General features: G+C 42.8%; 49 protein-coding genes (2 of these 49 cut by a window edge). 21 read left to right on the plus strand and 28 right to left on the minus strand.

The annotated features are described in order from the left end of the window. Positions 1 to 275 carry the end of a hypothetical protein gene (locus JMY06_RS03465; protein WP_201616233.1) on the plus strand. Its footprint begins 718 nt before the window's first position, so 275 of the gene's 993 nt are visible here — the last part of the coding sequence; its start codon lies off the left edge, out of view; the stop codon is at positions 273 to 275. A gap of 275 nt (positions 276 to 550) precedes the next feature. Here JMY06_RS03465 and JMY06_RS03470 read toward each other — a convergent pair whose 3' ends face one another. The 3 genes from JMY06_RS03470 to JMY06_RS03480 all read right to left on the minus strand — a co-directional run bounded on the left by JMY06_RS03470 (position 551) and on the right by JMY06_RS03480 (position 2,433). Beyond that, entirely contained in the window at positions 551 to 1,024 is a 474-nt protein-coding gene (locus tag JMY06_RS03470) for a PIN domain-containing protein (protein ID WP_201616235.1), read from the minus strand. Then, positions 1,021 to 1,782, minus strand: a complete 762-nt coding sequence (locus JMY06_RS03475; protein ID WP_201616237.1) for a hypothetical protein — start codon at positions 1,780 to 1,782, stop codon at positions 1,021 to 1,023. Before JMY06_RS03475 ends, JMY06_RS03470 begins: the two co-directional genes overlap by 4 nt. Before the next feature lie 420 nt (positions 1,783 to 2,202). Beyond that, complete coding sequence (locus JMY06_RS03480; protein ID WP_201527263.1) at positions 2,203 to 2,433, minus strand: hypothetical protein; 231 nt, start codon at positions 2,431 to 2,433, stop codon at positions 2,203 to 2,205. A 149-nt stretch (positions 2,434 to 2,582) separates the two neighbouring features. Here JMY06_RS03480 and JMY06_RS03485 point away from each other — a divergent pair, with 149 nt between their 5' ends. After that, the gene (locus tag JMY06_RS03485) at positions 2,583 to 3,005 is read left to right on the plus strand and encodes a YbaN family protein (protein WP_201527264.1); all 423 of its coding nucleotides are present in this window, start codon (positions 2,583 to 2,585) and stop codon (positions 3,003 to 3,005) included. A gap of 298 nt (positions 3,006 to 3,303) precedes the next feature. Further along, a complete protein-coding gene (locus JMY06_RS03490; protein WP_320157741.1) occupies positions 3,304 to 3,513 on the plus strand; it encodes a cold-shock protein in 210 nt (69 codons plus the stop codon). 246 nt (positions 3,514 to 3,759) lie between these two features. Here JMY06_RS03490 and JMY06_RS03495 read toward each other — a convergent pair whose 3' ends face one another. After that, on the minus strand, positions 3,760 to 4,845 hold the full coding sequence (locus JMY06_RS03495) for a YeiH family protein (RefSeq protein ID WP_201616239.1): 1,086 nt from the start codon (positions 4,843 to 4,845) through the stop codon (positions 3,760 to 3,762). A 254-nt stretch (positions 4,846 to 5,099) separates the two neighbouring features. On the opposite strand from JMY06_RS03495, the gene JMY06_RS03500 reads away from it, so the two are divergent. Further along, positions 5,100 to 6,047, plus strand: a complete 948-nt coding sequence (locus JMY06_RS03500; protein ID WP_201527266.1) for a LysR substrate-binding domain-containing protein — start codon at positions 5,100 to 5,102, stop codon at positions 6,045 to 6,047. Positions 6,048 to 6,209: 162 nt separating this feature from the next. Here JMY06_RS03500 and JMY06_RS03505 read toward each other — a convergent pair whose 3' ends face one another. Together JMY06_RS03505 and JMY06_RS03510 are read right to left on the minus strand one after the other, a co-directional pair. Next, positions 6,210 to 6,677 (minus strand): universal stress protein, encoded by a 468-nt coding sequence (locus JMY06_RS03505; protein ID WP_201527267.1) that lies wholly within the window; start codon positions 6,675 to 6,677, stop codon positions 6,210 to 6,212. 126 nt (positions 6,678 to 6,803) lie between these two features. Further along, positions 6,804 to 7,265 carry a universal stress protein gene (locus JMY06_RS03510; RefSeq protein WP_201616241.1) on the minus strand — a complete coding sequence of 154 codons (462 nt, stop codon included), beginning with the start codon at positions 7,263 to 7,265 and terminating at the stop codon, positions 6,804 to 6,806. A 374-nt stretch (positions 7,266 to 7,639) separates the two neighbouring features. Between JMY06_RS03510 and JMY06_RS03515 the strand changes: the two genes are divergently transcribed. Continuing rightward, positions 7,640 to 10,705: an insulinase family protein gene (locus tag JMY06_RS03515; RefSeq protein WP_201616243.1), complete on the plus strand. Its 3,066-nt coding sequence runs from the start codon at positions 7,640 to 7,642 to the stop codon at positions 10,703 to 10,705. A 164-nt stretch (positions 10,706 to 10,869) separates the two neighbouring features. Here the strand turns inward: JMY06_RS03515 and JMY06_RS03520 are convergent, their stop codons facing one another. The 3 genes from JMY06_RS03520 to JMY06_RS03530 all read right to left on the minus strand — a co-directional run bounded on the left by JMY06_RS03520 (position 10,870) and on the right by JMY06_RS03530 (position 13,959). Then, a complete protein-coding gene (locus JMY06_RS03520) occupies positions 10,870 to 12,192 on the minus strand; it encodes a serine hydrolase domain-containing protein (protein ID WP_201616246.1) in 1,323 nt (440 codons plus the stop codon). Between the two features lie 217 nt (positions 12,193 to 12,409). Further along, positions 12,410 to 12,973 carry an NUDIX hydrolase gene (locus JMY06_RS03525; protein ID WP_201616248.1) on the minus strand — a complete coding sequence of 188 codons (564 nt, stop codon included), beginning with the start codon at positions 12,971 to 12,973 and terminating at the stop codon, positions 12,410 to 12,412. 470 nt (positions 12,974 to 13,443) lie between these two features. Beyond that, positions 13,444 to 13,959, minus strand: coding sequence for an HPP family protein (locus tag JMY06_RS03530; protein ID WP_227672143.1), 516 nt, complete (start codon positions 13,957 to 13,959; stop codon positions 13,444 to 13,446). 235 nt (positions 13,960 to 14,194) lie between these two features. Between JMY06_RS03530 and JMY06_RS03535 the strand changes: the two genes are divergently transcribed. Beyond that, entirely contained in the window at positions 14,195 to 14,962 is a 768-nt protein-coding gene (locus JMY06_RS03535; RefSeq protein ID WP_201527274.1) for an NUDIX hydrolase, read from the plus strand. Positions 14,963 to 15,075: 113 nt separating this feature from the next. On the opposite strand, the gene JMY06_RS03540 is transcribed toward JMY06_RS03535, so the two are convergent. Both JMY06_RS03540 and nhaA read right to left on the minus strand, forming a co-directional pair. Continuing rightward, entirely contained in the window at positions 15,076 to 16,461 is a 1,386-nt protein-coding gene (locus tag JMY06_RS03540; protein WP_201616353.1) for an oxygenase MpaB family protein, read from the minus strand. A gap of 65 nt (positions 16,462 to 16,526) precedes the next feature. Beyond that, the gene (gene nhaA, locus JMY06_RS03545; protein ID WP_201616250.1) at positions 16,527 to 17,729 is read right to left on the minus strand and encodes a Na+/H+ antiporter NhaA; all 1,203 of its coding nucleotides are present in this window, start codon (positions 17,727 to 17,729) and stop codon (positions 16,527 to 16,529) included. Between the two features lie 418 nt (positions 17,730 to 18,147). On the opposite strand from nhaA, the gene JMY06_RS03550 reads away from it, so the two are divergent. Further along, positions 18,148 to 18,903: a TSUP family transporter gene (locus JMY06_RS03550; RefSeq protein WP_201616252.1), complete on the plus strand. Its 756-nt coding sequence runs from the start codon at positions 18,148 to 18,150 to the stop codon at positions 18,901 to 18,903. A 66-nt stretch (positions 18,904 to 18,969) separates the two neighbouring features. Here JMY06_RS03550 and JMY06_RS03555 read toward each other — a convergent pair whose 3' ends face one another. The 3 genes from JMY06_RS03555 to radC all read right to left on the minus strand — a co-directional run bounded on the left by JMY06_RS03555 (position 18,970) and on the right by radC (position 23,921). Further along, positions 18,970 to 19,770 (minus strand): dicarboxylate/amino acid:cation symporter, encoded by an 801-nt coding sequence (locus JMY06_RS03555; protein ID WP_265087864.1) that lies wholly within the window; start codon positions 19,768 to 19,770, stop codon positions 18,970 to 18,972. 177 nt (positions 19,771 to 19,947) lie between these two features. Continuing rightward, entirely contained in the window at positions 19,948 to 22,836 is a 2,889-nt protein-coding gene (locus JMY06_RS03560; protein ID WP_201616254.1) for an acyl-CoA dehydrogenase, read from the minus strand. Between the two features lie 401 nt (positions 22,837 to 23,237). Next, positions 23,238 to 23,921, minus strand: a complete 684-nt coding sequence (gene radC, locus JMY06_RS03565; RefSeq protein WP_201616256.1) for a RadC family protein — start codon at positions 23,919 to 23,921, stop codon at positions 23,238 to 23,240. A 140-nt stretch (positions 23,922 to 24,061) separates the two neighbouring features. Here radC and coaBC point away from each other — a divergent pair, with 140 nt between their 5' ends. Together coaBC and JMY06_RS03575 are read left to right on the plus strand one after the other, a co-directional pair. Further along, positions 24,062 to 25,426: a bifunctional phosphopantothenoylcysteine decarboxylase/phosphopantothenate--cysteine ligase CoaBC gene (gene coaBC, locus JMY06_RS03570; protein WP_201616258.1), complete on the plus strand. Its 1,365-nt coding sequence runs from the start codon at positions 24,062 to 24,064 to the stop codon at positions 25,424 to 25,426. 76 nt (positions 25,427 to 25,502) lie between these two features. After that, on the plus strand, positions 25,503 to 26,276 hold the full coding sequence (locus JMY06_RS03575; RefSeq protein WP_201616260.1) for a sulfite exporter TauE/SafE family protein: 774 nt from the start codon (positions 25,503 to 25,505) through the stop codon (positions 26,274 to 26,276). 70 nt (positions 26,277 to 26,346) lie between these two features. Here JMY06_RS03575 and JMY06_RS03580 read toward each other — a convergent pair whose 3' ends face one another. The 3 genes from JMY06_RS03580 to JMY06_RS03590 all read right to left on the minus strand — a co-directional run bounded on the left by JMY06_RS03580 (position 26,347) and on the right by JMY06_RS03590 (position 29,341). Next, positions 26,347 to 27,273, minus strand: a complete 927-nt coding sequence (locus tag JMY06_RS03580; protein ID WP_201616262.1) for a histone deacetylase — start codon at positions 27,271 to 27,273, stop codon at positions 26,347 to 26,349. Positions 27,274 to 27,390: 117 nt separating this feature from the next. After that, positions 27,391 to 28,212, minus strand: a complete 822-nt coding sequence (locus tag JMY06_RS03585; protein WP_201616264.1) for a YbjN domain-containing protein — start codon at positions 28,210 to 28,212, stop codon at positions 27,391 to 27,393. Positions 28,213 to 28,276: 64 nt separating this feature from the next. Further along, the gene (locus JMY06_RS03590) at positions 28,277 to 29,341 is read right to left on the minus strand and encodes a hypothetical protein (protein WP_201616266.1); all 1,065 of its coding nucleotides are present in this window, start codon (positions 29,339 to 29,341) and stop codon (positions 28,277 to 28,279) included. A gap of 222 nt (positions 29,342 to 29,563) precedes the next feature. On the opposite strand from JMY06_RS03590, the gene ccmA reads away from it, so the two are divergent. The 5 genes from ccmA to ccmE all read left to right on the plus strand — a co-directional run bounded on the left by ccmA (position 29,564) and on the right by ccmE (position 32,915). Beyond that, positions 29,564 to 30,193, plus strand: a complete 630-nt coding sequence (gene ccmA, locus JMY06_RS03595) for a heme ABC exporter ATP-binding protein CcmA (RefSeq protein ID WP_201616268.1) — start codon at positions 29,564 to 29,566, stop codon at positions 30,191 to 30,193. 16 nt (positions 30,194 to 30,209) lie between these two features. Next, the gene (locus JMY06_RS03600) at positions 30,210 to 30,914 is read left to right on the plus strand and encodes a heme exporter protein CcmB (protein ID WP_413786258.1); all 705 of its coding nucleotides are present in this window, start codon (positions 30,210 to 30,212) and stop codon (positions 30,912 to 30,914) included. A 211-nt stretch (positions 30,915 to 31,125) separates the two neighbouring features. Next, positions 31,126 to 31,914, plus strand: coding sequence for a heme ABC transporter permease (locus JMY06_RS03605; protein WP_201616270.1), 789 nt, complete (start codon positions 31,126 to 31,128; stop codon positions 31,912 to 31,914). Between the two features lie 51 nt (positions 31,915 to 31,965). Beyond that, positions 31,966 to 32,178 (plus strand): heme exporter protein CcmD, encoded by a 213-nt coding sequence (ccmD, locus tag JMY06_RS03610; RefSeq protein WP_201616272.1) that lies wholly within the window; start codon positions 31,966 to 31,968, stop codon positions 32,176 to 32,178. A 236-nt stretch (positions 32,179 to 32,414) separates the two neighbouring features. Next, positions 32,415 to 32,915, plus strand: a complete 501-nt coding sequence (gene ccmE / locus JMY06_RS03615; protein ID WP_201616273.1) for a cytochrome c maturation protein CcmE — start codon at positions 32,415 to 32,417, stop codon at positions 32,913 to 32,915. Positions 32,916 to 33,031: 116 nt separating this feature from the next. On the opposite strand, the gene JMY06_RS03620 is transcribed toward ccmE, so the two are convergent. The 7 genes from JMY06_RS03620 to JMY06_RS03650 all read right to left on the minus strand — a co-directional run bounded on the left by JMY06_RS03620 (position 33,032) and on the right by JMY06_RS03650 (position 41,666). Further along, complete coding sequence (locus JMY06_RS03620) at positions 33,032 to 33,880, minus strand: aldo/keto reductase (protein WP_201616274.1); 849 nt, start codon at positions 33,878 to 33,880, stop codon at positions 33,032 to 33,034. Positions 33,881 to 34,194: 314 nt separating this feature from the next. Then, positions 34,195 to 35,181 (minus strand): MetQ/NlpA family ABC transporter substrate-binding protein, encoded by a 987-nt coding sequence (locus JMY06_RS03625; protein ID WP_201616275.1) that lies wholly within the window; start codon positions 35,179 to 35,181, stop codon positions 34,195 to 34,197. Positions 35,182 to 35,396: 215 nt separating this feature from the next. Further along, a complete protein-coding gene (locus JMY06_RS03630; protein WP_201527298.1) occupies positions 35,397 to 36,083 on the minus strand; it encodes a methionine ABC transporter permease in 687 nt (228 codons plus the stop codon). Positions 36,084 to 36,102: 19 nt separating this feature from the next. Further along, a complete protein-coding gene (locus JMY06_RS03635) occupies positions 36,103 to 36,873 on the minus strand; it encodes a methionine ABC transporter ATP-binding protein (RefSeq protein ID WP_201527299.1) in 771 nt (256 codons plus the stop codon). A 376-nt stretch (positions 36,874 to 37,249) separates the two neighbouring features. Further along, positions 37,250 to 39,391: an ATP-binding protein gene (locus JMY06_RS03640; protein ID WP_201616276.1), complete on the minus strand. Its 2,142-nt coding sequence runs from the start codon at positions 39,389 to 39,391 to the stop codon at positions 37,250 to 37,252. 122 nt (positions 39,392 to 39,513) lie between these two features. Beyond that, the gene (locus JMY06_RS03645; RefSeq protein WP_201527301.1) at positions 39,514 to 40,236 is read right to left on the minus strand and encodes a response regulator transcription factor; all 723 of its coding nucleotides are present in this window, start codon (positions 40,234 to 40,236) and stop codon (positions 39,514 to 39,516) included. A 251-nt stretch (positions 40,237 to 40,487) separates the two neighbouring features. Continuing rightward, positions 40,488 to 41,666, minus strand: coding sequence for an efflux RND transporter periplasmic adaptor subunit (locus JMY06_RS03650; protein ID WP_201616278.1), 1,179 nt, complete (start codon positions 41,664 to 41,666; stop codon positions 40,488 to 40,490). An 877-nt stretch (positions 41,667 to 42,543) separates the two neighbouring features. Here JMY06_RS03650 and pilG point away from each other — a divergent pair. The 4 genes from pilG to JMY06_RS11755 all read left to right on the plus strand — a co-directional run bounded on the left by pilG (position 42,544) and on the right by JMY06_RS11755 (position 46,344). After that, entirely contained in the window at positions 42,544 to 42,921 is a 378-nt protein-coding gene (gene pilG, locus JMY06_RS03655) for a twitching motility response regulator PilG (RefSeq protein WP_201616285.1), read from the plus strand. A 179-nt stretch (positions 42,922 to 43,100) separates the two neighbouring features. Further along, a complete protein-coding gene (locus tag JMY06_RS03660; RefSeq protein ID WP_201616287.1) occupies positions 43,101 to 43,463 on the plus strand; it encodes a response regulator in 363 nt (120 codons plus the stop codon). A 3-nt stretch (positions 43,464 to 43,466) separates the two neighbouring features. Further along, positions 43,467 to 43,997 (plus strand): chemotaxis protein CheW, encoded by a 531-nt coding sequence (locus JMY06_RS03665; protein ID WP_201527303.1) that lies wholly within the window; start codon positions 43,467 to 43,469, stop codon positions 43,995 to 43,997. 253 nt (positions 43,998 to 44,250) lie between these two features. Further along, a complete protein-coding gene (locus JMY06_RS11755; RefSeq protein WP_227672144.1) occupies positions 44,251 to 46,344 on the plus strand; it encodes a methyl-accepting chemotaxis protein in 2,094 nt (697 codons plus the stop codon). Between the two features lie 102 nt (positions 46,345 to 46,446). Here JMY06_RS11755 and JMY06_RS03675 read toward each other — a convergent pair whose 3' ends face one another. Continuing rightward, positions 46,447 to 46,692 carry a hypothetical protein gene (locus JMY06_RS03675; RefSeq protein ID WP_201616289.1) on the minus strand — a complete coding sequence of 82 codons (246 nt, stop codon included), beginning with the start codon at positions 46,690 to 46,692 and terminating at the stop codon, positions 46,447 to 46,449. Positions 46,693 to 47,006: 314 nt separating this feature from the next. On the opposite strand from JMY06_RS03675, the gene JMY06_RS03680 reads away from it, so the two are divergent. The 3 genes from JMY06_RS03680 (at position 47,007) to JMY06_RS03690 (ending at position 55,825) form a co-directional block, all read left to right on the plus strand. Further along, a complete protein-coding gene (locus tag JMY06_RS03680) occupies positions 47,007 to 54,299 on the plus strand; it encodes an Hpt domain-containing protein (RefSeq protein WP_201616291.1) in 7,293 nt (2,430 codons plus the stop codon). A 280-nt stretch (positions 54,300 to 54,579) separates the two neighbouring features. After that, the gene (locus tag JMY06_RS03685; RefSeq protein WP_201616293.1) at positions 54,580 to 55,167 is read left to right on the plus strand and encodes a hypothetical protein; all 588 of its coding nucleotides are present in this window, start codon (positions 54,580 to 54,582) and stop codon (positions 55,165 to 55,167) included. A 133-nt stretch (positions 55,168 to 55,300) separates the two neighbouring features. Further along, the gene (locus tag JMY06_RS03690; RefSeq protein WP_201527311.1) at positions 55,301 to 55,825 is read left to right on the plus strand and encodes a cytochrome b; all 525 of its coding nucleotides are present in this window, start codon (positions 55,301 to 55,303) and stop codon (positions 55,823 to 55,825) included. A 162-nt stretch (positions 55,826 to 55,987) separates the two neighbouring features. Here JMY06_RS03690 and minE read toward each other — a convergent pair whose 3' ends face one another. The 3 genes from minE to minC form a co-directional block, all read right to left on the minus strand. Then, complete coding sequence (minE, locus tag JMY06_RS03695) at positions 55,988 to 56,278, minus strand: cell division topological specificity factor MinE (protein ID WP_201527313.1); 291 nt, start codon at positions 56,276 to 56,278, stop codon at positions 55,988 to 55,990. A 2-nt stretch (positions 56,279 to 56,280) separates the two neighbouring features. After that, complete coding sequence (gene minD / locus JMY06_RS03700) at positions 56,281 to 57,093, minus strand: septum site-determining protein MinD (RefSeq protein ID WP_201527315.1); 813 nt, start codon at positions 57,091 to 57,093, stop codon at positions 56,281 to 56,283. A 225-nt stretch (positions 57,094 to 57,318) separates the two neighbouring features. After that, on the minus strand, positions 57,319 to 57,671 hold the end of the coding sequence (minC, locus tag JMY06_RS03705) for a septum site-determining protein MinC (protein ID WP_201616295.1). The gene runs 475 nt beyond the window's last position; 353 of the gene's 828 nt are visible here — the last part of the coding sequence; its start codon lies beyond the right edge, outside the window; it ends in the stop codon at positions 57,319 to 57,321.

The following is a 57,671-nucleotide window of genomic DNA, read 5'->3' on the forward strand; positions in this document are numbered from 1 at the left end:
TTCTCGATAACTCACAAAAACTAGAAGATATAATCGTCTCTCTTACTGCTAGTAATCATAAATTAGATTCTTATCTAAGCGAGATAGCCACTATCAATACAGAGCTAACTGAGATTCTATACAAAAACAGTGCTTATATAAAGGCAGCTAGGAAGTCGAAGGCTTTGTTCAAAAAAGATACTTATACCGATAGTGAGCAGCAATTGGCAAATAGGGTAAATACGCTGGTATATAACTTAAGAAGAGAAATAGCGGTTAGTCCATTGTTGGGTTAGGACGGACATGAGCTATATATTAGAGAACGCTTAGCTTTGAGTTAGTTTTGTATTTAAGAGGCTGAATGCAAAGAGCAAACTGATTGAGCGTATAGAGATTTAGCAGAATGTACATGGCAATGAAGATTTTATCAGTAGAGCTTATACATAATAAAATTGTATTAAGAAATACTGAATGAAGTAGTAAAGCTTATGAAAATAATAGAGTTGATTTAATCATATTGCGAGGAGAGAACTATAAGGATTTATATTAGTTGTATTTTGATACTTACTCATTACTTATAATTATTAAACAAAGGTAAATCAAAAAATTCATTATTTTTCTTAATATCTATGGCTTCTATTGGTAAGTTTAGTAGTTTAATAATGTCCTCTATTTCTTTATCACCTGTAAATATTTTAGGTATTTGATTAGCCAAAGTCATCCCTATTATTTGTATATCCACTTTAACTTTCTGCTTGTCACCTTTTTTGTGCTTAAAATACCCTTTTTTCAACAAATCCCTAAATATATTAGCAGTCATTCGAGCAGATTTCATGTCAAGGTCAAATATTTGACAAAAGTTACTAGATATTGTTAGAAAGTCTGAGCGTTTGTAGTTTTCATCCATCACCAAAAACTCCGCTACAGCAGGAGTAGGCAGAGCTAAGATCGCTTCGTTTCTTTCAAAATATTGTGAGAATATTCTGTAATCACTTCTGTTGTCTACTAGACTAATTAGTAAATTAGCATCTGCCATAATGATCATGAATGACGTTCCTTAAGCCAGTTTTTAATAGGCTCTTCCTCTTTCTGCCATCCACTTTCGCCCATGTCTACAAACTCTTTCATCCATAGTTTTGCTGTCATAGTATTTGGGATTACTTTAAAAGATGACGCATTAAAACACTTTAGTTTTATTTTATAGTTGTCTTGATGTTCGTACTTAGCGAGACCCGAAAATTTTATTAAACTCTCGTGCCGCCATAATGCTTCTAAAAATGGAGCTATCTCAAAAGATAAGTTTTTATTCATCTCTACTGAAACTCTATTTTCATTTGCTAATAGTATTGTGAAATGGTCAGTCTCATCTTTACCATGTGCTGGCTTTAAAAGCTTTCCAACGAAAGTCTCATTTTGTTCAAAAACATGCGCCGCAGCTTTTCGATAATCAATATGATAAATTTGTTCGAGTTCATCATCATTGCTCGCTGTTCTACTAGCTAAAATATTAGCATCAATTCCAGAGAAGTTTTTTGCATAACGCCGTACAACAGACTGTATTTCATCTAATGCTAGATGATTAGCTGCAATACTCTGATTCAGCTTGTCGAGCTTTGGTATGTATAGTTCTCTATCTGTATATACTTTTGCTACAGCAGAGCCTGAATAGATACTATCCAAATATAACTCTTCACTACCTAATAGTTTACAGAAGTTAGCTAGCATACGTGCCATGTCACCTGCTGTGATATCGCTAAGGTCTATACCAGATAGTTTAAGGACGAACGTCGATTTATCGGTCATATCGCCCTCCTATGGTAAAGCGAAATAAGTTGTTATTAATATATATACTAATACATAAGTGAGCTTATTTTAGCAAAGTATCTTATCGCTTAGGTAAAATTATGCATATATATATTAAATTTGTTATGTGTGATAGTTTTTGCAAGGTTTATTTTACACATTTGAAATTTAGTTTCGATTCTATCTCACAAAATAAACTCCACCTTAACCATAAGGAACACCATGAACCACCTCACCATCGGACAGCACTTATCTTTAAGTCAAATCGAAATTGACGATACCGCTCTAACCTAAACTGTGAGCGATTTTTTATACACCTTAACTTATCAAACAACAGTTTTATTCTTATTCAACATATAAAGAATCAAGCACTTTTGGCAGGGTATAGCTATTATCAACAGGCATCTTAAAGACATTGCCTTACACGATACCTGTTTTGACCCATTCAATTTGATTGGTTTCTAAGTTCACTAGATAAATAGCATAGTGTTGTCTCTTTTGTAGCGTAGACACATAAGCACCACCAGTGGCGACTGCCGTAGCTGTCCCCATTACCCGTGACGCACCAAGGGAAGGTTTATTACCTGTGACCATCGATAAAAATACCTTGGCAACCTCTTTTATGTGACTACTTTTGTTTGTGATAACCATATACTAATAGCCGTTTAGCTTGTGTATAAATCCAGCAATAAAGACGCAAAACTCTTCTTGCACCTCTTTATTGATTATTGCATGCTTATCCTTCTATATAGGTAACGCTTGCTACCTGACCTTTATCTACAGGTAATCACATCACCATCATGACTGAAAAGAAAAACCCCTTTTATTATCGTCCAAAGACCAATCAGTCTGCTAGCCCTACCGTACGTTGGACGTTTTTGATTCTGGGCTGGTTGTTTTTTGTATTGGGGATTATTGGCGCAGTGCTACCTGTTATGCCGACTGCGCCCTTTATCTTGCTGGCAGCAGGGTGCTGGGCGCGTAGTTCGCGGCGTTTTCATTTTTGGCTTATCAACCACCGACTCTTTGGCAAATTCGTCCGCGATTGGGAAGATCGCCATGCAGTGCCGCGCTATGCTAAGTGGCTCGCGACCATTATGATGGGGCTATCGACCAGTATGTTGTTCTATCGTCTACCCCATGATTTAATATGGATAGCGTGGGTCGTAGCGTTAGTTTGTGGTGCGGTGGCGGTAGTGTTGTTCCGATTGCCTGATGCTTAGTATTTAATAGTGAATCTAATGGCATTTACGTGTTCTTAGATGAAAATAACCGTAAAACGCTTAAATATTATGCTATTAACACTATATTTGTAACCAGATAGCCGAAATATCAAATAAAGCTTGCGATAGTGTAATTAGCCCCCTATAATAGACCCAAGCTTAAGAGCAGTTCTGCACCAAATCATTACCTCGTAGCATTAATTATAATCCTTCGTTTTAATATTTATCGTTCAGTAGCTATTTGCAAGCGTTGCCGGTCATTAGACCATTAATAAATTAGAAAAGTAGGATTATAGATATGTCAGATACTATGAAAGGTACAGTTAAGTGGTTCAACGAAGCTAAAGGCTTTGGTTTTATCGCTCCAGAAAGCGGCGCTGATGTTTTCGCTCATTACAGCGAAATCACTGGTTCAGGCTTCAAAACTTTAGCTGAAGGCCAAGAAGTCGAGTTCACAGTAACTCAAGGCCAAAAAGGCCCACAAGCACATAACATCGTTGCTGTGTAATTAGCATATAATGGTCACTAGTTACTTTAATTAGTAAGTAATGATTATAATATGATAAAAAAAAGCGAACCTTCGGGTTCGTTTTTTTTCGTCTGCAATTTGGGCTTGGCATTTATTACTAAGATAGCGTTTAGATTGAACATTTATGACTGATTATTAGTCACAGTAAAATACCTACATCTATATGTAGGCATTTTTTAAACTCTATTATTACCAATGTAATGACAGTCGTGGAGTAGCGCTCTTTTATATAAAGCTAATACCGATATTAATTAGACCGCCGCCGATAATTAACCAGCCAAACATAATCGCTCCTAATATTAACGGCTTGACCCCAGCTTGTTTGATAGCACTCAGATGAGTGGTTAAGCCTAAAGCAAACATAGCCATGGTTAAGAGTACATCATCTAATACTACCATCGCCTGCTCAAAGCCCTCTGACAGATTTATCCAAGTATGTAGCAGAACGATAAGAATAAAGATAAAGGCAAACCAAGGTACCCTGACTTGTTTGGCACGAGAGATGAACGAGAGTTTCTCACTGTCGTTAGTTCCACCACTAGGGGTTAAGGCGAAGGATAAAACCAACAGGAACGGCGCGAGCATCATTACTCGAATCATTTTAGTCACGACTGCGGTATCACCAACTTCAGGACTAATGGCGTTACCGGCGACCACGACTTGGGCAACTTCATGAATGGTTGAACCGGTATATACCCCATAATCTTGTGCGCTTAGCCAAGGTTGCAGCCAGCCAAGATGATATAAAAAGGGATAGAGCAGCATAGAAATGGTACCAAAGACTACGACGGTTGCGACGGCAATAGTGACTTTGTGCGCCTCTGCTTTGACAATTGGATCAGCGGCTATAACTGCTGCCGCACCGCAAATACTCGCACCTGAACCAATTAATAAAGTGGTTTTTTTATCGACCTTTAGCCATTTAGTACCTAGCCAATAAGTTAATAAAAACGTTGAAGTTAATACCAAAGCATCACTCATAACCGCGGGTAGACCGACACTGGCAACTTGCGTCAAGGTCAATTTAAAGCCGTAGAACATAATGGCTAACCGTAAAATCTGACCCTTGGCAAAGCCGACCCCTGCCTCTAAACGCTCAGCGACACTCGGATAGATAGTATTGCCTAGTACTATGCCGATTAAAATGGCTAACGTTAATGAAGACAGGCCAACAATACGCCCATTGGTCCAAGTATTTAAACTGGTATTTAGCCATAAGCAAAATAAGCTGCCGATAAATACGACGATAAGCCCTGCAAGGTGGCGACCGCGTGGGATATAACTGGCGACTGACTGGGTAAAGGCATTCATGACTCACGATCCTATTAACGCATCTATTTATTATTGATTGCTTAAGTTTAATGTTTCAGCGCTAAACAAAGTAATTGCTGACAACGCTGAGAAGTTATGCTTTTTGGATAATCCAAATGAGCATAAGCTTATGAATGGACATTATAAAGTAGGCTGTTCTATAATAAAAACAGATTAATAAGATAGAAACTATCGGTTTTTTAGGTCAACTAGCTAAGGTAAATGCTCCAATATATAGGGTGTAATAAAAAATAATGAAAAAACCACTGCAGACCTTACCAAAAATTACTCTTAAGCAACTGGCAGTGTTCGTTAGTATTTATCAAACGGGCAGTACCAGTCGCGCCAGTGAAGAGCTGCATTTATCACAGTCAGCGGTCAGTAGTGCTTTGGCCGAATTGGAGGCACGGTTACAGATGCCCTTGTTTGAGCGAGTTGGGCGCAGGCTCAATCAACATGCCAATGCCCATCCCATTTATGTGCAAGCGCAAGCAATTCTAGGGCAAGCGTTAACTTTAGAACACTACCATAAGCACCAAGCTGGACAGATTCATATTGGTGCGAGTACTACTATTGGCAATTATGTCTTGCCCCCATTACTCGCTAAACTATACGGTGCACTTCCCGATGGTATTATCGGGGTTAATGTCGATATGTATATTGCCAATACCCAAGAGGTGGTGGCGGAGGTTGAGCAATTAAATATTGATATTGCGCTAGTGGAAGGCAAGCCGCGTCCGACGGATATGAAAGTTATTGAGCAACGTGCATGGCGCACGGATACTTTGATGGTATTTGCTAAGCGTGATAGTAAATGGCTGGCGGGTTTAGCAGATTATGATGAGGATGAGAACTGCTATCGGCTAACTACTGCGCAATTGGCAAAGTTGCCGTTGTTAGTACGTGAGGCCGGTTCGGGTACGCGGCAGATTATTGATGAACAACTATTGCAACATATGCCCGATTCCGAGATTATTATGGCGATTCAGCAGTCAGAGGCGATTAAGCATATGGTTAGTGCTGATATTGGCCTCGGCTGTTTGTCGCAGTATGTGATTAGCACAGAATTAGCAGCGGGTAATTTGGTGCAGGTAAAAGTAGCGGGGATTGATTTGTCTCGAACATGGTGGCTAGTCTGGCATAAAGCGCGGCATCAAAGCCCAATTTGGCAGACCTTTATTGATATTATTCAAGAGGGTTGAGTTTGAAAGTGGTTTTAAAAACAGCTTACGCTACCTGCGTTAAAAAAGCGCACCGTAAAGAAAACTCTACGCTGCGCTTTTTATTAGTCATTATTTTTTTTCGTTATCTTTACTAATTATTGTTACTAACTGTCTTTAAGCATTTTTAAATGAGCAAAGAGATTAACTGCGTTTTGAGACTGGTTTATCAAGTCTGACCACTAAGCTATCACAGGGTACGTTGGGTAAGATATTATCCGCAGTAGCTCCGCTCAGCCAGGCTGTAATGCCGTGGCGCTCATGACGTCCAATCACTAGCAAGTCGACATCATGCTTTTCACAATAATTGACGATACCTTCGCTGTTAGAGATAGCCGTAGTTACTTCAGAATTAACAGCATTTAATTCATTACGTTCAAGGAACTTAGCGAGCTTGACCCGCGCAACTTGGCAGCGTTCATCATCAATCTCGTCATATAGGCTGGAGGCTGGTACCAATTCATAGCCAAAGCCGACCATCGTGTCTTTAACGATATGCAATACCGATAATTTAGCTTCAGGGCGATTAGAGACGATATGTTTGGCACTTTGGGCGACTATATCGGCATCAGATAATAAATCCGTAACTAATAAAATATGTTGGTAAATCATGAGCGTAGTCCTCGTAGCAGATAGCTTTAACTATAGCACTACTAATGGCTGCTGTTAAGTAGTGGCACATTATCTTTGGTAGCTGCTATTAATGTCAGCTAGTGCTTCCGGTTCGTGACGACAGTCTTATTTTGTCATCGGCGTATCGAGCTTGACGACGAGGCTATCACAAGGCACATTAGGTAAGATATTGTCCGCTGTTGCACCGACCAACCAGGCTGCAATACCACGACGCTCATGGCGGCCAATGATGAGTAGATCAACCTCTTTTTCACGGCAATAATTGACGATGCCTTTATCGTTGGAGATGGCGGCCGTAACCGCTGAGTTGACAGCCTGTAGCTCATTACGCTCGATAAATTGTGCCAGCTTGGCTCGTGCATCTATCCAGTGCTCACCATCGGTCTCACCAGAAAGACTAGAGGCGGGTACCAGCTCATAGCCAAAGCGCACCATATCGTCTTCAACGATGTGCAATACTGATAGCTTGGATTCAGGACGATTGGCGACGATATATCGGGCTTTTTGCGCGACCACATCAGCATCGGGTAATAAGTCCGTGACTAATAAAACATGTTGGTAAGTCATGATAGTAATCCTTATAGCAGATAGCTTTAACTTAACTATAGCACTACTAACGGCCCCTGTTAAGTAACTGCCTGCTTATCCTTAGCGCTGGTTATCTTTAATCCGCTACCTTGACTTCTCAACATAAAACCCCCATCTATTCTCGTTAGGCAAATTCTTCTTAAGTGTTGTTTTTAATGAATCGAACCTGCCATTAAATATGAAGACTACCCATAAGTATAAAGATTAATCATAAGTACAAAAACTAGCCATAAACACTTTCATATAAAAGCTATTTATGTAAAAGCTATATAAAAACGATTTAATAGCCATTTTAATTTTCACTATTTAACTGTTGTTCACTCTGATATTAAGGGTGGATTATAAGGATAACTATGACTGACACCCCGTTTACCGCTGATTTAACCCTGCATCCAGCATTTGAGCTGCTTGAACATCGCTTTATTGAAGCGCTATCAATGGATGTGCTCATCAGTCAGCATGTCAAAACCGGTGCGATGCATTATCATTTGGCGCATCCTAGTGACGAAAATGCCTTTTTGGTGGGTTTTCGCACTCAGCCTATGGATTCAAAAGGAGAAGCGCATATTTTAGAGCACGTAGCATTATGCGGCTCTGAGAAGTTTCCTGTACGTGATCCGTTCTTTTCAATGATTAAGCGCTCACTGAATACCTTTATGAATGCGATGACCGCTGCTGATTGGACAGCGTTTCCGTATGCGACTCAAAATAAAAATGACTACTTTAACTTATTAGCGGTTTATCTCGACGCATCGTTCTTTCCTAATATTGATCCGCTTGATTTTGCTCAAGAAGGCATTCGAGTTGAATTGGACGCTGATGATAAGCCGCATTTTAAAGGTATCGTCTTTAATGAAATGAAAGGTGCGATGAGTGGTGAGATTGATCAGCTGTATCATGCGGTCGCCTATCATTTATTTCCGACCACGACTTATCATTACAATTCTGGCGGTGATCCCGCTGACATTCCAGATTTAACTCATACTGAGCTAGTCGCTTTTCATCAAAGTCATTATCATCCCTCAAACAGTGTGATTATGAGCTTTGGTAATATTCCGGTAGCTGAGACTCAAGCAAAAATTCATAATGATGCGCTCATACAGTTTGAGACTGGCAAAAAACACGTCTCACGCCCTGAGGTTCGCCTTGCCGCGCCAATTAGCGCCACCGATACATATACCGCTGATGAAGCCGGTCCAGACCAAACTCACCATGTGATTGCGTGGTTATTACCGACGATTACTGATCCGAAGCAGCGTTTGGCGCTGCGCCTGTTAGAGGGCGTATTGATTGAGCATGCGGGCTCGCCATTGCGTGCCTATCTCGATAGCCATCCACTGGGTAAAGCGCCAAGTCCATTATTAGGATTGGATGACAGTCATTATGAGATGGTGTTTTATACCGGTCTACGTGGCTCAGAGCCTGAGCATGCTGAAGCGGTAGAACAAGGCATTATGGATTTGCTCGCTAAAGTTGCCAGCCAACCAATTGCTGAAGAAACTATTGAGACAATTCTGCATCAAATTGAAATCGACCAACGCCATATCGGTGGCGATAGTATTCCTTACGGTCTCAATTTAATGTTAGAGGGCTTTAGCACTGCGATTCATGACGGCAACCCCATTGATATCTGGGAAGTTGATGAGCACTTAGCTTGGCTGCGCGAACAGGTGAAAGACGAGCAATGGTTGCCCAGTTTAATCAAACATCATCTGCTAGATAATAACCACCGTGTACGCGTGACCCTAACGCCTGATAGCGAAAAATCAGCGCGTATTGCAGCGGCTGAACAAGTACGTCTCGATACTATCGCGATGGATCTAACCGCTGATGATAAAGATATTTTGCATAAGCAAGCGCTAGATTTGGCAGCGCGCCAAGCCGCTCCTGATGACTTGAGTTTATTACCAAAAGTTGGCTTAGAAGATATCCCTACTGATATCAGCTTTAAACAAGGCACGCAAAAACAGGTTACATTAAGCGGCAAAGAAAGCACGCTATTTGAATATGAAACGGGCACCAACGGCTTATATTATTACCAAGTAATCGTGCCTTTGACGGATGCAATTGGTCAGGTAAACAGCGATCAGCTACCAGCGAATGAAGTGATTAATCATCCATTACTACCTATCTATTTAAGCTTATTGTCAGAACTAGGTACGGATACAGCAGATGCCTATGAGATGCAAGCCAAGCAAGCGGCGCATTCATCAGGGGTAACAGCCCGTATTAGTCAACGTACTAATATTGATAATAGCCAAGCGATTAGCAGCTACTTTGTAGTGGCAACGCGAGCGCTTAACCGTAAGGTAGAGGCCATTGACTTGGTCAAAGAAGTGATGGAGCATAGCGCCTTTACTGAGCATGCACGTATCAAAGAAATCTTGCAGCAGCGTCAGTCAGGATGGCAGTCGAATCTTGCGAGTGCAGGGCATGCTTATGCGATGCAAACCGCCAGTCGCGGTATGAGTCGCCAGTCGCAGTTAGAATATGTACGTAGTGGTCTGCCAGCTCTCAATGCGCTCAAAGACTTCTTAACGCATGCCAGCACCGATGATGCGCTTTGGGATCAATTGGCAACCAGTTTGATGGACTTACATCAACGCTTAATTAGCTTACCTAAGCACGCGGTCATTATCTGTGAAGCGGAACAAACCGAGCGCTTGAGTGATTTGATTGTTAATAGCTGGCAAGATAGCCGTGCGCCAGAATTGGCCGCCAAAAATATTGATATCGACGGCAGTATTCCTAATGAATTTGCAGATTTAACGTTAAACCCAGCATTAAATGGTGAAGAAAATACTGCTAAAGCCATAGAAAGTGGTGCGACGGTTGAGGTAGAAGACTTAGCATGGTTGGTTGCGACCAATGTTTATCATAATGCTAGTGCTTATACGGTGCCAGCAGCTGACCATCCTGACACTGCACCATTAATGGTATTAGCGCCTTATCTACGTAATGGCTATTTACATAGTGCGATTCGTGAGCGCGGTGGTGCATATGGCGGCGGTGCGGGCTATGATGCCAATGCTTGTGCCTTTAAGTTCTTTAGTTACCGTGATCCGTACTGCGCAGAGACGTTTGCACACTTTGATGCCAGTATTGAATGGCTATTAAATAAGCCGCAAACGGATGAGCAGTTAGAAGAAGCTATCTTAGGTATTATTTCAGGTATGGATAAACCTGGCTCTCCAGCTGGTGAGGCTATCAAGGCTTGCTTTGCTAACTTGCATCATCGCGGTGCAGCATGGCAACGTAAAATGCGCGCGGCAATCTTAGCGGTCACTATTGCGGACTTACAGCGAGTTGCTAAGCAGTACTTGCAAGGTCAGTCACATGTGCGCGCGGTACTGGCTCCTTATGACAAGGAAGATGCGGTTAAAAATCTAGGCTTTACGGTGTGTAAAGTGAAAAGTTAAGAGTTCAAGCACAATTGATAATTGATACTCATAAAAAAAGCCAAGCGTCATGCTTGGCTTTTTTATATCTAATGCTTAGTCATTGATGCTCTTAATTAACGGCTATTACTTTTAATTAAGAGTTGTTTCTGAATACTCACTTCTGAATATTAGCTGTTGAACCCTCACTTTCGAATTAAATAATTTGCCACTGCGCTATAGGCAGGAAGTGAGGTTGGGTCAATCTTAGGATTGGCGGATTCAGGATGCGAGGCAAAGCGGACAATGACCATATCGGCTACTGGATCAACATAGACAGTCTGACCATGGACGCCGCGCGCTGCATAGACCGGCGTTGGGTTATCAAACAACCACCAGAAGCTTTTGTAATCGCCATTTTTCAGCTCGTCATAACCTGATTTTGCAAATATATCTTTAATGTCGCCTGCTTGAATATGATCAACGACGGTGGCTGGGAATAAGCGCTTGCCATTAATCTCGCCCTTATTAAGCATCAAATCACCAATACGCGCCATATCGTGCAAACCAGCACTAACACCGCCACCAGCGAAAGGCGTACCCTTGCTATCGACCGTCATATACGCGCTTTGTTCTGCGCCCATTTTTTGCCAAATGCGCTCTGAGAGTAACTCATCAACCGATTTACCGGTGGTACGTGAGATAACCCAGCCGATGGCATCACTATTAATAGTGCGATAGTTAAATTCTGCACCGTGTGTACCTTTTTTCTTCACTGTTTGCAAATATTCAAAATAACCATCTGGCCCAGTATAATCATCCGCTTTTGGCAACGGATTAGAGGCTTTGGCATACTTCCAGATATCAGAATCTGGGTCGTCATACTCTTCGCTATAATCTAGCGCGGTAGTCATATCCATCACTTGGCGGACGGTTGCATCGCCAAAGCCGCTGTCTTTTAGCTCAGGAATAATTGTGCCAACCAGAGCACTATCGTCCAATTTGCCTTCAGTTACTAAAGTTTCAGCTAGCAGACCCGTTAATGATTTGGTCATAGACATCGCTGCGTGATTACCCAGCTCATTTAAACAACCGTTCTGGCGCTCATAGACAACTTTGCCATGATGCATGACCATAATACCGTCGGTATAATTGGCATCTAGCGATTGCCGCCAGGTCATTTTTTGCTTACTATTGGTCGGTGTAAAGGTAATAGCATCGATGTTTTTATCGAGATTATAATCGAGGCTTGATGGCGCACCGATACCACGACTGATCTCAGTGGTGGGCAGTAGCGCTCGCATATGGCATACCGACCAGCGCAGTTTTGGGAAGCTAAAAAAGTTAGATGACGGTTGAGATATCAGCTTATCATCGGGTGGCGGAAAGCCTTGCATCCAACCCATCACTTGTGGATCAGATTCTTTAACCGTTAAAGGGGCATTGTCAGCGTGAGCACTCATACCTGTCAGCCCAATAGCTAAGGTTAGCGGTAGTAAAATAAATGAGCGTTTGAGGGAATTAAGCATTGAAAGTCTCTTAAAGTTACAAATAGATAAAATATTATTGTGTTATTAGAAGTCTATCCAGCGCATCACATGCGTAATCAATTTACAGTAAAGCAAAAAGATATAGCCTATGTTAAAAAATTAACTGGATATCATTGAAAGCTAAAACTTTATCACAAGTACGATAATAAACCGCTTTAAGAGAATATAACTTCACTATTAATAACGTGGGATACCTTCAATAACGTTTAATACTCTGATCTTTACCGATATAGTCTTGATGGATTGGGAATTTATCATGACTATCAAACAGCTTGCGATCTGCAAAATAGCTTGTTAGTGTACGGCGTACTGCTTCAAAGGCAATATTATCCCAAGGAATATCTTCTTCAGCAAACAAGGCAGAATCTAAGCTCTCAGAGCCAATACCATAAGCACCGTCTTTGAGATCTGTCAGATAAATCACATAAATTTGGCTGATATCTGGGATGTCATAGATGCAATATAGATGCGGATTGGTAACGACAGCTTCTGCTTCTTCAAAGCTTTCGCGTGCCGCGCCTTCAGCAATAGTCTCACCATTTTCCATAAAGCCTGCGGGCACAGTCCATAAGCCATACTGCGGCTCAATCGCTCGGCGGCACAAGAGCACTCTGCCTTTATGCACTACTAAAGAGCCGCAGATTACTTTTGGGTTTTCGTAATGGATATAATTGCAATTTGGGCACACCAATCGTGGCATATTATCAGTGGCGGGGATTTTGCGTTCAGCTTCGTGACCGCATTGTAGACAATATTGCATATGAACTGCCTTATATTAATGAAAGGAAGGTATAAAGTAGTTATGAAGGTATTAGGGTGCTATTTATTGTTGTGTTATAACGATAAGCAAAATTTTATGACCATAAGCAAAAAAGCATTCTAATGGTTAGCCATTATCTTAAGATAGCACAAATTTACCGAGCGCTGAGTGGTGATAACAGGAACCCATCATTTGCAGGTAACAAACTATCCATTATCAGCATTGAAAAATGCTAGCCTGAGCGTCATTTCAATATAAAATCACTATGAAATAATAACCCTTAAGTAGTAATAATTGGTATTCAACAATAACCAGCAGTTACATAAAGAGCATACAGCTTAAAGCAGATTGCGCTAGGCTAAAGTGAAAGCTTGGTTTTTACTTAACTTTCAGTACCTATCTTTCTGTATTGAACCTTTAATATTTGATTATAAATGCCTAACTATAAGTACCTAATGATTACTATCTAATCACCAGTATCTAGGATAATGCCTACCTCTGCCGATGTTGTTGTAAATTAAGGCTACGACGACCAAGGCAACCGCACCTATTAGTGTCGGAGTGATTAAAAAACTCCATGGCACGCCGCCTAGCATAACGATTAATGGGTTAGAGCCTGCAGGCGGATGCGGTACCCGAAAAAGCAACATGAGCGCAATAGAGGTGCCGACGGCTAATGACATGCTCCACCATTCAATGCCGAATAGCGTCATGAATAATAAACCGATAAAAGTGGTAATGAGATGTCCGCCAACGATGTTTCTCGGTTGCGCAAACGGACTTTCTGGATAGGCAAAAATAAGCAGGCAACTAGCCCCAAACGAGCCTAAAATCATCGCAACATTTTGCCAATTACCGATTAGTGCTAGCCCAGCCGTGGCTAGCGTGCCGCCAACCCAAGCGATGGCAATAATTAATAGTGGGAGTCTTTCGGGGCAGACATCAATTTTGCCTTGCATTTTATTCAATGAAAAAATCTTATTCACTATTGATTCCTAAATATTGATTTTTAAATTATGGTTTTTTAAATAATATAATAATGACAGGACTGAATATTCGATTCACGATAACTGTTTTTTTGTGTTGATAGTTTTTTGTACTAATAGTTTTTGCTATTGCTAGCTTTCTCTACCGATAGCTGGTTGTAGTAATGTCGAGTGCTGATTAAAATATATAATTGATTAAACATAGATCTGACGAAAATATAGGACGGACATTATAATGGCAATACCGCAGCATTTTGCAGGTTTTGATGAATTGGCAGTCGCCTTGCCGGCTTATATTCGTCAGCCCGTTCTCAGGCAGCTGGCAGAACGGATGCAGGGTGAGCTACTGGGCAGCGTTGCACAATCTCTAACTCAGTTTGATGCTATCAATGCAGCCGATGTTATCGCCCAAAGTACGCGTATCTTAGATAAGCTCTATCAGACTCCGATTGCGGATGCTTCGGTATTGGTAGCGATTACTCATGAGCCGCGCCCTAAATTACTATTAACTCGCCGTTCCATACATTTAACCAGCCACGCGGGTGAAGTATCCTGTGCTGGCGGTAAATATGAAAATAGCGATGGTAATAATGTGGTCACCGCTTTACGTGAAGCCTATGAGGAGATTGCACTACCCCCAAACAAGGTGCAGCTACTCGGCCAGTTGCCCAGCCAGACCTCAAAAAGTGGCATGAGTGTGCGCCCAATTGTGGCTTTGATTGCGCCAGATTTGATATTAGTACCTGAGCTAGGAGAAATATCACGTATTTTTTGGGCGGACTTTGAGACCCTTATTACGCAACCGACGGTAGAATATAAGGTGAATTATAGTATGCAAGCACAGACTGCGACTTTATTAACGCCCAGCTGGCAAATTGACGGCGAAACGGTTTGGGGTCTAACGGGAAAAGTGATTGCCAGCTTACTTGAGACCGGCTTTGATCGGCAGCTTGATTGGTACTATCATATCCAAAACGCGCAGGTGCAAAACTTGGAGCGTTGATAATAAATATAACAAACCATTTTTATGACTTTTATTATAAGGATTTCTAACTTTTTTTCATCCTCTATAGTATTCCGTTTACTACTTATAATAGTCGCACATGTTAATAAGCACTATTTATAATAGTCATCGTTTTTCTTCAGCCACCAGTTCATATTATCTTGGCGTTTGGCTCGAAATTGCTCCAGCTTATCAGCAACGTTGCTATTATGCTGGCGTGCGGTATCGAGGGCAAATAGAATCGGAACAGAGGACAATACTCCAAAGCGGATTTTAGACTTGGGTAGCTCTAAACCATCACTGATATCATCACCGACTAAGGTGCGGGTGACGCTGGCGTTGACCATCTCAACGAAGCGCCCACGGCGATTGTCTTCACCCATAAGCTGACGTGGTAAATCATGTAAGGCTTTAGCCAGCGGTCGTCCCATCTTAAAATCAAGCTGCTGAATGGATAAATAAGTATAGAGCCACTCCCAGCAGGCAGTCTCATCTTTTGGCAAACGCTGTAAATCGACGCCCATCCAATAGCTGGCAAGATTCCATAAATGCAGGATACCTTCGGCTTCCTCGCTACTGATACGTGCGCCTAGCAGTCGCAGCCCGCGCATAATGAGTAATGAAAACTGCAAATGGGTGGCGACCATATCGGTCTGATTAATCGGCACGCCCCAATAGTCTGTATTCCAACTGCCATCGGCATGATGATGTTGCGCGCTATCTACTATCACCCCATCGGCTGCGGTCAACTTACCCTTAAGCAAGTTTTGGCGCACTAACGTATGGATTTGGCGTACCTTGATGGATTGCTTCCAACCCTCAGAGCCAATATCTAATACTTTGGAAATAGGAGTACGCTGATTGAGCGCGCTGGCCTCTAGTTGTGGATGCTCAGATACGGCTAAAATATAAGCATAAGTACGCATCAAGCGCGGTAGTGCATCGTGCATCAGCGCACCGGTTTGGATCAGAGGTAATGATAGCGCTGGAATACTATAGCCGGCCATTAGCGCGACATTACGCAGTAGCCAAATGAGCATTAAGGGATAACGGCGATAAGCAACCGCGCCAATTTGTGCAAGCTTAGGATCGAACCAATCCGGATGACTGCTAAACTGAGCCTGCATGGCAATGAATGCTGGGTGGTTACTGGCTTCAGCGCTTATGCCCGTACTGATATCTGTGCTGTCTGTACCCAGTAAGCCATTATTCATTATTGACTGCTGCAAAGGGCGGCCAAAGCGCACATCATCAGCCGCTAGCTGGTCGGCAAGCGGATCACTAACATCATAACCGTTGACCATTTCAGTTAACAAGTCTTGCGAGATGGCGAAGTCTTTCGGCAATAGGTAACGCTTAATGCGCCTTAAAACTTGCAAATCACTATGGTCACTGATGTCAGTAGTGCGCCCGTGACGCTGATAAGCTGGTACTTGCTGTTGTTGGGCATGGGCGCGATGCGCTGCAACATTAACATTAGCAGTATTGTTATTATCCATAGCCATCAAGCATCCTCATGGTTAGACATTATCATAGTGTTATTGTTCATCCGTTTGGCCAATTATTAAGGCGCACGAGTTAAGTCGACTGACGTTCTATTAACGCTGTCTTTTAACGTCACTTTAAGCATGATATAACCAGCAATACCAGAAACGATTGAACCCATAATGATACCTAAACGCTCATCAAACAGTGGAGTAGCGCCACCAAATGCGAGGCCGCCGATGAATAAGCTCATGGTAAAGCCCACACCGCATAACAAGGCAGCACCGTAGATTTGCTTAAAATTCATACCTTTGGGCATGGTTGAAATACCGAGTTTAAATATCAGCCAGCACATAAACATCACGCCTATTTGCTTACCAAGAAATAGACCCGCGGCAATGCCGAGTGGCACAGAATGGAACAGCTCAGCGACACCGGCACCTTTTAGTGAAATACCAGCGTTGGCAAAGGCAAACAGCGGTAAAATTCCATAGGAAACTGTATTTTGTAAGTCATGCTCAAGCTCTTCTAATGGCGAATGTTCTGGGTCTGTTTTGTCAAACAACGGGATAAATAAAGCCAATACGACGCCCGCTAAAGTGGCATGAATGCCGGACTTGAGCACCGCAATCCACATAATGATGCCGATAAGCAAATACGGCGTGATGCTAGTAACGTTACGGCGGTTGAGTATATATAGAAATGGCAGACATAAACCAGCAATGGCGAGCGAACCCAAAGATAAATCACTGGTATAAAATAAGGCAATAATTAAAATTGCGCCAATATCATCAAAGATAGCAATGGATACCAAAAACACTTTTAACGAGTTCGGTACGCGGTTACCCAGTAAGCTTAAAATGCCCAGTGCAAAGGCAATGTCGGTCGCTGTGGGAATCGCCCAGCCTTTCCAAAAGTCAGGCTCGTGATAGTTAAAAGCCATATAAACGATAGCGGGCATAATCATGCCGCCCAATGCTGCCCCAGCTGGTAAGATAATCTGCTTGAGGTTAGACAACTCACCGATGAGCACTTCACGCTTGAGCTCAAGTCCGACTAAGAAAAAGAAAATCGCCATCAAACCATCATTAATCCAATGATGGGCGTCTTTTGCAATCGCAAAACTACCCAACTGGATGGCGACTGGTGCATGGATAAACGATTCATACCAGGTGTTGAGGGGGGTATTAGCAATAATCATTGCCGCGATAGCTGCCATCGCTAGGACAATGCCGCCTGACGCCTCGAGGTCAAAAAATGCCTTTATTCTTCTTATTGCCATGTCATCCTCATTGGTTAAATATATCGTAAGCTCAAGTAAGTAACAGCTAGCGTTTGACCACGTTGCTGATAATTGGCCTCAGTCTCTCATGATTCCATCATCATAAACAATAAAATGCGTTAAACAAGCGTAGGGTCGTGTGCCATGTCGCTATTTACAGTCTTTCTTTTATAGCCACCTCATAAATCTAGCAGACTTTGTGACGTTTTTGGCTTTTATTATAATTTTAACTTTATAATATGTCGCTCTTAGCCTAATCCAATGACATTCCTAATAGGTCTTACTACCTATAACGCTATTATAACGGGGTAATCATATTACTAGCACGCCGTCATCCCTTTATCAAAAGCGCCATTCTTAGCTTTATTCTTTAAGGCTCGTGCCTTTTTTATCACAATTTTTTGACAAGGTCAGTTTCATGGACGTAACGCTCTCTTTAGAGATTATATTGATGCTCACTGCGGTGGCAGCGCTCGCCGGATTTATCGATGCTATTGCCGGTGGCGGTGGTTTATTGACCATTCCAGCGATGTTGCTGGCCAATATTCCACCGGTGTTGACTTTGGGTACTAATAAGCTACAGGCAGCATCAGGGGCGCTAGCCGCGTCTATTACGATGATCAGAAAGGGCGTTATCAAGCCTCAGCGAATTAAAGTGGCCATTATCGCTGCTTTTATCGGCTCAATTATCGGCTCGATCGCCGTGCAACTCTCGCCACCAGATATTTTAGAAAAACTGATTCCGTTTTTGATAGCCGCTATCGGTATTTATACTTTATTTGCGCCTAAACTTGGTGAAGTCGAAGCTGAGCCACGTATTAGTGAAGGCGTGTGGCAAAAGATTGCGGCGCCGTTAATTGGCTTTTACGATGGTTATATGGGTCCAGGAACAGGGATGTTTTTTGCGCTAGGTAATGTGGCGTTGCGCGGCCGACAAATCATTGAAGCGACTGGTGCAGCAAAGGTATTGAACTTGTCTACCAATATTGGCTCGCTAATATTCTTTATATTAGGCGGTAATGTCTTGTGGAAAGTAGGTTTGGCCATGATGGTCGGGCAGACCATAGGAGCCTATTTTGGCTCACACATGGTGGTCAGAGGCGGTAGCAAGCTGATTCGTCCGATGATTGTATTGGTATGCCTAGCGATGGTGACTAAATACGTTTTTGGTTAAAATACTAAAAATAATATTTGAGATAACTTTTTAATTGCTTAATAAGTACTCATTTAGCGTTAATGATTAATGACGTTTAATGTCATCGTATTCACTCCCCACAATACCGTCACTAAAGACTTCAGAGAAGTCACGTTCGCTATTTTCATCAATATGACCGTCGAGTATGTCTTTTGAGCCAGCATTAGGATCGTTATAGATAGCCAAATCCATTTTACCTTCAGATTTTGCCACAATAGCGGTAACCGCCACATCGACACTAACGTTCACTGCGGTACGCAACATATCTAAGATACGATCGACACCCAAGATAAGGCCAATACCTTCGATTGGTAAGCCTACTTGGGTAAACACCATCGCCAGCATAATCAAGCCGACACCTGGCACACCTGCCGTACCGATAGAGGCCAATACTGACATCAAAATAACCGTTAGATATTCGGTGATGCTTAAGTCTACCCCATAAATATTGGCAATAAAAATAGTCGCCGTCCCTTGCAAGATAGCGCCACCATCCATATTGATGGTAGCGCCAAAAGGAATGGTAAATGAGGCTACTGAGTTATCGACCCCCATGCGCTTGGTTACCGTACGTAAAGTAATGGGAATAGTAGCGTTCGAGCTTGCAGTACTAAAGGCAAAGATTTGTACTTCGCGAATTTTGACCAAAGAGGTCTTGATGGACAATCCTGAGAACAGCTTGAGGACAATCATCATAGTAACAAAAAAGTGGAATGCGAGCGCGCCGACCAACACCGTCATATAACCAAGCAGCGACCAAATCAAGTCTAATCCCAATTCAGCCATGGCGTTGGTTAATAGCGCAAATACGCCGTATGGTGCCAGGTTCATAATGATGGTCACCATTTTTAATATGAATTAAAAAAATAGGTGATAAATAAGACTAAATAAGCGCTAAAAATCAAGAAAAAATAGTCTACAAAAAAAGCAGGATTGCCCATATTGGACAATCCTGCTTTTTATTTTTAAGCTAGTTTACTGTTAGATAGTGATTTTAACTATTAATTCCTACATTATTAGTTTCTACACTTTATCATCTTCTTCGCGGCGTAGACCGTCTTGGAATTTGGCTTTATTGATAGCATTCTTTTTTATTCGATTAGTTTCAGCGCCTGCTTTTGCCGCTTGTGATTCGGCATCGGCCTTGTTTTGGCCATGATTGTAGCTCATACGATCACCTAGGGTAGTTTCAGCATCACGGCTGCGATGATTAATAGCCTCTGCTCTGGGATGCGCCTCATTAAACTTGGTTTGCGACTTAACTTCTTGAGCGGTGTTTTGCTCATTGACCATTTCGACATCGCCATCGGATTCGTAACCATGATCTGGATTGGCATCGCCACTAGCATCATCATTCGCCTGGTCATTAATCTGCGTACTATTTCTGACTTGGGCCTCGTTTTTTAGTTGCGCATAGTCAGTCAGTTTATGCACAGCGTTTTCTAAGCTATGAGGATTAAAACGCTCTTGCGCTTGCTGCAAGTGCTCATCGAACACATCCGTCAATAACGAATCAAAACGTAGCGCGTTATAGTTGATAAGTGCTTCTGCCTCTTCTTCAGTAACGTCACCATTTTGACTGGCATAGACCACATGATCTTCGAAGGTTAAGCCCTCAAAGCTGTCTTTATGCTCGGCCTTTTTGAACTTCTGCCACAGCGGCTCAATCTCAAGCAAGGATTGATAAGCGTGTTCCATGCGTCCGGTAACATCGTCCGCTTCCGTGTTGTAATACACCATGGTTTTAAGATAGTCGCGGAACGGGTTGGCTTCAAAGTCATCCATAAAGGTGTCACCCAATTTGCGTTTGAGCTCATCACTGGCAGGCGTAAAGATACGACCACTAGGGAAAGTCACAAAACTGACCACACTGGCGGCCATACGATTGGGGAAGTTGGCAAAGAAGGATACAAATGCTTCTTGAATCGTATATAGGCTGTGCTGTAGCGCGACTTCGGCATGCAGGCGCTCAGCTTTTGATTTACTACCATTCTGGTAAAACTGCAAAATGGCACTGGCAATAAATAAGTGGCTGTGAATATCCGCTAAGCGCCCAGAAAGCATCTCTTTTCGCTTCAAATCACCAGCAAGTAAGCCCAAAGCCATATCTGCTGTGAGCGCAAAGCTGGCACTTAAGCGGTTGATATGTTTGTAATAAGGTCGGGTAAAGCTATCGGCAAAGAGTGGCGCGTTGTTACTGCCGCCCATGTAACCGGCGACAAAAGCTTTGGCACCGCGATTAAAGGTATAACCTAGATGCTTGAAGAATAATTTATCAAACTGTTTAAGCGCGCCTTTTTTATCGTCACTTTGCAGGAGTTGTAGCTCATCGAAGAGATAAGGGTGACAGCGCATCGCACCTTGACCGAATATCATTAGTGAGCGCGTTAAAATGTTAGCGCCTTCAACTGTGATAGAGACTGGAATCGCTTGGTAAGGAATAGCTAAAAAGTTACGCGGGCCCGTTTGAATCGCTCGGCCGCCGACCACATCCATCCCGTCGTTGACGATTTCACGCATGGTTTCGGTGGCATAATATTTTGCCATGGCAGTCATGACCGAGGGTGTACCCCCTTCGTTAAGTCCGCAAGTGACTAGATGACGAAAGGCTTCTAACATATAAGTTTGGCTAGCAATACGGCTGGTAGCATCTTGTACGCCTTCGAACTTGCCAACTGAGATTTTAAATTGTTCACGTACCTTGGCAAATGCGCCAACTGATAAATAGCTCATACCACCGGCTGAGGTTGATAATGCGGGTAATGAGATACCGCGACCAACACCCAGACATTCCATCAGCATGCGCCAACCGCGTCCAGCGTTCTCAACGCCGCCGATAATATAATCTAACGGGATAAAGACATCGGTACCATCTACCGTGCCATTCATAAATGGCGAGCCGCTAGGGTAGTGGCGCGGGCCTATAATAACGCCTTCGTGACTAGCCGGTACTAAAGCACAAGTAATACCATAATCGGTTTTATTAACATCGCCCAATAGCGCTTCAGGGTCATGCATCTTAAAGGCTAGACCGACGACAGTAGCGATGGGCGCTAGCGTAATCCAGCGTTTAGAGAAATTCATACGCAGACCGAGCATCTCTTTACCGTCATGGATACCGTAACAAACCACGCCAGTATCAGGAATCGCGCCTGCATCAGAGCCAGCTTCAGGACCCGTTAGACCAAAGCAAGGAATCTCTTTACCAATGGCTAAACCTGGTAGCCAGCGCTTTTTTTGCGCCTCTGTACCGTAATGCATCAACAACTCACCAGGGCCTAGCGAGTTGGGAACCATACAGCTGACGGCTGCTGTAGGCGAGCGGGAAGCAATTTTACTCATCACACGGCTTTGGGCATAAGAGGTGAATGCCAGACCGCCATATTCTTTGGGGATAATCAGACCCAAAAAGCCATTGTCTTTAATAAACTGCCATGCTTTTGGTGACAATTCTTTATCTTCGTGTTGAATTTGCCATTCATCAAGCATCGTGCAAAGCTCTTCTACTTCATTATCAATAAAGCTTTGTTCCTCATCGGATAATTGCGGATAAGGGTAACTGGCAAACATTTTCCAGTCTGGATTTCCCATGAACAGCTCTTTTTCCCACCAGCTGGTACCGGCATCAAGCGCTTCACGTTCGGTGTCGCTCATACTTGGCATCGCACCGCCCAAAGCTTTATATACCGGCTTGGTAATGAGTACTTTGCGAATGGGAGCTATAAGTAGCACTAAACATAGCAGTGCTATCGGGGCGCCTAAAATCAACGACCATGGACTGATAAAAGCGGTCACTAACACTGTGATGATAGCAACAATACTGCCGGTGATACGCGAAAATGACTGTAAAAAGATGGCCAAAACGACGGCTAACTGAATGAGTACTGCCAAAATAAATAAGCCAATCGCCATGACTGTCTCCTTAACAAAGCATGAATGAGGAATATAAAATTATTCAAATAATACAGTTTGATTAATAAATCTTAACTAATAACAGGTTTTAAGTAGATATATAATGCAGTTAATAGTAAGAGTCTACTAACAATAAGAATCAACTAGTAATAAGTGCCAATGATAACGCTTAATAAAGCATAAAAAATACTATTCAATTAATAAACAGTAAGAAAAAGTAAATACAATTTAACTAAGGCTACAGATTACGGACGTAAATAGTACTACCAATATGAAATATCTATCGACAATTATCAATAACAAAAATGCTACGCTATGTCGATGATCTGTATCAGCCGTTCTGGCATACGTTCTGATTAAAATTAGCCCCTAATTAAGAGGATCATCTGGTTAAAATAAAACTAGCCAAAAGGTGCTAAGCAGTTTTCGGCGTAGGATAGGGTATCGTTACGTCCAACAATGATATGATCCACAAGAGATAAATCTAACAAGTCACAGGCTTTTTTGAGCTCATAAGTTAATATATTATCTGCCGTGGAAGGCTGAGCATTAGTATGGGGGTGGTTATGGGCGACGATTAGCTGGCTGGCCGCGTGATTGAGCGCATGCCGGAGCACGTGTTTGATACAGACCGAGCAAGAAGAAAGGCCGCCAGTAAATAGTATCTCAAAATTGAGTAGGTTCAGCGCATTATCCAAACACAGCACGGCAAAAACCTCACGGTGCTCCCCGCGCAATTGGGTGCTGATATAGTCTTTGACCACTTGTGAGCGTCCAAGAGCTTGACCGGTTTTAAGCTTGCTGTCTAGATAGCGCGTTCCCATCTCAAGGGAGGCGAGCATCTGCGCGTATTTAGCAGGACCAATACCATGGCAGGCGAGGACGCTCTCTTTGGGTGCGGCCAATAATTCAGCAAGACTACCAAATTGCTCAATCAAATGCCGTGCAAGCTCAATGGCTGACTGTGACTGGGAGCCCGTACGCAAAAATATGGCTAGGATTTCGGCATCATTAAGGTGTGCTGCGCCAAATTTTAGTAGTTTTTCGCGTGGTCTATCATCTTCGTGCCAGTCTTTAATGGCCATTATTATTCCTTGCAAGTGGATACGTTATGGGCCAATTATAGATAAGTTCGGAAAAGCTTACCCAACTTATCTCATAATTGTTACTATAAGTGCAATTTTTATCTATTAATTTTTTTATTACTAATATTAGTGCCCTGCTTATGACAAATATTCTGCTCGCTATTACTGGTGGTATTGCCGCCTATAAATCTGCTGTATTCGCTCGTTTATTGATCAAAGCGGGGTTTGATGTGCGCGTCATTATGACCTCAGGCGCGCAAGCCTTTATCACGCCGCTGACTTTGCAAGCCTTGACCGGTAATGAGGTTCATACCTCACTACTTGATGAGCATGCCGAGGCGGGGATGGGTCATATCGAGCTGGCCAAATGGGCAGACTTAGTCATCATTGCCCCAGCTTCAGCCAATACCTTGGCGCGGCTGGCGATGGGAATGGCCGATGACTTATTGACCACAGTATGTTTAGCAACCACGGCTCCGGTCATCGTGGCCCCTGCCATGAATCAGCAGATGTGGGCGCATCCGGCGGTCACGCTCAATGTTATGACCTTACGCGATATGAATTATCATATCATCATGCCGGCAAGTGGTGAGCAGGCGTGCGGTGATGTGGGGGCTGGGCGCTTACCTGAACCTGAGCAGCTGTTGGATGAAGTACGTTTATTCAGCGCCCAGCAAATTATTCCACAACATTTAATAGGTAGAACCGTTGTCATTACCGCAGGACCGACGGTTGAAGCGATTGATCCAGTACGTTATTTATCCAATCATTCTTCAGGAAAAATGGGCTTTGCATTGGCACGCGCTTGCGTTGAGGCTGGAGCAAAAGTTATCTTAATTGCTGGTGGTAAAGTCGCGCTGCCAACCCCGCTTGGGGTTACGCGTATTGATGTCTTATCTGCACAAGATATGCTGGTTGTCACCCAGCAATGTGTGGCCGGTACGCATATTATGCTGCAATCTACGGCCAATAATGAGACTAAGCATTCTCAAGAACAGCATCATGAACACGGCGACTGCGATTGTGGTTATGATAATGAGTCGCATACTCACGCTGAGCTACCTACTGAAAATCAAAGTTTAGCTGCGGATATTTTTATTGCTACCGCCGCTGTCGCCGATTATCGTACTGAAGAGGCCGCCCCGCAAAAAATAAAAAAGACCCAAGATGTAATGACTCTGAATTTGGTTAAAAACCCTGATATCTTGGCGACGATTTCTCTTGCGCATCCAGAACTGTTTGTTGTAGGCTTTGCCGCAGAAACCCAAGATGTCGAGCGTTATGCCCGTGGCAAATTAATGGCTAAAGACTTAGATTTGATTGCCTGCAATGATGTCTCACGCGTAGATATTGGTTTTGCTAGTGATGATAATGCCATGCAAGTATTCTTCGCTCAGCATTACGAGCAGGATGCGGTGACCTTAGATAAAGCCAGTAAAGATAAAATTGCAGCGCAATTAGCGACCATTATTGGTGAAACCTTATTGCAGCGTAAAAATGGTTAATGATAGCTGTCATTGTAACGGTAAAAAAACAGTCGAGTATATAATATGCAATATTCAGTATTAAGCTGCAGATATTATGACCGATAGCGACAGTACCCAAACGCTGTTGCTAATGGCAGTCTTCGCGGTCGCCTCCTTGCTCCATGGTATCAGCGGGCTGGGTGTCACACTAGTGACCACCACAGCCTTAGCGAGTATGTATCCATTACCGCACGCCATTGTGCTAGTCATTTTTCCATCATTATTATTAAATGCGATGACGTGGTTAAGTGGCGGCGGACGTAGTATTTGGCAAAACTTTACCTACTATGGTAGGCGCTATTGGTTGTTAGCATTAACCAGTTTGCTAGGCAGTATCCTAGGTGCAAAGTTATTACTATGGATAGATAGTACTTATATCTTACTGGTGCTCGCGACAGTGATTGGCTTTTATGTTATCAGCGCCTTACTTGGCAAACAAATTCGATTGCCAGACACTAAGCCTGTACTCATTATTGTTGGATTCAGTGCCGGTATAATTGGTGGGGCAACCAATGCCATGTCGACGATTTTGATGATGTATTTATTGTCTGCCAGTAGCGATAAAAACACTATCGCTAAAGTCGGTAATATGTGTTATTTTTTAGGAAAAGTGGCGCAAATTATCGTGCTGCGCGAACCGATTATGGCACTTAGTAATAACGAATGGCAGCTGATTGGATTACTTAGTATAATGTCTATCGTAGCACTATTAATAGGGATTCGCTTGCGTCGCTTCCTGCCGCAAGCGCGTTTTCGTCAGCTTATTTTATTAATTTTATCAGTGCTTGGAATACGTGTCGGTTGGCAGGGAATTACGGCATTGCTATAATTAGAAACTGCTATAAACGGTTATGAACCGCCATAAACTTCTATCAGAAAAATTCACATAGACTTAAAGTTTAAGAACTACTGGCATTCCTTTCTGCAAAAAATATCTGCTGAACAAGGCGAAAAGTATTACAGTGCGCCTCAACCACATCTTCAATATCTTCTGAATACCCGCCGCCCATTACGATAGCTACTGGAATATTAGCGGCTTTTGCTTGCCGTAATACGTATTCATCACGCGCTTTGCAACCTTCTTGTGACAAGGCCAACTTGCCCAGTTTATCCGTAGCCAGCACATCCACTGCCGACTGATAAAAAATCATATCGGGCCCAAATTCAGTAATTAAGCGCGGCAAGGTGTCTGCTAAAATCTGTAAATATTCGGCATCTCCGGTATCAGTCGCCAACTCGATATCGAGGTCGGAGACTTGCTTACGAAATGGATAATTCTTAGCGCCATGCATACTAAATATAAAGACGCGCGGCTCATCCGCCATAATACTGGCATTACCATTACCTTGATGTACATCCAGATCGACGACCAAAATCTTCTTCGCTTGTCCACGTGCCAACAGTAAGTTGCTGGCGATACAGACATCGTTAAACACACAAAATCCCTCGCCGTGATCGGCAAAAGCATGATGCGTGCCGCCAGCGATATTCATGGCAACCCCATATTGCTGCGCATATAACGCACACTCATAAGTCGCATGGGCAATATGCCGACCCCGATCTACCAAGGTTGGCGTCATCTCAAAACCGATCGGTCGCGCCTCTTTAGCCGTCAAGGTTTGGGTTTTGAGCTTATGCCAATACTCGCTGGTATGGGTGGTTAAAATTTCATCTTCCGTTAATTTTGATGGCGCAAAAAAGTTGGCGGCACTAATGGTTCCTTCAGCTAATAGCCGCTCAGGAATCATGGTATATTTTTGCATCGGAAAGCGATGCTTTTCAGGAACTGAGTAACGAAAGACTTCAGAATAGGCAATTTTTAGCATAGTTTTTAGTGGCCTTCAGAAGGTTGTTTATTGGGAAGTTAGTAGTTCTTGGACAATTGCTATTAGGTGACGGCTATTAATTTTTTAGTTCTAATTGTTTGTATTTCGATAGGATATTTACTGAACAAATTGCGTCGGTAAAAAGAATGTCCTTGCATCAGCCTGCTGACGTAATTCACCCAGCAAGGTTGGCATATCTTCGGTAGGGTCTTGGGTATTTATTAAATCGCTAAATACCTCATAGGCAACGGTAGTCATTGCAATCACACTTTGTAGTAAATGCTCGATAATATACTCATCAATACCAACTGCATCGACATCGATGGCGTTTTTATAGCGTATCTCACCGTCATTGACATCCATCTCTAGATTACCAATAAGCATGTCATAATTGACTTGGGTAATGAGTAGCATCGCCGCGCTCTGATGACTTTCCGGTATTAAAAATGGCAAAATACCGTAGACCGCGAGCAAGCTATTGCCTTCTTGAACTCGAAATAGATAACCACAATCTATTTGCTTATTTTTCATTCGTAAAGACAAGTGGTGCGATTGCTGACTGTCAGATGATTTTGGACGATAATAAGTATAGTGCCATTGTTTGTCCTGCAAATATTCTTTAAGGTAATTGACAATAGGCGTATCGTCATTGTTTTTAGAGGCATTGCTGTCAGCGGCAATGCTTTGAGCGTTCGTACTCTCCAAGTTATCGTCCTGAGTATCATTAGAATCCGCTAATTTAGCATCGTCAGCGCTAGCGCTATTAGCATGGTTTTTATTATCAGTATCAAGATGGCTATCTATATTATTTTCATCATAAATATTTACTTGCGGCGAACTTTTATACACATCTGTCCTATCAGCAACAGACTGCGGATCGGAAACAGACAATAGCCGTTTTATTTTTTGCCATAAGCTGCGTTTCTTGGTAAGACTCATAAATATTGCTTTTATTAATAAATGAATACGGTTGAATAGCTGTTAGCTAAATAGTAATTAACAGTTAAGTAATGCTGTTTGCTAAGCCTTTCTTAATCTCAGGCTGCGAATAAAATGCTTGTAGCATCTCGCGGATATGGGCGCTGAGCCATTCGCTATCGATGGCATCATGGGCAATCGGTAGTAAGGCTGTGCTCAAATTTGCCATAGCCTCACTATCAATATTTAGACCTAAGGCCATAGTAGCGATCGTATCGGTCTGATGATTGGCATACCAAGTTTCTACGGCGGCAGCAACTAAACTATGCAAATATGGTGACGTGCGCAACCGATTATAGCTTTGCTGTACGCTGGCCTCAATAAGGTCAATGCTGCTGTTATCAGGGTCATTGTTTAAATAGTTTTGTAGCTGACTGACCGGTTGATTTTTAATACGTGACCAACCAGTAATGAGCAGGCGTGTGACCTCCTCATTCGATAAGTGCTCTTGCGCATTGGCTTCGGCGCGGCGGGTCAAATCTTTAATATTACGATGTAGATAAGCTTGCAGTTTTTCATCAAGGTTGCGGTTGGTAGCTTTTTCAAATGAGCTACGTCCCATCTTCATCAATTTACCTACGCCGCCGGCTTTATCAAGGGTGGTTTCCATAAAGTCATTGATAGCGTGATAAAGGGTTTGAGTCAATAAATCCGCAAAGGTCTCATTACCCACTAAGGTATGAATCAGGATGTTACGCTGCTGCGTATGGCTGCCGATATAAGTGGCGAGAGTGTCGACTTGGGTATCATCAACCAGCTCAGATAAAGGTACGTTATCATTAACCGGATGATAAATTATGGTGTCTAAGATGTCGCGAATATCTTTACGCATAATGTCACTCATCGGCTGACTGAGTAACCAGTCGTTAAGAAGATGCTGCAAGTCCTCGCAGCTCACATAATTACCTATCGGCTGCTCGCCAAGCCATTGCCACGCGTCCATCGCTAATGGCTGCGCTTGCTGACGTAACCATTGCTGCATAAAGGCAACTTGCGCCTCAATTAAGCTGTCTACGGTTGAAGCTGGGGCTTTATTATCAACCGTATCTGACTGAGTATCTGGACTCTGGGTGTCTTTTGAAATCTGCATATGTTTTAAAGTCTACTTCTGTTTTAAGGTCTGTTTATATTTTGAGATCTACTTGAGTTTTGAAATAATAGTAATCGACAATTTGTTATACTGTAGCGTGGTAATGAGCATAGCGTATTATGCCATGAACGCAATAGTTATTTTTGGTGAATATTTGACGTTCACCTAGTAGATAACTCGCCTAAAATTAGACATATATTAGCCAAATAATAAGAGGTTTTGATGACCAATTTGCAGGTACCCCTTCTTGCCTTCGACGAGCTGACCGTTCAGCGCGGTGAAACTTCATTGTGTGAAGGGGTAATGCTTGATTTGACAGAGGGTAGTATTTGTCATTTGATTGGTGCTAACGGTACCGGCAAGACCACTTTACTAATGCAGCTGGCTGGTCTAATACCAGTGTTGACTGGCGATGTTTATTATAAAGGCTCAGCGGGCGTTCCGCTACAGCCGTTATATGTGTCGCATCAACTCGGTATTAATTCCAGTTTAACCGTAGCGCAAAACCTAACATTTTTGCTTAATTTATATGGTATTAAGCCAACTTCTGCTGATATTGATGAAGCGCTGGCTTGGGTAGGGCTGCAAGGTTTTGAGACGATTAGCTCAAGCCATCTATCTGCTGGGCAAACCCGCCGTATTACGCTTGCTCGGCTTTATCTATTGACCCCGCAAGTGACGCCACTATGGCTACTTGATGAGCCATTTACTGCGCTTGATGTGGATATGGTAGCGCGGATACAAGCTAGATTGCGCGAGTTTGCAGATATGGGCGGCGCAATAGTGATGACCAGTCATCAGCCGGTTGTTGTCGCCAATCAAGTGCTCGATTTGTCAGATTATATGGTATAAGTGGTATAGAGGACGAATGATGACAGAACATAGTGACAATATCGCTCCGCGTAGCATCAGCTTCATGCAATTGTGGCGGCGTGAATGGCAAGTCAAGCAGCAAGGTGCGGTGCAATGGCTGTATCCGCTGGTATTGTTCTTAGTTATTATCACCCTGTTTCCGCTAGCCGTTGGTAGTGAGCCGCAATTACTCCAACGTTTGGGGGTGTCAGCAGTATGGATTGCCGCTTTATTATCATTAGTAATGGGTGTCGATGGCTTGTTTAAGCCCGCGCTTGATAATGGAACTTTAGCGCAACTAGTCGTCGCAAAAGCCTCGCTACCGCTATGGGTGCTGATTCGTTTGGTCATTCACTGGATTTTTAGTAGCGGTATTGTTGCGCTGCTCAGTCTACTTGCTGTACCTTTATTCCAGCTCAGTTGGTTTGAAACCGGAATTTTGATGGCGTCTATTATCACCGGCAGTCCGATGCTATTAATGCTATCGGCCATCGCCAGTAGCTTGACGTTGTCACTTAAAAATGGTGCTGTATTAGTGCCGCTCATTGCGTTACCGATGCAGCTACCAGTATTGATTTTTGCGACGGGCGCGGTTGACTTATTTGCCAGTGGTCTTAATGGTCTACCTATTTTAGCGTTATTGTTAGCCGGCAGTATCGTTTCGGTATTGGTGATGCCGTGGGTGATTTCTGTGACCTTGAAAATGGCGTGGTTAAATTAAATTAAAATATAATTATCTATTAACTTTATCCACCAAGTTATTATGCTGTTTAAACTCTTCGTATTAACAGCGTGGTGAAAACTGGCAATTTTGCTATAATGATGACTTACAGATTCTGTCCAGTGTTTAACGCCGGCAGGTTCGCCGGTAGCAATGTCAATAACGCACACTATCAGCCACAACCGCAATGCTGTGCAATAGGTTTATTCCCATGTCCAACCTAAATAATATCCCAACTCCTAGCCTATGGCAGCGCATCTGGCAAGGCTTCTTGACCACTGTTGGTACCAAGCAGTTCTTTCGACTCTTTGCGCCATGGGTCAAGTGGCTTGCGGTTTTAGCTGGTATTTGCCTGCTGATCGGTAGTGTCTGGGGTCTTGCCTTTGCGCCGCCCGATTATCTTCAAGGTAATAGCTATCGCATCATATTTATTCATGTACCAGCGGCGAGCCTTGCCATCTCTATTTATTTTGCCCTTGCCGTACTGGGGGTGATTTATTTGGTATGGAAAATTAAGACTGCCAATCTGGTGGCGCAAGCGCTGGCCCCGTTGGGGTTTTTATTGTGCGTGATTAGTCTGTTAACCGGTTCCATTTGGGCAAAACCAACCTGGGGCACTTACTGGGTTTGGGATGCGCGTTTAACGTCGATGCTGATTTTAGCATTTTTATATGCGGGCGTTATGGCGCTATTTGTGGCCTTTGAACATACCGCCAATCGCGGAAAAGCAGCGGCTATTCTATGTATCGTTGGTGCAGTGAACTTGCCTATTATTAAGTATTCCGTCCAGTGGTGGAATACTTTACACCAAGGTTCGACCTTTACTTTGACCGAAGCGCCAAAAATGTCTGCCGATATGTGGATGCCGTTGCTACTTATGATTATTGGTGGCTATTTATTGGTGGCGACTTTAGCGATTTATCGTACTAATACGCTCATTTTGTATCGCGATCAAGGTAAAGCTTGGGTAAAAGAATATATCCGTGGTCAAAATAAATAACTTTTGTCGAACCTTGTAGTATTTGGTAGAACACCATCCTGGGAGCACACTATGCAGCCTTATTTTTATAGCCTATCTGAATTTATCGCCATGGGTGATCATGGCGTTTTTGTGTGGTCATGCTGGGCGATTACGGTAGGCATGATATTTATTTTTATCTGGTATAGCCGCTACCAAAGACAAGCTCTTATTAGGCAGCTGACCATCCAACAAGCGCGGCAAGCACAGCGCGGCTCCAACATTAAAAAACCATCCGCGTCATAAAACTATTATAAAATCATAACCTTAGCCATCAATACATTTTTTAGTCTCTATTCAAAATTTGTACTCATCAGTACGCTCAATGTGCAAAGAGCCTATTGAGGTGGATAAAAAATGCTACCATATAGCTATTAATAAGTAGTTATTAAAAGGACAACCTGTCTAATTTAGTATAAAAAGGCCATCCTTAGCCTTTTTCTCTATTTTGTATAGCAATCACTCATTAATGAGGTAGTGGTATGAACGCAGTTCGACGCAAAAAACTTATGTGGGTCTTTTTTACGCTTGCGGGGGCAGCGGTAGCGGTAGTGCTGGTTATTTATGCCATCGGGCAACAAACCGACTACTATTTTGATCCGACTGCTATTTCTCAGGGCGAAGCCCCACAAGATAAACGTATTCGTGCCGGTGGTATGGTCGTTGCAGGCAGTGTTCAGCGCGCACCCGACAATCCGTTAAATGTCGAGTTTGCCATCACTGATTTTAAATCGACAGTGCCGGTCACTTATCAGGGCATTCTGCCAGACTTATTTGCCGAAAACTCAGGCATTGTCGCTACTGGTAAAATGCAAGGCGAAACCTTTGTAGCCGGTGAAGTATTGGCCAAACATGATGAAAATTATATGCCACCGGAAGTTGCCAAATCATTAAAAGAAAACAACCGCCGCGGTTTAACCCCAGCATCTGAGCAATATAACCCTGCTGAACCGATTCAAGAAACTCAAACGCTACAGCAGTAATGCATTGATCATAAGATTTCAGTAATTAGCAGTTAACTGTAAACATAAAAAAGCCACCGATATGAATATCAGTGGCTTTTTTTATACTTAAAAATTGCTATCTGGCTTAAATAATATTAGTCATCCCATTCAGGTGAATAGTCTGGATGCTCAATTTTACGGCCATCACTGCGAGCGAGTTTGCCAATTTTTTGTAGCTCATCAGCCGTTAGCTTGACGTCAATAGCGTCTAAATTCCCTTGCAGATGCTTAGGATTAGAAGTTTTTGGGATAGCAACACGATTCTTATCCGACAAAATCCATGCGAGTGACACTTGTGCTGGGGTAATGCCATGCTTCTCAGCAATTTCCTTAATAAGCTCATTCTCAAACACATCACCACGCGCTAATGGCGAGTAGGCTTCCAATAAAATATGATGGTTGTTTAAAAAGGTCTGCAAAGTCTGTTGCTTAATAAACGGATGGAACTCAACTTGGTTGACCACAATTGGTACATCGGCATATTTTTCTGCTTCAACCAGGTGGGCGATATTAAAGTTAGACACCCCAATATGACGCGCCAGTCCTTGTTTTTGTAATTCACATAGCGCAGGAATAGTTTCAGATAATGGCACTTGATCGTCAGGCCAATGCAATAGCAGCAAGTCCACATAATCAGTATCAAGGTCTTTTAACGATTGCTTAGCAGCTTCATGCAGTTTTTCAGGCTGAAATTTTAAATCATCAGGAAAAATCTTAGTGGTCAAAAAGAATTTATCACGGGCGACACCAGATTGCTTAATACCTTCACCAACTTCTTTTTCATTACCATAGGCTTGAGCGGTGTCGATATGTTCATAGCCCATCTTTAAGCCTTGACTGACCACCTCAATACAATCTTGACCGGTTGATTGCCAAGTACCGAGGCCCAGCACAGGAATATTGGCTTGTCCGGCGGTACGAATATTATAAGTCTTGGTGCTCATATGATTGTCCTTATTATTGGTATTTTAATTTGAATAGTCTATTTATCGGTTAGCTTATAGATAAAACCGATGTCGCATATAATGCTAAGACTTGATTCGATCCATCCACTATAGAAAAAATTAGGACGAAGTGAAAGAGCAAGTGACGCTTTTCTACAAAGGGCACACAGGCTGTAACGTCATTTTCAGTAAGTGCGGGGTGTATTAATCGTTAAATCTAGCTCATAAAAAACGCCCATCACTCGTTGGCAATGGACGTTTTAATACTCATTCTATCTCGATATTGTGATAGTTATTTGAGCATCCTGATTTAGCTACTGAGCAGCAGCCTCTACAGCAGGTGTAGTACTCGCGTTAGCATCGGTATCAGCAACAACGGTATTAGAGTGAGCACCAAGCTCAGTATCAGCACTCCAGATTTTTGGAAATTTATAACCAGGGAAACTATCATGCGCATACTTTTTAAAGGCGTCTGAATTATAAGCTTCAGTCACGTCTTTCACCCATTTTTTGCCAGTATCAGCAGGTTTGACTGCTGACCAGTTCACATAAGCAAAGCTTGGTTCTTGGAACAGTGCTTCGGTGAGCTTAATGCCAGCATCAGTTGCATAGTTGCCATTAATAATAGCAAAGTCAACTTCATCACGAGCGCGTGGTAGCTGCGCCGCCTCTAACTCAACGATTTTGATATCGTATTTGCTGTTATCAGCAATGTCGGATTTTGAAGCGGTTAATGGGTCGATATTATCTTTGAGAGTAATCCAGCCAAGCTCATTCATCATTACTAAGGCACGCGCAAAGTTACTTGGATCATTAGGGGCAGAAACACTCATGCCTTTATACACTTCTGAAATCTTAGTCTTTTTGCCAGAATAGACGCCAAGAGGGGCAGTCGGCACTTGAAAAAGCTCTACCAAATCAAGATTATTTTCTTTTTTAAAGGTATCTAAATAAGGCTTATGCTGAAAGATATTAATGTCTAAATCGCCATCGGCCAATGCTAAGTTAGGGCGGACGTAGTCAGTAAAAGTCACCAGTTCAACCTCATAACCTTGGGCTTCGAGCGAGCTTTTGACTTGGTTACGTACCATATCAGCAAAATCACCTTCGGTAGTACCGATAACAATTTTGCTATGATCAGGATCGATATCATTAGTTGCTGTTGTTTCAGTCCCTTCAGTAACCGCCTCTTTGGTGGCTTCTGGCGCTGATGAGTTGCTACAGCCGACTAAGACTAAGCTTGATACGCCAACAGCGGCAAATGCGGTCGCCAACTGACGGCTGATATCTGTTAATTTCATGGAATGTCCTCAATAGTAAATAAGTTAGGTGCAAATAGGGTTAGCGTCGCCATTAAAAAAGCAACATGAGTCATGCTGCTATATAAATTAGTGCTAAGTTAGTATTAAAAATAAACGTAGTCAGTTACAAAGTCAAGTTTTATACTCAGGATTAATAGGTGCCAAATCCTGAGTTTGATTCATTAATAAAAATTAGCATTTAATTAAAAAGCCGTTTAGCGTTTATCTAAGCGCGTCGCTAATAAATTACCCCAGGCTTGAATAGCGATTACCATTATTGATAGCATAATAACGATGAAAACCATGACCTCAGTTTGATAACGATAATAGCCGTAACGTATGGCCAAATCACCAAGACCACCGCCACCAATCATGCCAGCGGCGGCTGAAAAAGACAGCAAACTGATACATAAAATGGTTACCGAGGCTACCAGCCCAGAGCGCGCCTCGTTAAGTAGCACCTTAATAATAGTAAATGGGCGTGCACCCATAGACTCGGTCGCCTCAATGATACCGCGTGGTACTTCACGTAGATTTTGTTCTACCAAGCGGGCAAAATAAAACGACCCCGCAATCGCTAGTACCAAGGAGGCCGCTATAGGGCCGATGCCAGTACCAACGATAGCTTTCGTAAAGGGGCTCATCGCAATCATCAGAATCACAAACGGGAAGGCGCGCATAAAGTTGGTAATACCACCAAGCACCCCGTAGAGGGTTTTATTTTGTAAAAACTGCCGATCACTGGATAAGAATAAGAATATCCCAAACATGCCACCGATGACAATGGCTACCGTGGTAGAAATACCTAACATCAAAAAAGTATCCACGAACGCTTGCCAAATCTCTTTGCGCAGCACCCACAACTTATCTATCGAGGCGGATAATTCAGCGCCAGTTAACATGTGTATTTCTCCTGGCTGATTAGTCTTCGTATACCAAACCTTGGCCGATAGGGGTGGTGGCTTGAATCAGACCATCGCGAATACCTGCGACCTCTAATAAATGCCCTTGGTGTAATAAGGCGGCGCGGTGACAGAGCCTGCGAATGACACTCATCTCATGGGTTACAATCACAATAGTAACGCCCAGCTGTTCGTTGATATCACGCAGACAAGTCAGTAAACTGCGGGTGGTTGCAGGGTCAAGCGCACTGGTTGGCTCATCAGCCAGTAATACTTTAGGACTGGGTGCAATGGCGCGAGCAATGCCGACACGCTGCTTTTGCCCGCCTGACAGCTGTGCAGGATAATGGCCGGCGCGATCGATTAAATCAACAATCTCAAGACAGGCCATCACGCGCTTATGAATATCGCGATTAGGGTGACCAGAAACGGTCAAATTAAAAGCCACATTATCGAATACTGTACGATTGGACATCAGATTAAATTGCTGAAAAATCATACCGATATTATGGCGGGCGATACGTAAGTCACGAGCAGAGAGTTTGGTTAAATCAACCCCATCAATGATGACCTGACCGCTATCAGGACGCTCAAGTAAATTAATCAGCCGGAGTAAGGTAGATTTTCCTGCGCCTGAATAGCCCATTAAGCCAAAAATTTCACCTTGCTGCACAGACAGCGACGTCGGCTCAACAGCAGTGAACCAATGCGGTTTGCCGTCTTTGCCTTTTATCGATCTATCGCTTAAAAAGCTTTTGGTCACATCATTTAGAACGATCATGTCACTCATGGAATGCTCAAAATTTAATAAATGTTTTAGCGGTTATAAAAGTGCCGTAAGGTCAGCGCTGTTATTCACAGCGATCGACCGATAACACTATAATAAGGGGCGGTAATATAGCATATTATGCAGCGTTTTGGATATGCGAATCCATGACTGGCTAATGCCGTTTAGTTGCATAAAAAGGGTGATTTTATTTGTGTGATGGCAAGTGAATTTTGTAAAAGTGCCAAAAAGGAGACCTTAAAAGAAGCCGCTAAAAGACATACTAAAAATAGGCTAAAAACAGTAGGCCATATAGGAAGAGTAAGATAGGAGCGTAAGCCGTAAGAAAAATAAATACCGTTAAAAATATCAGTGTCCGCTATATGCGTTCAGCAGCAGCTTAGCTGCGTCTGTTATGGTCACGATAATTATAATGAGGGTCGTGTTTTACAGGCAGCACGATTAAGAATCGGGTATGGCCGTTGATAGTGTCAGTAGTAATATGACCTTGGTGGGCGTTAACTATCTGTGTTACTAAAGATAAGCCCAGTCCCGAGCCTTTTTTCTTTTGTTGTAGACGCACAAACGGACTAAAAATCTCTTCACGTTTATCTTCTGGAATACCAGACCCTTCATCGATCACTGCTAAAACTGCATAGTTGGGTAGCAGACGCACAGGGTCGGGTTTAGATTTTTTTAAATGCTTTTTAAATAAGCTCTCTTTACGCTGGGTAGTCGGTGCGTCATTATTATCAACGTCACTGCTATTTTTATTATTGGTATTAGTTTTGGTGTCAGCAGTTTTGCTCTTATCTTCCGTATCTATCTCTTGTGTTTGTAATGTGACTTCAACTCGTTCCTGAGAATCAGGTACTGCTCGCCAGCTGACCTTTTTGATTTTGTCAGTTAAATCAGAGGTAAGTTTATTATAATTAGAAAATAGTGAATCAGCATTGAGAGCAGGAGTTCTAAATGAGAGTGACTCATCGTTCTCATTGTTTAATGGCGGGTGTTGGGCATTCAACAAATCTTTATCTTCAGCATCAGCAATTAAATCCATTGCTGATATATCAATAGTCATGCGACTATCAGCGTCACTGCTGTCATTAACCTCATCACTGTCATCAACAACAAGCGTCTCACCATTTCTATAAAGGGGCGGAGCCGGCAAGGTTATTGCCTGTTCTGTAGTGTTTGATTTGGGTTTACTGGTATTTTGAGCGTTATTGTTAGACGGTATAGTGATGCGCTGACCTTGTTCATCAACCTCATAATGCTCGCTATCAACAAGCGACTCATCATAATGGTTATAATCTGCACTATTATAATCCGCAAAACTGCGACAAACGACCGACTGTAATAGATAGTCCGGTACCGTATCGGCTTCCTCTTTAGTTTGCACGCCATAAAGTAGGACGGTAACCGGAGGCTCACCATGCAACATCGCATTATTCAGTAAATTGCGAATTAGATGGGTCAACATCAGCGGCTGACCTTCGATCGCGATATGCTCACCGATTAAGGTCACCTCGGAGTAATGTTGACGCTCTTGATTGACCAAGTCATATATATCCATACGCTCAATTTGCTGCAGCACATGGCCGGCATCCAAGCGGCTGACCAGCAAAATACTTTCAACCAAATCATTCAGACCGGATAAATCGCGATTGATGGCTTCAGCACGTTTGTCGAATTTAGCCTTGGTATTTGTTGGCATGCTACCTGCCAGCATGTCCATCATCTCAATCTGCAGGCGAATGCGAGTAATGGGGGTACGCAGCTCGTGTGAGGCATGGGCTAACAGTAAGTTATTGGCCTCAATAAGATGTTCGATTTTTTGGGCGGCTTGGTTAAATCCGCGCGCCAGTAATGCAATCTCGTCATTACCCTGTGCATTAACCCTTACTGTAAAGTCACCGTCACCGAGCTGAGTCATTTGGTGGCTCATCTGATTGATACGCCAAGTCATTGAGCGCGCAATCCACCACAGTACGCCCGCCATAATAAGGAGGAGGAGTAGCGTACCGGTAAATAAGTTTAGGGCCGCAGATAGTACAGGCTTTTTTGGGGGTAGGCGTGACTCATACAGTAGTGTGTAGCCAGTACTGCTATAGACCTGTGCTTGTTGGGTAGGAGGAGTATCAGAGAAAGAAGGAAAAACCCGTGTTAATAAAGACGGCACTGCGGGCAGCACAGGCGACAAATCACTATTGTCCGTCTGCATCAGCAGTTGACCCTTACTATCATACAGACCCATTTTTGCTTGCAGTGATTCATCAAAAATATCGAAGCTTTTTTTGACTACTGCCAGCATGAAGCGTGACTGTAGACGGTTACTCTTACTGACAGAAACATTTAGCTCATGTAAAAATGGATCGATTTGCCCCAAAATTTGGGTTGCAACCACCTCTGAGCGTATGCCGGCATCTTTATCATGGACAAGCTGAGTCAAGAGTACCATGGCTACCGCAAATAAGATAAGTGCCAGCATGACGCTGGCAAATAATCTAGCAAAGACGGAGTGAAAACCGAGCTGCTGCATTACATGGTCTCAGGTATTAGATAATCAGTTATCATATGCTCAGAATGGATGATTCATAACCATTGGTATGCTTGCTATAACGACAGTTGCGTATCAATTTTATAGTTGATAGAAGTAGACTGCTAAACTTGGTCGGTCGCAAATTGATAACCCACACCACGCACAGTAATAATACGTTTTGGCTGACGCGGATTGTCTTCGATCAACGCACGCAAACGTGAGATATGGACATCGATAGCGCGATCAATATTGTCCGAGCTGTCATCATTTGGCATCGCTTGCCATAACTGCTCACGATTGAGAACTTTGCCAGAATGAGTGGCAAAGTAATGCAGCAATTGGAACTGATGGGTGGTTAGGCGTACAGATTGTTCATCAATGGTTACTTCATGGCTGTCAGGGAACACGCTCAGACGACCAAAGGTCAAGCTGTCTGACTGACTGTCAGCTTGGTTAGGCTGCTCATGGCGACGGATTACTGAGCGAATACGCGCGAGTAACTCGCGCGGCTCAAAAGGCTTAGAGATATAATCATCAGCGCCCATCTCTAATCCTAAAACGCGGTCTGTGGTGTCGCCCTTAGCCGTCAACATGATAATGGGGACTTTATTAGTAATATGGTTTTTATTGCCGCGAATCTTTTGGCAAACTTGCATGCCATCCATATCTGGCAGCATTAAGTCAAGCACGACCAAATCGATATCGCGCTCTTTGGTGTCCAAAATGTCCAACCCTTCTTGACCAAGGCCAGCATGATGCACGTCATAATAGTTCATGGTCAGATAATCACTGATCAATTCAGCTAAATCTGGATCATCTTCAATCAATAGAATCTGCTTACTCATGGGGTGTCCTTTAGTTATCATTATTACTCATTTAAGATTTTAATTGGCATTATTGTTTAATTGAGCGTTATAAGCTATTTGAGCATTATAAAAACACTGCTAAAAGTACTATCAATTATAAGTCTTTTTAAGATATTTAATGCTTCAAGTTTTGATGGTTTAAGACAGTTCTTATTCTGCCTAACTATAGTAGTCGCAAACAAGACACCCTTTGTTAATATTTCTACACAATGTAACGCACGTCCTATAAATTATGAAACAATCACTTTTTTGCCAGCAGATTCAAGAGGCAAATCCGCCAAACAAATCAAGCTGTCATTAGTAATACCTGCAATTAGATATTGTTCAGTGCTAGGGTTATATTCAATAACTTCTACCGGCTGGCGGGTGAGGCGTTGGTTTTGTTTGATAATCCAAACGTTAGCCATAAGTTGCGATAAAGGCCGATATGGGGGTTTTTGCAGTTCAGTCAAGTCGACATCATGGATACTGCGTTTAGGTACGATGGTGCCCACTTTTATCTGTCCATAATTAACGCGGCCGATGACGGCCATTTTAGGTTGGAGGATGCCGCGACTGGCCTCGTTTTTGATAACGTGGACGTAGACTAATAATTGCGCAGATTGACTATCTGCTAGCAACTTGCTGACCTGTCCGGTGAATTTTTCGGTCAAGCCTTCTGTAGTAAAGTTGACCGTTTGCCCAACGGATAACTGTGGTTCAGCCTGAATAGGCAGCGTGGCAATAAAGCGTAAATCACTATCATCTTCTAAATGCAACAGTTTATCACCCGTATTTATCTGTTGCGCGGTCTCTATATAGAGGTCACTCACTTTTCCTGAAATGCTGGCGCGTATGGTTATCAATTGATCGGAATTTGCTGCTACAACAGCGCTATCGTCTGCCTGCACTTCTTCTGTTGTCGCTACTTCGCTAAGCTCTTTAGTTAGTTGGTCATTAGTACTTATAGTTGTATCTGCTTTATTACTCACTGGCGTGGCGACTGCTTGTTCGATAGGGACGCTATTTGTACTAATTTTTGATTGCTGATTGGTCGTATTTTTGGCTGCTTGATTGTTAATACCATTTTTTCGGGCCGTAGCCTCTTTTGTAGTAATGTCCGTAACAGCATTTTTAACTGTTTGGCGTTGAACAATGAGTAACGGTGAGCCTTTTTCTACCCACTGACCTTTAGTGACTAATATTTGTTTTATTTGCAAGTCCTGCGCGGCGGTTAGCCGAGCCTGCTTGATAGGTTCAATATCACCTTGTAGTCCAAGACTGGGCTGATAGCGTGACGGCTTGACGTCCAAAATATATTCTGGCGCCATGGTGACGCTGCCAGCACTGATGATAATGGGCGGGTCTTCAGCAGTGGTTGAGGTTGCAGTAGGCGCTGGCGGTTGACAGGCGGTCAGTAATCCTGTCATGGGTACAGTGGTTAGTAATAACGAACAGCGTAATAAAGTGCTTAATAAAACACATCGTGGAGCATAATTTTTATTGCACACCGAAAATATTAGAGCCATCATTATTAACCACCATTATAAACCTAGGTTTTATTATATAGGTAAAGCGCACATGGTGCGACAGTAATGCGTGCGCTGTTAGGCGGTTAGATAGACCAATATCTCTGGTAAATAGAAGGATAATATTTTCATCTATAATTCAGCGTTAGTTGTCCTATAATTCACCATATAAACCACAGTTTATATGGTGAATTATAGGACAACTAATAGTTAACTATTAAACGAGACACAATTAAATGACTGGATAACCGCCATAGATTATGTTAAAACAAGCACAGAAGTTATCATTGATACATAAGCGATACAAAAATATAACTAACTCTGTAGCGCTCTAAAAAGTTAAAGTTAGAACCCTTTAAGTTTTCAGTCATTGAATTATTAGTCATCCCAGCATAAGTTGATTAACCAGATTGATAAGAAACCCGTTAGTAGTAAGAAGTTTGGGGAATAAATAGCGCTCATTTGAAGTGTTTTTTGCTATGATTAGCGGCGGTAAAATTCGCTATAGCATTAAGGAGTTTTAAGTACGCACTAAGGAGTTTTAAGTACGCACTGATGATTCATCGGTAAGATGTAGATAGTTATTGAGCAATGCTCAAGTCCATAAATGGCGCTAACAATATTGGTATCTGTTAATTTTCACATGCAATATCTAAAAAAATGCCTACTATAAAGGTACGAGCCGTCAGAAAATTGCGTATAGCAGCTAGGAAGTAGTGACTAATATACTAAACATAAATCATATTAAAGACAAATATTTGTTCAAGGGATTATGATAATGAAAAATAATTTTGATGGGTTAAAGGTCATGGTCATTGATGATTCAAAGACCATTCGCCGTACTGCTGAGACCTTATTACAAAAAGCAGGCTGTGAAGTTGTGACTGCCATTGATGGCTTTGATGCGCTAGCAAAGATCGTTGATAACAATCCAGATATCATTTTTGTCGATATTATGATGCCGCGTTTAGACGGTTATCAGACCTGTGCTTTAATTAAAAATAACCCTGACTATGCCAATAAACCGGTAATTATGCTGTCCTCAAAAGATGGTTTGTTCGATAAAGCACGTGGACGCATTGTGGGCTCTGACGAGTACCTTACCAAGCCATTTAGTAAAGATGAGCTGTTCGATGCCATTAATCAATATCGCTAATAGCGGCAGAGGGTTGATTGGTGTTGTTAGTAACAGCTCGTTTCTCCTTAATAGTTCATTTAAAGCTTCATTTGTCATTGCTAAGTTATATAACTTGATGCGTTGTCTCAGGTTTTACTAAATTAGCTATTACTAATTTTATATCTTGATCGATATAATCAAAAACAAAGGATATATCCATGACAACTGTGTTAGTCATTGACGACTCGCCTTCTGAGATGGCAAAATTTCGTGACATGCTTGCGAAAAATAACTTTCGAGTATTAGAAGCGGCTAATGGTGAGGAAGGCTGCGCAATGGCAATTGAGCATCTGCCAGATGTGGTATTGATGGATGTAGTCATGCCTGAAATGAACGGTTTTCAAGCTACTCGAAAAATTACACGGGGCAAAACGACTTCTCATATTCCGGTGGTGATTATCAGCACTAAAAACCAAGAGACGGATCGGGTTTGGGGTAAGCGTCAAGGTGCGAAAGAATACTTAACTAAGCCGGTAGATGAAGCTGAATTGATTCGCATTATTCGTAACGTTACGGAGTAACTTGTGGCTTCAAGAGGCTTCATAGAACTGCTGCGCTTGGCTGATTTAGCTAAAGCTCGTAAAACCGGTCGGCAGAGTGGTAGAGAGGCGGACTGGCGCGGCGTAGTGTTCGAAATTGGTGGTCAGCGATTGGTGGCTCCGCTGGGTGAGGTATCTGAGGTGCTAACAATGCCTGAATACACCGGCATGCCATTAGTACAGCCCTGGTTGCTCGGTATTGCCAATGTCCGTGGCCGCCTGTTACCGCTGACTGATTTGGCGAAATTTTTGCATATTCCCAGCCGGTCGCGGCAGATGAGCCAGCGTAAAGTCATTGTGATTGACCATCAGTCTATATTCATAGGGCTGCTAGTCGATCAAGTGCTGGGTATCGAGCAATTTACGCGCAGCCAATACCGCGCTGAAGCCATCAATATTGATTCACCGTTTGCTCCTTATAATCATGGTAAGTTTTTGAAAAATGAGCAAGATTGGTTTATTTTTATGCCCAGCTTATTAGTACAAGACCCACGCTATATTGACGCTGCTATATAATGATTTGTGATTAAAAAATTGCCTTGCTCATTGAATGCAAAGTAGCTAGTTATGAAGCTATTTAGCAAAAAGTAACTATGAATGATAATGCATAAATAACAATACGTAATGAATAACGACTGGCATGCCATGATGATATGTCGGCAATCATACTGACTTTAACTCAAGCTATTTATCAATTATTGCTAAAAATAGCCCGAGTTAAAGTCAGTCACGATACGACTTAGAAGACTGTTTGGAAGGAATAAGTACGATGAGTGATGTTATAAAAAATCCTGTCACTGGCGCTCAAAGAAGAACCCCAACCATTAAGGACTCTAGTAATCAGAGTAAAATATTGTTAGGTTTTTTTGCCTTAATGAGTGTGATAAGTCTTATTTGGTTGATTAACTCGTTATCGACGATAAGTACCTATTTAAACAACATCAATCAGCTGGAAGTCAGCTCCGCTAATATTGTAAAAAATGTCAACGATGCGACATTCTCGCGTGATACAGCGCTAAATGTTAGCGCTTATGATGCATTACAAACAGACGTCCAGAATTATGAATCAGCGCTAGAATCAGCGCAGCAAAACGGCACCGACGATCAAGCTGTCTTTGCAACACTTGCAGAAAAATGGCAAGTCAACAAAGAAAGAATCGACTATGTTTTGAACCATCGTAGCGATGTCAATGCGCTACAAGAATTAAAAGACAATGTCGCGAATGCCACTAAGCAGCTGCAAACCGATTACGGTAGGGGAGTTGAGCAAGCTGTCAGGGCTAATTTGCCAACTGCTGCTATCAGTAATATGCAGACGCAAACCTTGCGTGCTGAGCGTCTGTCTACTGAAATGGATAATTTGACACGCAGTATTGATGGCACGCCTGCAGATTTTAAAGAACAAGCAGATGCCTTTGCCCAAACGCTAAGTACACAGCAGCAAAGTTATGGCACAGTCGTACCTGCCCTAAAAAATATCGCTGAAACTTATAATCAAGATATTGCACCGGTGGTAGAGCAGCTATTAACGTTGAATAATCCTGCCATCGAGTCGCGCGAAAATGCCCGCGCTTTAGGTAATCTGGCTACTGAGACTCAAGCCCAGTTAGTTGATGTCGATCGCAATATTTTAAAACGCGGAAGCGTAATTTGGCCGGCTTTGTTGTTCTTGTTAGGATTGTTGGGGCTGGTATATGCCTTATCACAGCTATTAGGGCAGCGCGGCAGCTCTGAGCGCTCAATGATTGAAAAAGAAACCCTACGTCGCCGTCAAGAGGCAGAAACGGAGTCAGAACGCGCGCGCCAAATTCAAGAGGAGAATGAGCGTAATCAGATGGCGATTTTGCGCCTACTTGATGAGCTTGGTGACTTAGCAGAAGGGGATCTGACAGTCAATGCGACCGTATCAGAAGATTTTACTGGGGCGATTGCTGACTCAGTGAACTTCGCTATTGACCAATTACGTCAGCTGGTATTGGTAATTAACAGTACGGCGGATCGTGTCTCGCAGTCCTCTGAACAAACACAGATGAATGCCGTTGAGCTTGCTGAAGCGTCCGAACACCAAGCGCAAGAAATCGCTGGAGTATCCGCAGCAATCAACGAGATGGCAGTGTCCATCGACCAAGTATCAACCAACGCTACTGAATCTGCGACGGTTGCTCAGCGTTCTGTTGCCATCGCTTATAACGGTGCCGATGTGGTACAGCGCTCCATTGAGGGTATGAACGTTATTCGTGACCAGATTCAAGACACCTCAAAACGTATCAAGCGTTTGGGTGAGTCGTCACAGGAGATTGGTGATATTGTTGGCTTGATTAATGACATTGCTGACCAAACCAACGTCTTGGCATTGAACGCCGCTATTCAGGCCTCAATGGCTGGGGAAGCGGGTCGCGGTTTTGCAGTCGTAGCCGACGAAGTTCAACGTTTGGCTGAGCGTTCAGCCAATGCGACCAAACAGATCGAAACCTTGGTAAAAACCATTCAGGCCGATACTAACGAAGCGGTTATGTCGATGGAATCAACCACTTCTGAAGTAGTACGCGGAGCGCGCTTAGCAAAAGATGCGGGTGAAGCATTGGAAGAAGTACAAAGTGTTTCTAATACACTGGCTGATTTGATTCAAAATATCTCTAACGCTGCCCAGCAACAGGCTGATTCTGCTGGTCACATCTCCAACACCATGAATGTTATTCAAGATATTACTTCGCAAACGTCGTCTGGTACGATGGCGACCGCGCGTTCGGTTGGTGAGCTGAGTGAGATGGCAGTTGCGTTACAAGAGTCGGTTACTGGTTTCAAATTGTCTGATAGTGACGAGCTCTTACATGACGAACATGACAATTTTCAAATCGTGTAATGAACGTCATAGCTGGCCTGGCTTAAGGTGTCATTGGAATGTTAGTACCCAAGTAAACTATGTGCAGCGCCGTAGAAGTGTATAGCCGATAAGGCCGATTAATTATTGAAGACGCTTAAACAATCGCCGCTGAAGTCCAGCAATTTTAATACGCGACAGGGGCGGCGTTATGTTGAAAAAGAGACTGGCTTTATATTGCCCGCTAAACAATGGCAATGGTTGGTTAATGCGGTTGACAATACTGCTAGCGCCAATGGGCTGCTCGTCGGAGCAGGAGGCGTGGTGATTGGTAATGAGCTTAGCACCAGGGGAGGGGCTAGGATAGCGTCCTGCCAATATGCGCCGCATTAGTCATCCCCAAGTTGACGCATGGCAAAAGATAAGTGGATGAACTCAGTTAATGAGTTTAAGAATAGTCAGACTTTTTTTGGAAAAATGAAATCTTATTAGGGAAGAGACATTGCTAATTAAATAGTGTTACTAGAGCAAAATTTACTAAATAAAGTGTGACTGTAACAACTAGTAGGACAAGCTGATAACAAACCAGCACGCTAGTATACTAAATACAGTAGCTTTCTAATTACTGACACTGACAACCACTAATCACGATAGCAAGTTGATATGGCCGCATGGATTAACGATAAACGAATTAGGATAATCCTATGAAGAACCAGCCTAATGAAATGGTGACGCTTGAGTGGCTGTTGCCACTATTCAATCAGCAATTATCGCAGTTGTCTGATGGCTGGCAAGTAGACGCTGATACTGTCGATCCAGAAGACGCTACTAATTTTAAAAATACTACTAATCTTAAAAACCCTATTAGTTTTGAAGTTATGGAGCACGATTACCATCAGCTTAGCGGCGCTTTGATCATGGCCAATCTGCCACGCTTAGCAGAGTTAGCAGCTAAATTGAGCTTGTTAGCAGAAATCGGTTATCAGGACGTTCTTAATGATGAACAGTATAAAAAAGCCCGATTTGCGCATCAATTATTGCAATATGAGCTGACTCAATATGTGCAAATAGGCAGCTATCGTGGTTCTTTAATCATCAAAACTATTGAGGTTCTCGCGCGGATAATAACCAAAACTACAACAACGTCTGAACAAATGGAGGATTTGCAAACTCAGGCTTTACTCTCTAATGACTCTCCCACTCATACTGTTACTCATTATCCTGCTATCCCCTACCAAGAAGTGACCGTAGCCACTCCTACAGTATTAACGGTCATCCCTCTACAAGCTCCGCAATACCAGCAACTACTAACCGTTTGGCGTCATCAAGCACAAAGGCTACTGGCTGAAAATAACAATCAGCCGTCAATATTAGTATTACTTGAAAAGGTCAGTCATTATTTATGGCAGAGTACCAAGAGTAGCCTGCAGCAGCGACTGTGGTGTATGACTGAACTGTGGTTAAATAATTTGGCGCAAAACAAGCGACCGTTACCTATACATTACACCGCGTTATTAGCAAGTTTAGAGCGAGTTATCGATGCCTATAGCTTACAAGCTGGGCAAGATATTAGCTCACTAACCGTCCAAGATACGGCTCAGTCGGATTCTAGCGCTGACTTACAAGACTCTAATTCTTTGTCTCACGATTTTTTAGCCCCGCATTTACTTGAAAGTCTGATCGCCGATATTTACATTCAGTTGAGCGGGTTGACGCACATCAGTGCTCACGCGCAGACCTTACTAAGCCACTTACCAGAATCTACTGATGCAAACTTACGTTTTTTGCCGCGTATTTTAAGTGAGATTGAGACGGTCATTTTTGCTTTAGATCAACCGCAAACATTGTTAGAGCCGCTACAAAAGATAAAAAAACAGCTAAGCATGCGTGGCTGGACATTCTACGAGTCACAAGTTAGTCGAATTATAGTTGATTTGATCGATAGTGCTGAATCGGAGTCTGTTTTTGCTCAAATGCAGTGGCAGATTGAGCATCAACTACAAGAGCTCTATAGCGCGATATATGATATCGAGCAATCTATACGTAACAAGATTGGTGATGGCATGTCTGTTGCATCCACCAACAGCGCGGCTGTTTCTGAACAAGAAATAACAACTCAGCAGTCTGGGCCCATAGCGCCAGATGATGGTGCGTTGCGCCAGTTGCGTATCGCCGTTGAAGATGTCAAACATCACTTTAATGATTATGTCCAGCGTCAACAGCCATATTTACTGCCTCGAGCTGAAACATTCGCTGAGATTGGTGATGCTTTTGATGATATGGGACTAACTGCTGCACGGGAAGTTACCAATAAGATCAGCTTGCTATTCGCTCAAATCGAGGCATGTGATATTAGCGCACTAGGTTGGGGTTTGACTCAAGCTTTGGCTGATGGACTGTCCTCAATTGAGCTGCTGTTAGATTATTTAGCACAGCAAGTATTCGACCAACCATTATTGACGCATTCTGCTGCCTATATTGATAAGGCTGAACAGTTATTAACAGAACTTATTTATAACCCTATTGATGACGCGGCAGCTACGGATAGCCAACCTACTGATGTGTCTTCTAAAGCGTCCGCTCATGATGTGGTGCGTTACGATGATGACGGTGAAATTGGCGTTGATCTTAATGTTACGGCTGTCGTTTCTGCTGATACAAATAATGATGCCTATTATGGTAACGCCAACAATGTAGACAACGCGACCGATGCTAAATATTTTCATAGTGCCAGTAATAGTAATAATGAAGCGCTAGATAGCACGATTGTAGAAAGTGCAGCGCTACAAGTGGCGCGAACCCAATTGCAGCCTGATAGCGTTGAGGTGGATGAGGAAATACGAGACATCTTTATCGAAGAGGCTAATGAGATTATTAGCGATTTAGAAGACTTTTTGCCTATATGGGCGCAAGACTCACAAGACTTAACGCCTTTAACAGAAGTATGTCGTGGTTTTCATGTGCTTAAGGGTGCAGGGCGCACGGTTGGTGCCTTTAGCATTAGCGAGATGGCCTGGGCGATTGAAAGCCTACTGAACCGTATTCTGGATAAAACTTTATCCGTTACCGATCAAGTAGTCGATTTAGTATTACAGACTACCCAACACCTACCAATTTTAGTAGCGGATTTTACTGCACAGCGGCCACCAAGTACTGATCCGGCTCTTACTATTCTACAAAGTAGTAATACAGTGGCAGGCCAACCACTCGATTACGGTATGAGCCCGCCTGCCGACCCAGATATTGAGCAACAGTCAGATAGTATAGATATAGACGCCACAAGTGCCGATATTAACACTGATGACAATGTTAGTAATGATGCTAATGGTAGTATTACCGATAGCGCTGACAATACGAATAGCGTTGCAGATGACGATGAAGTGGATGGTTATCATAATAATAACCTCGATACGCGACCAATTACAGATGCGCAGTTACCGGCTATACTGACGCCATTTATAGCAGTGGCTGAACAACTGCCATCGGATACACAAGATGCTGACCCTGATATCAAAAAGATATTTATTGAAGAAGCAGAAGAGGTCTTAGCAGAAATTACACCGTTATGTCGACTTTGGAAGCAAGCGCCAGAAACCTTAACAGTGCTACCTGACATTCGCCGCGGCTTTCATACCCTAAAAGGTTCAGGGCGCATGGTTGGCGCTAATTATACCGGTGAGCTGGCATGGGCAATAGAAGATATGCTCAACCGTATTTTAGAGCAAGCTATCAAGGTCACTCCAGATATTGTCCAGTTGACTGATGATGTTTTAGCCGCCTATCCAGAATTAATGAATACCTTTGCAGAAGAAGAGGATGAAGCTAATAATCCAAAAATTTATTCTGCCATGGTACCGTTATGGGTAGCTTGTGCACAGGTCTATAGTAAACAATATGGCGATGCGTTCAGTTATCCTGACGTACGCTCACAGTGGTTGTTACAGTCGCCCCCCAAACAGACAGATGGCCCTTCTACAAAAGCCATAACAATGGCCGCTGAAATGGCTAATGATGCCAAAGCTAGTATAGAGAACATGTTACAGACCTTTCATACTGTGAATGAAATTATGGCAGATGCTCCTGCAGTAATGCCTAATCAAAGTAGAGAGGAACAAGAATTTTGTAAAATTTTCGTTGAAGAGGCACAGACGTTATTAAAAAAAATTAATGACTTCGTCAGCGATAATGAATACCAATCCCAAATTGAGGTGAGTGATGAAGTCGTTCGCGCGTTTCATACTTTACGCGCCGCCTCTGGCTCAAGCGCCCTTGCAGCTATTAGTGAGGTCAGCGCTGCGATAGAACAAAGTTTAGAGCAATTTCAACAACAAGATATCATGATGAATGCTCAGCATCTACAAGCACTCACTAAGTCAACGGCCCTAATAGAAGATTATTTAGTTGCTTATAAAGAAAGTGTACAACAGCAAAGTCAGCCTGTGGAGACGGACGCAAAAAGTCAGCAGGACTTGGCATCATTACAAGCGATGCTGGGTGAAATAGAAGTCACATCTGTCGGTCGTGATAGTAAGCTTAGTGTGGCACAGCTCCTTGACTGCGATATCGATGGACTACTAGATGCCGATTGCCAATTACGCACAGCATTTAGCAGATCTGACCTTGAGCAAATACAAGTTTATGTACGACAACAGTGCGCACAAATTGCACGCTTGGCGTCAAAAACGGCTGACTCTTCCAAGTTTACCTTGATACTCGGTGCCCTAAACGAGGCTTATAGTTATATTACTGAGCATCCTAAAAGTGCACATAGCGAGCTTATACAAGCGCGCCTACTTGCTGGTCATGCGCAATTGGTCGACTTATTTGATGCCTTGGCTGGCAGCATGTCTTTGAAAGTTGATAAGCAAGTGGTTGCAGATTTGCAGGCGCTGTCTACTTCCGATACTGATATTGAAACCAATATCAAGAATACTTTGTCCAATGACTTGATAAACGAGAAAGTAGATACAGCTAATAAAAATAGCGTTGAAGTCCTGCAATCTATCTTAACGCACCCTGTCGAGAGTATACAAGCGGACGAGCTCCAGCTTGAAGCAATTGATACCGATATTGAGCTGCTAGAAATTTTTTTAGAAGAGGCGCAAGAGTTGGATAGCGCCATTGCGCAAACGTTCAGCAAATGGCGCGCTGATATTGATAGTATAGTGACATTGAAGATATTGCAGCGGTATTTGCACACCATTAAAGGTGGCGCGCGCATGGCAGGTATTCATAGTATTGGCGATTTGACCCATGAAGCCGAAAGCATCTACGAAGCTTTCGTTGAAGCGCGATTACAACCAACCCCGCAGTGGTTGACCATTATGCAAATGGTTCAAGACAGCTTGTCTTTACAGATTGACTATGTGGTGCGTTACCAAGAGTCATTTTTTGCACATGAATTAATCGCTCAGCTACAACAATTCGAAAAAACGGACCAGTTACCAGTAACGGTCACATTGGTATTACCAGCGCTACAAAATCATATGAGCGGTGATGATAGCGAGACCGTAATAGATGGTGGTATCGCTATCGATAAGGCTTCTAAGATTGTGAGTCTTGACAGTCTTATTGCCCTGTCATGGGTTGATGGTTTGCCTGACCCTGATATTTTAGAGGTGTTCTTAGAAGAGGCTGATGAGCTGATTGCCAGCAGTACTAAGTACTTGCAGTTATTCTTGAGCAACATCAGCGATATTGTGGCTCTACAAGCGTTACAGCGTGATTTGCATACCATCAAAGGTGGCGCACGTATGGTGGCTGCCAATGGTATTGCAGATTTGGCGCATGAAATGGAAACTGTCTATGAAGAGTTGGCTATTCGCCGCCGCCCTGCGACCAAAATGGTTGCGCAATTACTGGTCACTTGTCATGATTGGTTGGCCGATGCCGTATTTATCCTTAAACATCACCTTAACCCCCCGATACCTTCTGCATTAGTAGCTGCCTTACAGCAGTTTAGCAAAAACCCTGATAGTCTAAAAAGTGTTCCTGTTGAGTCCCTACAATTGCAGCTTAATGCTATTTTTGCGGCGAAGACCAAGCGTGAGTCAGTGCGCGGCGTTGATGATATCAGTGTAATGCCATCGATGGCGGGTAGCTTTGTTGAGCAAGAGCAAAGCAGCAGCAGTAACGAGATGATTCGTATCTCAGGCAACTTGATTGAGCACATGATTAACCTATCAGGTGAGTCGGCGATTAACCGTGCGCGTATTGATATGGGTATGAGCAGTCTGACCAATAGTATTGAAGAGATGGGTACGACGGTACAGCGTCTAGCAGACCAATTGCGCCGGATGGAGAGTGAACTTGAGCAGCAGATTTTATCGCAAATCTATGATGAAGAGTTGCTAAAAAATGAAAGCTTTGATCCACTGGAGATGGATCAATATTCCTCTCTAAATCAGTTATCGAAATCTTTAACAGAGTCGGCTTCCGACTTAATTGATATTAATGGAACTTTGTTAGAGAAAACCCGTGATAGCGAAAGCTTGTTATTACAATTATCACGGACGCAAACGGAACTGCAAGATGGGTTGATGAACTCACGGATGGTGCCTTTCGAGCGTTTGACACCGCGTCTGGAGCGCATTGTACGGCAGACAGCCAATGAGCTTAATAAGATTGTAGAGCTTACGATTGTCAATGCGGATGATGAGATGGACAGAACCATTCTTGAGCGCATTACGTCACCACTTGAGCACATGCTACGAAATGCGGTGGATCACGGTATTGAAAGCCCGCAGGTCCGTCTTAATGCTGGCAAGAGTCGCAGTGGTCACATCACGTTAGAGGTTTTGCGTGAAGGTAGTGAAGTGGTCATTAATTTGACTGATGATGGTCGCGGTATTAATGTTGATGCCGTACGCCGAAAGGCGGTCTCTCAAGGTCTTATTGATGCTCATGATAATAGATTGTCTGAGCTTGATGTCATGCAATATATCTTTAATGCCGGTTTGACTACCAGCCAGAAAGTCACGCAAATCTCAGGGCGCGGAGTAGGGATGGATGTGGTCATCAGCGAGGTCCGTCAGTTAGGCGGCGTGGTGACAGTAACTTCTGAGCCTGGGCAAGGGTCGCGCTTTACCATGCGCTTACCGCTCACTGTGGCGGTGTCCGATGCTTTAGTAGTACGAGCAGCGGATAGTTATTATGCCATTCCTTTAGTGCAGATTGAGCGGGTGGTGCGCGTCAACCCTGAGAAACTCTACGATTACTATCAGTCGGGTCAGGCCACTATGCGTATCGAAGAGGCGGATTACCGTGTTCGTTATTTAAATGATATTTTAACGGGCAATAAGCTCAATGAGCTGATTGTTAGTACCAATACTAGCTTGCCCGTTATCATTGTCAAAAACCGCGCAGGACAAAGTTTGGCGCTACAAGTCGATCAAATCGCCGGCTCACGTATCGAGGTGGTGGTAAAACCGCTTGGCAAGCAGCTGTCGCATTTAGCAGGTATCTCAGCGGCAACTATTATGGGTGATGGTTCAGTAATGCTGATTTTAGATTTAATAGCGTTATTACGTAATGTTCCAGCACACAAAGATAACGCGCAAATGGTAGCTTCGCAAGCTCGTATTAATGATGTGCCCCAAGTAGGCCATCAGCCAACGGTACTAGTGGTTGATGACTCAGTGACGGTTCGAAAGGTCACCTCGCGCTTCTTAGAGCGCCAAGGAATCACAGCAGTGGTGGCAAAAGATGGCATAGATGCCATTGAAATATTGCAAGAGTTGACGCCTGACTTGATTCTATTGGATATCGAGATGCCGCGAATGGATGGCTTCGAGGTAGCAACCCAAGTCCGATTTGATAAGCGTCTACACCACATACCTATTATTATGATTACTTCAAGAACGGGTGAGAAGCATCGTGAGCGTGCCTTTGAGATTGGCGTCAACGACTATATGGGTAAACCTTTCCAAGAGAAGGAGTTGTTACGTAAAATCCAGGATCTATTGGACTCAAAAATGAGTATCACTCATAATGAATAACACTTGGGTAGCCCTATTACGCCGATTTATATTTTATTGCCGCATCACTTTAATAAAAGTATGGTTAAAACCTTACCGCGTATACTCAACTGGCATAACGATTGGCGTTGTTAGGTCCTCAATACTATCCAGCGGCTACGCTCTGGGCACTGCCTTTTACGTTAATGAGATGAGTACTGATTTTTCTGAACCCCAACCTTCTCAACCTTAATATTCTTCACTTTAACGTCTTAGCCCTTAGTCTTTAATATTTTTTATTTTAATCTATGATGAGCGATCCATGAACCAAGTAAGAAAACATACGTTTGAAGCAGTAAGTCTGCTGACAGCGGACAATGGCATGCTTGATGTGACCCTTGTTCCTGCTATTAATCAGCCTGACTGGATTATCCCTAGTAGCTTAATCCTTAGCGTTGATAATTATGACGATCGCATTTGGACTTATCTGTGGCAGCAGCAAGAAGTGATGGTATTTCATCTACTACCATGCGATCAAACCCCAGATAAACTCATTGTGTTAGAGGGAAATACGACGGTGCATCGATTGGCGTTGCAGACCGCAGGCGAGCTGCGTGAGCTAAAGGTCAGAATCTCCGATGTTAAAGACGCAGAATTGCCTGAACGTTATGTTGATGTTGCCATTAGCAATATTGACTATAATAAAGCCAAAGACGATGGATTCAATATCTATAAGCAGATCAGTAGTGAAGATGAGGGCGAAAACAACAGACAAGATATAGTCGAAGAACACTTCAGAGAAAATGTGGTGTTATCCTACTTATTCCAAACGGTTGTTATTGATGACATCCCTTATATCGTACCCGATTTGGATAAAATTTCTCACCAGTTAGTTGATTTAGACAGTTAGAATAAAGTGCTTTATCAATGATAAATAATAGTAAAATATTTCCGGAAACAATTTGTTTATAAGTATTTTATTAAAGCATATTGTATCAAGATACAATAGGGCGTTTAGATCAGCATCGCTAAAAAGGGTATTTATGAATAAGGGTAATGTCAGCGTGCAAAAGTGGCCAGCTAGTAGCCGAGTGTTTCACTGGATCAGCGCATTATTATTGCTAGGGACGTGGCTGCTCATGTTGCTATACAGCTATACCGATAGTAAGGTATATATCGGTTTGCATAAAGCCTTTGGTATCAGTGTATTGTTTTGGATGATTGCGCGGGTGATTAATCGTGTGTTTATGAAAGCACCACCCTCGGTGCCGATGCCTAAATGGCAAGCCATAATAGCCCACTTAACCCATTTTGCTTTGTATGCCTTGCTGATTGCTATGCCAATAACCGGACTGTTGATGTCAGTTTATGGGGGACGTCCGGTTGATATGTTTGGTCTGTTCCAAATTCCGGTATTTGTGACCCCAGATCGAGGTATGGCACGTTTCTATAATGATGTACATGCTGATATCATTTGGCCGATGATTATCGCGTTTACCTTAGCGCATATTGGCGCGGCGTTATACCATCAGTTTATCAAAAAAGATGGTTTAATGGATCGTATGTAATAGTGGTTCATTGATATTAAGCTGCCGAAAAAAAGGTATTACTGATAAAAAAGCACAACTAACAACGAAGAATATGAGCCATAAAAAATGCCCTAAGTATCAAGCTTAGGGCATTTTTTCGAACACTTAAAATGTTTGTTGATTTACTGAATATTGCTATACTTATTTTTTATGCTCAGGCAAGCTAATGTTCATCTCAAGCACATCAAGGGTATCTTCATGACGATGGTTGATATTCACATCATCAATCTGTACACCATTGACATATTTATTCACCACTTCAAGTATTTCACGTTTCATTTTTTCGATACGATCAGTAGTTAAGCGATTATTTAAACGGTTTTCACTGGCAACGATAACTTTTAGGCGCTCAGTTGCCATATTGGCACTACCCGCATCGCCAGCATCATCTGTACCGAATAAGTTACTCCAAAATCCTTTTTTCTTGCTCATTATTAACCTCCAAACCAGCGCTGTAAGAAACTCTTTTTCTTCACGTCAATATGACGTAGGGGTCGCTCTTCACCTAAGAAGCGGGCGACGATATCGTCATAGCATTGACCAGCAACTGAGTCAGTATAATGAATGACTGGCTCGCCATGGTTAGAGGCTTCAAGCACAGAGTGACTCTCGGGAATAACACCTAATAATGGCACTTTCAAGATGTCGTTAGAGATGGTTTCAATACTCATCATCTCATTGACCGCTGCGCGTTCCGCATTATAGCGCGTGATGATCAAATGCTCACGTATTGAACCTTTGTCTTCTTCAACTTTTTTGGTGCGGCTTTGCAGAATACCAATAATACGATCAGAGTCACGTACTGAAGAAATCTCAGGGTTAGTAACGATAATGGCCTCGTCGGCATGATACATGGCCAGCTGAGCGCCGCGTTCAATACCTGCTGGCGAATCACAGATTATATAGTCAAATTGCTTAGACAGCTCCTCCATGACTTCCGCTACGCCCTCGTTAGTCAACGCATCTTTATCACGCGTTTGGCTGGCAGGCAGGATATATAAATTTTCCAGCTGCTTGTCCTTAACCAAGGCTTGTGACAGGCGGGCATTGCCTTTAATGACATCAACAAAGTCATAAACAATACGATTTTCACAGCCCATAATCAAATCTAGATTACGCAAGCCCACATCAAAATCGATAACCACTGTCTTATAGCCACGTAATGCTAAACCGGCGGCAAAAGAAGCACTGGTCGTGGTTTTGCCCACACCGCCTTTACCTGAAGTGATTACAACAATCTTTGCCACAATGGCACACTCCTATCAATCAATGGGATGTCTGTTAAATAAAACAGCGCGTTCGCTTATGAGATAACTATACTCTGCGTGTGTAAGACTAGCATAAATAATCAAAAATTTATAGCAAGTCTGCATGAAACGACAAAATACGACTAAAATAAATAGGACGTCATTACGCAGATTATAAATCTTCTCGCTTTTACTATCTTGTTATATAAACATAACAAAATGATTTTATACAGTATCGATTACTTTAAACACCAAGCCTTGACCTTCAACAAAGCGCACTTCTACTGCTTTATCAATGACCTCTTCTGGTAAGTTATCACGCAAGCAGTAGGTGCCGGCGACTGATACTAGGCTGGGGTTAAAAATTTGGCAAAAGATACGAACGTCTTTATCACCGGTGGCACCTGCAACCAAACGTCCTTGCGCGCGTCCGTAGACATGCAAGTTATTATCAGTGATGGCTTCAGCGCCACTATTAACGCTATTGGTTAATATTAAATCACCGCCAACATGGTTCAAGCTTTGGCCTGAGCGCAGCATTTGGTCATAGATTAAACTGGTAATGTGTTCTGCACTAA

The organism is Psychrobacter urativorans, from assembly GCF_904846675.1.
GTDB classification, from domain to species: Bacteria; Pseudomonadota; Gammaproteobacteria; order Pseudomonadales; family Moraxellaceae; genus Psychrobacter; species Psychrobacter urativorans_B.

Excerpts from the sequence above, each read along its gene's own strand:
- JMY06_RS03470 (WP_201616235.1), bottom strand. The coding sequence starts at position 1,024 with ATGATCATTATGGCAGATGCTAATTTACTAATTAGTCTAGTAGACAAC.
- JMY06_RS03475 (WP_201616237.1), bottom strand. The coding sequence starts at position 1,782 with ATGACCGATAAATCGACGTTCGTCCTTAAACTATCTGGTATAGACCTT.
- JMY06_RS03480 (WP_201527263.1), bottom strand. The coding sequence starts at position 2,433 with ATGGTTATCACAAACAAAAGTAGTCACATAAAAGAGGTTGCCAAGGTA.
- JMY06_RS03485 (WP_201527264.1), top strand. The coding sequence starts at position 2,583 with ATGACTGAAAAGAAAAACCCCTTTTATTATCGTCCAAAGACCAATCAG.
- JMY06_RS03490 (WP_320157741.1), top strand. The coding sequence starts at position 3,304 with ATGTCAGATACTATGAAAGGTACAGTTAAGTGGTTCAACGAAGCTAAA.
- JMY06_RS03495 (WP_201616239.1), bottom strand. The coding sequence starts at position 4,845 with ATGAATGCCTTTACCCAGTCAGTCGCCAGTTATATCCCACGCGGTCGC.
- JMY06_RS03500 (WP_201527266.1), top strand. The coding sequence starts at position 5,100 with ATGAAAAAACCACTGCAGACCTTACCAAAAATTACTCTTAAGCAACTG.
- JMY06_RS03505 (WP_201527267.1), bottom strand. The coding sequence starts at position 6,677 with ATGATTTACCAACATATTTTATTAGTTACGGATTTATTATCTGATGCC.
- JMY06_RS03510 (WP_201616241.1), bottom strand. The coding sequence starts at position 7,265 with ATGACTTACCAACATGTTTTATTAGTCACGGACTTATTACCCGATGCT.
- JMY06_RS03515 (WP_201616243.1), top strand. The coding sequence starts at position 7,640 with ATGACTGACACCCCGTTTACCGCTGATTTAACCCTGCATCCAGCATTT.
- JMY06_RS03520 (WP_201616246.1), bottom strand. The coding sequence starts at position 12,192 with ATGCTTAATTCCCTCAAACGCTCATTTATTTTACTACCGCTAACCTTA.
- JMY06_RS03525 (WP_201616248.1), bottom strand. The coding sequence starts at position 12,973 with ATGCAATATTGTCTACAATGCGGTCACGAAGCTGAACGCAAAATCCCC.
- JMY06_RS03535 (WP_201527274.1), top strand. The coding sequence starts at position 14,195 with ATGGCAATACCGCAGCATTTTGCAGGTTTTGATGAATTGGCAGTCGCC.
- JMY06_RS03540 (WP_201616353.1), bottom strand. The coding sequence starts at position 16,461 with ATGGATAATAACAATACTGCTAATGTTAATGTTGCAGCGCATCGCGCC.
- nhaA (WP_201616250.1), bottom strand. The coding sequence starts at position 17,729 with ATGGCAATAAGAAGAATAAAGGCATTTTTTGACCTCGAGGCGTCAGGC.
- JMY06_RS03550 (WP_201616252.1), top strand. The coding sequence starts at position 18,148 with ATGGACGTAACGCTCTCTTTAGAGATTATATTGATGCTCACTGCGGTG.
- JMY06_RS03555 (WP_265087864.1), bottom strand. The coding sequence starts at position 19,770 with ATGGTGACCATCATTATGAACCTGGCACCATACGGCGTATTTGCGCTA.
- JMY06_RS03560 (WP_201616254.1), bottom strand. The coding sequence starts at position 22,836 with ATGGCGATTGGCTTATTTATTTTGGCAGTACTCATTCAGTTAGCCGTC.
- radC (WP_201616256.1), bottom strand. The coding sequence starts at position 23,921 with ATGGCCATTAAAGACTGGCACGAAGATGATAGACCACGCGAAAAACTA.
- coaBC (WP_201616258.1), top strand. The coding sequence starts at position 24,062 with ATGACAAATATTCTGCTCGCTATTACTGGTGGTATTGCCGCCTATAAA.
- JMY06_RS03575 (WP_201616260.1), top strand. The coding sequence starts at position 25,503 with ATGACCGATAGCGACAGTACCCAAACGCTGTTGCTAATGGCAGTCTTC.
- JMY06_RS03580 (WP_201616262.1), bottom strand. The coding sequence starts at position 27,273 with ATGCTAAAAATTGCCTATTCTGAAGTCTTTCGTTACTCAGTTCCTGAA.
- JMY06_RS03585 (WP_201616264.1), bottom strand. The coding sequence starts at position 28,212 with ATGAGTCTTACCAAGAAACGCAGCTTATGGCAAAAAATAAAACGGCTA.
- JMY06_RS03590 (WP_201616266.1), bottom strand. The coding sequence starts at position 29,341 with ATGCAGATTTCAAAAGACACCCAGAGTCCAGATACTCAGTCAGATACG.
- ccmA (WP_201616268.1), top strand. The coding sequence starts at position 29,564 with ATGACCAATTTGCAGGTACCCCTTCTTGCCTTCGACGAGCTGACCGTT.
- JMY06_RS03600 (WP_413786258.1), top strand. The coding sequence starts at position 30,210 with ATGATGACAGAACATAGTGACAATATCGCTCCGCGTAGCATCAGCTTC.
- JMY06_RS03605 (WP_201616270.1), top strand. The coding sequence starts at position 31,126 with ATGTCCAACCTAAATAATATCCCAACTCCTAGCCTATGGCAGCGCATC.
- ccmD (WP_201616272.1), top strand. The coding sequence starts at position 31,966 with ATGCAGCCTTATTTTTATAGCCTATCTGAATTTATCGCCATGGGTGAT.
- ccmE (WP_201616273.1), top strand. The coding sequence starts at position 32,415 with ATGAACGCAGTTCGACGCAAAAAACTTATGTGGGTCTTTTTTACGCTT.
- JMY06_RS03620 (WP_201616274.1), bottom strand. The coding sequence starts at position 33,880 with ATGAGCACCAAGACTTATAATATTCGTACCGCCGGACAAGCCAATATT.
- JMY06_RS03625 (WP_201616275.1), bottom strand. The coding sequence starts at position 35,181 with ATGAAATTAACAGATATCAGCCGTCAGTTGGCGACCGCATTTGCCGCT.
- JMY06_RS03630 (WP_201527298.1), bottom strand. The coding sequence starts at position 36,083 with ATGTTAACTGGCGCTGAATTATCCGCCTCGATAGATAAGTTGTGGGTG.
- JMY06_RS03635 (WP_201527299.1), bottom strand. The coding sequence starts at position 36,873 with ATGAGTGACATGATCGTTCTAAATGATGTGACCAAAAGCTTTTTAAGC.
- JMY06_RS03640 (WP_201616276.1), bottom strand. The coding sequence starts at position 39,391 with ATGCAGCAGCTCGGTTTTCACTCCGTCTTTGCTAGATTATTTGCCAGC.
- JMY06_RS03645 (WP_201527301.1), bottom strand. The coding sequence starts at position 40,236 with ATGAGTAAGCAGATTCTATTGATTGAAGATGATCCAGATTTAGCTGAA.
- JMY06_RS03650 (WP_201616278.1), bottom strand. The coding sequence starts at position 41,666 with ATGACAGGATTACTGACCGCCTGTCAACCGCCAGCGCCTACTGCAACC.
- pilG (WP_201616285.1), top strand. The coding sequence starts at position 42,544 with ATGAAAAATAATTTTGATGGGTTAAAGGTCATGGTCATTGATGATTCA.
- JMY06_RS03660 (WP_201616287.1), top strand. The coding sequence starts at position 43,101 with ATGACAACTGTGTTAGTCATTGACGACTCGCCTTCTGAGATGGCAAAA.
- JMY06_RS11755 (WP_227672144.1), top strand. The coding sequence starts at position 44,251 with ATGAGTGATGTTATAAAAAATCCTGTCACTGGCGCTCAAAGAAGAACC.
- JMY06_RS03675 (WP_201616289.1), bottom strand. The coding sequence starts at position 46,692 with ATGCGGCGCATATTGGCAGGACGCTATCCTAGCCCCTCCCCTGGTGCT.
- JMY06_RS03680 (WP_201616291.1), top strand. The coding sequence starts at position 47,007 with ATGAAGAACCAGCCTAATGAAATGGTGACGCTTGAGTGGCTGTTGCCA.
- JMY06_RS03685 (WP_201616293.1), top strand. The coding sequence starts at position 54,580 with ATGAACCAAGTAAGAAAACATACGTTTGAAGCAGTAAGTCTGCTGACA.
- JMY06_RS03690 (WP_201527311.1), top strand. The coding sequence starts at position 55,301 with ATGAATAAGGGTAATGTCAGCGTGCAAAAGTGGCCAGCTAGTAGCCGA.
- minE (WP_201527313.1), bottom strand. The coding sequence starts at position 56,278 with ATGAGCAAGAAAAAAGGATTTTGGAGTAACTTATTCGGTACAGATGAT.